This is a genomic window from Cognatishimia maritima, from assembly GCF_900129685.1.
GTDB classification, from domain to species: Bacteria; Pseudomonadota; Alphaproteobacteria; order Rhodobacterales; family Rhodobacteraceae; genus Cognatishimia; species Cognatishimia maritima.
The window spans coordinates 7,501-65,171 of the sequence record NZ_FQWM01000005.1; the positions used below are offsets into that span (position 1 = coordinate 7,501).

Below are 57,671 nucleotides of genomic sequence, written 5' to 3' on the forward strand. Positions count from 1 at the left end.
TACTTCCATGGCACGACCAAACGCAGCGGCGCGCCGTTCTGATTTGGAATCGTCTTGCCATATATCCCGGTCGCCATGAGGGTCAGCGGGTGCATCGCCTCATCGAGGCGCAAACCCTCGACATAGGGCCAATCCAGCGTGCCAAATCTCTGACCGACCATTTCCTCAGGTCGATAGAGCGTTTCAAAGGCCACGTACTTTGCACTCTCCTGAACACCCGCTAGATCAAGCAGGTCTTTCAGCTCAAATCCGTTCCAGGGGATGACCATCGACCAAGCCTCGACACAGCGGAAACGGTAGATGCGTTCTTCGATTGTCATGGCGGCCATGATCTCATCAAACTTATAATCACCTGGCCGGTCCACCATACCGTCGATGGTCACAGTCCATGGAGAGGTCGTCAGACGGTGCGCGTGCTGCGCCGGATCGCCCTTGCCGGTGCCAAATTCATAGAAGTTGTTGTAGCTGATGATTTCTTCCCAACTGTTGGGCTCAAGCTCAGACGCCTGCGCTTTGCCACCGGCCAATGTCGCCAAACCAAGCCCCGCGGCACCGCCAAGCAGTTGACGCCGGTTAAGGTAGATATCATGCGGTGTCACATCACTGCGCGTCAGGTTGTTTTTCCAACGGTGGGCCATCACTCACTCCTGTGTCCTTGTGAAAGATGTAGAGCCAGCTCAACAAGATGCCAAACCACATCGCATAACGATCTGGTGGGTAGGTTGAAACAATTTGGAGCTGGCATCCCAAGCCGAGGCACTAATTAGGCTACGTCGCCCCAGATTTTCCTAAAGACAGGCACGCTTCACTTCCTAAGCTTGGATAAATTGCAATTCTCTCAATCTGGACAACTGAGCGCTTTCGCTTTTCTTTGACCGACGATAGCCATGAAGTTGTTAGCCCAATTATTTTGAACCAATACCGAGGCCTCATTTGAAACACGAAAATAACAATCTCGCCATTCTCATCGACGCAGACAATGTGACTCCCAAAGTTGCCGATGGCTTATTTGCAGAAATTGCAAAATACGGCACAGCCAGTGTGAAGCGGATCTATGGTGACTGGACCAAGCCAGCGCTTAAGGGCTGGAAAGATTGCCTGCTTGAGCACTCAATTCAGCCGATTCAACAATTCGCGTACACTGTTGGCAAAAACAGCACCGACAGCGCATTGATTATTGATGCGATGGACCTACTCTATTCAGCTAGATTCTCAGGGTTTTGCATCGTCTCCAGCGATAGTGATTTTGTTAGGCTAGCAACGCGCATTCGAGAGCAAGGATTAACGGTCTTTGGATTTGGGGAACGAAAAACACCTCGCCCATTCATAGCAGCCTGCGACAGGTTCGTTTACTTTGACATTCTCAATGGCCAGAGAGTTGCAGACGGTAGCGAAGATAGCTTGCCTACTGAAGCCAAAGATATCTCGGAAAACTCGGCAAAAAGTGCGCCACCCATTGATGGACGTCTGCGCAAAATGCTGAAGAACGCAATTGAAGCAACATCGGAAGACGACGGCACTTCGCAGCTATCAAGAATTGGTTCGCATCTTGCAAAACAATCGCCTGACTTCGATTCCCGAAACTATGGCTACAAACAGCTTTCGGCGCTTGTCGAGGCATCAGGAATTGCGAACGTCAAACGTGTGGGTAACAATCCCACGCATATTATCGTCAGCCTCAAATAGAACGTTGTTGCAGCCAGATAAGATACTCGCAGCTTAAATAGAAATGGCCGGGTGCAAGCCCGGCCATTTCTGTTTTTGGATTTGCTGGCAGATGCTCTCAATCGATCAATGCACCACCGCATCATCAGGACGTGGCGCGCCAGAGGTGCCCAATCGGTCGCCGATCATCAGGCCACTTTCATTGGCGCTGACCGGAATGACCGACCCGTCGACGATATCGCCTGCCAGCAGCATTTCCGCGAGCGGGTTTTGCAGCGCCCGTTGGATCACGCGTTTCAGGGGACGCGCACCAAAGACCGGGTCGTAACCTTCGTCCGCCAGCCATGTGCGGGCCGCGTCATCCAGAGTGATCTCGATCTTGCGCGCCGCAAGCCGTTTGCGCAGCCGCGCCAGTTGGATATCGACGATCCCGTCCATGTCTGCGCGGGCCAGCCGGTCAAAGATGATGGTCTCATCCAGACGGTTCAGAAACTCTGGGCGGAAATGCGCCCGGACCGCGTCCATCACATCGCGTTTTGCCTGCGCGGCATCCGCCCCATCTGGCAACTGGCTAAGCGCCTGCGCACCGAGGTTTGACGTCAGCACGATCAGCGTCTGCTTGAAATCAACCGTGCGACCTTGGCCGTCCGTCAAAACCCCATCGTCGAGAACCTGCAACAGAACGTTAAAGACATCTGGGTGGGCCTTTTCGACCTCATCAAACAGCACGACCTGGTAGGGCCGACGCCGCACGGCTTCGGTCAGAACGCCACCTTCGTCATAGCCAACATAGCCCGGAGGCGCGCCTATCAGACGGGCGACCGCGTGTTTCTCCATGAACTCCGACATATCAATGCGCACCATGGCGCTGTCGTCATCAAAGAGGAAATCCGCGACGGCCTTGGTCAGTTCGGTTTTACCCACACCGGTTGGGCCAAGGAACAGGAACGATCCAAGCGGGCGGTTTTCGTCGTTCAGCCCGGCGCGTGCGCGCCGCACAGCATTGGAAACGGCGTTGACCGCCTGCGCCTGACCGATGACCCGCTTGTGCAGTTGGTCTTCCATGCGCAGCAGCTTTTCGCGCTCGCCTTCCAGCATCTTGGACGTCGGGATACCGGTCCAGCGTTCGACCACTTGCGCGATCTGCTCTGGGCGCACTGCTTCCTCAACGGTCATGTCGCCTTCGGTATCTTCGGCTGCGGCCAGTTGCTTTTCCAAACCCGGAATGACGCCGTAGCTCAGCTCCCCTGCTTTTGCGAGGTTGCCTTCGCGTTTCGCGATGTCGAGTTCTGCACGGGCATGATCCAGCCGCTCTTTCAGATCACGTGCCGATGCCAACTTATCGCGCCCAGCCTGCCACTGCGCTGTCATCTCAGACGACTTGTCCTGCAGGTCAGCAAGGTCTTTCTCGAGCTTCTCAAGGCGATCTTTGGACGCCGCATCATCTTCCAGACGCAGCGCTTCAGCCTCGATCTGCAACTGCAGGATCTGGCGATCCAATGCGTCGAGTTCCTCTGGTTTAGAGTCAACCTCCATGCGCAGACGGCTAGCGGCTTCATCCATCAAGTCGATGGCTTTGTCCGGCAGGAACCGATCCGTGATATAACGGTGGCTCAGCGTTGCGGCAGACACCAGCGCCGAATCCGAAATCCGCACCCCGTGGTGCAGTTCGTATTTCTCCTTAATGCCCCGCAGGATCGAGATCGTGTCTTCGACAGTTGGTTCTTCGACCAGCAAAGGCTGAAACCGACGTGCCAAGGCCGCGTCTTTTTCGACGTGTTTGCGGTACTCATCTAAGGTGGTCGCGCCAACGCAGTGCAACTCGCCACGGGCCAAAGCAGGCTTGATTAGGTTTGCCGCATCCATTGCGCCGTCTGTCTTGCCCGCGCCGACCAGCGTGTGCATCTCATCAATAAAGAGAATGATGTCGCCCGCTGCCTCAGTCACTTCGGTCAGGACGGCTTTCAGGCGTTCTTCGAATTCACCGCGGTATTTCGCGCCCGCAATCAGAGCACCCATATCAAGCGCAAGCAATTGCTTGTTGCGCAAGGATTCTGGCACGTCGCCATTCACGATCCGCAGAGCCAGACCTTCGGCAATCGCCGTTTTACCAACACCGGGTTCACCGATCAGTACCGGGTTGTTCTTGGTCCGGCGTGACAACACCTGCATCGCACGGCGAATTTCATCGTCCCGGCCAATAATCGGGTCGATCTTGCCTTCTCGGGCACGCTCCGTCAGGTCCTGCGCGTATTTTTTCAGCGCGTCATAGCCTTCCTCGGCAGAGGCTGAATCAGCCGTACGGCCTTTGCGAATGTCATTGATCGCCGAGTTCAGCGCCTGAGCATTCACAGCCCCTGCTTCCAAAGCCTCTCCGGCTTTGGATTTGACCAATGCCAGCGCCATTAAGATGCGCTCGACAGGCACAAAGCTGTCGCCCGCTTTCTTGGCGACTTTCTCTGCCTCAGTCAGGACCTTAGCAGTGGCATTGTCCATATAGACCTGCCCCGCGTCGCCTGACACCTGCGGAATTTTGGACATGGCTGCATCCAGCGCCTCAACCACACGGTTTGGCGCGCCGCCGGCACGTTTGATCAGATCGGACGCCAGCCCCTGATCATCATCCATCAATGCTTTCAATATGTGTTCGGGCATCACCCGCTGGTGATTTTCCCGCATCGCGATCGTTTGCGCCGCTTGCACGAAGCCACGCGACCGTTCCGTGAACTTATTGAAGTCCATGGTTGCTCTCCTTCTATAAGCGCCCGTTTTAGAATTGGCGCCCGCTTTGCGGCACGCCCCATTGTGGGCCTCAGCATCTATCTGGGCAAGTCCGGGGCTTGCTTCAAGATTGCGACCTGAAAATCCATCAAATTTTCACGAAAACCCCTTTGTAGACCCTGTCTTAAGTCTTGTTGCGCAGGCTGACTGCGGAGGTCGATCAGATGGATGTTTTCTATGTTGAAGGGATGAAACAGCAGGTTGGGCGCGATGGGATGGTGCGCGGCACTGTCTGCCTGAATGGACCGATGGGTCAGCGTGTTCATTTGACCTGTGCAATTCCAAAGCGGCAGCTTGGCCCCAAGTCCAATTGGGCCGCGTCCTTTCTACAAGACGCACGTCGGCAACTTCGGCGCATGCCGGAGTATCGACAAAGCCGTGCGCCAGTGTGCGTCTCGCAGTTCCCAAAACCGAAACCAACAAAGCAGCGGGTGATCACGCTCCTGGCAAACGTCACCTGAAATGCGGGTTGCCAAGCCGGATAAGCCTGCCTAGACAGGCTCAATTTCATTGCCACAGCCTGACCGGAGCATCCCGATGACCAAAGCCGACGACCGCCTGATCGTAGCCCTAGACGTGCCCAACGCCCTTGAGGGTCTGAAACTGGCAGAACAGATCGGCGATGCTGTTTCTTTCTATAAGATTGGTCTTGGTATGCTGACGGGGGGCGGTCTCGCGCTGGCGAACGAGCTCAAAGACGAGCACGGCAAGAAAATCTTCCTTGATATGAAACTGTTCGACATCGGTGCGACGGTTGAAAACGCAGTGCGCGGACTGGCGCAATTCAACCTCGATTTCCTGACCGTGCACGGCGACCCCTACGTTGTGAAAGCCGCCAAAGAAGGGGCGGCGGGCAAAGATATGAAGATTCTAGCGGTCACCATCCTGACCTCTCTGGATCGCGCGGACCTTGACGGCGCTTTGATCAAAGCCGGTGACATCCGCGATCTGGTGCAAGAACGTGCAGGCAACGCCTTTGCTGCAGGCGCAGATGGTGTGATTGCCAGCCCGCAAGAGGCGGCGCTGATCCGTGCCCTGCCCGAAGCTGAAGGCAAATTGATCGTCACCCCCGGTGTGCGCCCGACAGGGGCCGACCTTGGCGACCAAAAACGTGTCGCAACCCCAGCCAACGCCGTTGCCGATGGTGCCGACCACATCGTCGTCGGCCGCCCCATCTGGCGCGCCACCAACCCGCGCGCAGCGGCCGAGGCAATTGTGCAGGAGCTTAGTTCTGTGCAAGCCCTACGTCCCAATCACTAGGGCGAGGCTAAAGCGCCCCAGCACACCCCGCGATCCAATCGGCCAGTCGTTTCTGAAAATGCGGAATGGCTTTGGGATGACAAAGGTACTCGTCTGCGGTCATCAGTTTGAGGGCCTGCCCTTCGTCGCCAAGTGTCATCCCAGCAGCACGATCTTCCGAAATGCATGCGACAAAGAACCAATTGGTGTGGATGCCTGTTTGATAGGGACGCCCCCACAGAAGGTCAGCTCGGTCAAGCACGAGCGCGGTTTCCTCTTGGCATTCGCGCGCTGCGCAGTCCCAAGCGCTTTCTTTCCCTTCTCGCCCGCCGCCCGGCAAATCCCAATGACCGGGGAATGGGATCACCGCCTTGTTGTCGCGCAAAATTGTGACGATGCGGCTCCCGACAAAGACCGTCACCTTGGCCCCGTAAAACCGGCTGCGCGTGTCGCTCACAAATGCTAAGTTTGGGGTCTCTGCCATTGCCGGAGTCATCGATGCCTGCCCTATGTCGTCATTGCCTATCTGAAGCCACCGAGGCGCGGCGTTGCCCGTCATGTGGTAGCATGCGGATCGTGCGGCATGACGAACTTTTTGATCTGTCGATTGCCCACATGGATTGTGATGCATTCTACGCCAGCGTCGAAAAGCGCGACAATCCGGAACTGGCGGACAAACCGGTGATTATTGGCGGCGGCAAACGCGGTGTTGTGTCGACGGCTTGTTATGTCGCCCGCATCCGCGGCGTGCGCTCTGCGATGCCAATGTTTCAAGCGATGAAGCTCTGTCCCGACGCCGTCGTCGTCAAACCGCGCATGAAGGTCTATGCCGAAGCAAGCCGCCAAATCCGGACTTTGATGGATGAACTCACACCAGCCGTTGAGCCCTTGTCGCTGGACGAAGCCTTCATGGACCTGACCGGCACCGCAAAGCTACACGGCGCGCCGCCCGCCGTGATGCTGGCACGATTGGTCAAACGCATGAAAGACGAAGTTGGCGTGACCGGCTCCATCGGGTTAAGCCACAACAAATTCCTCGCCAAGGTCGCCTCCGACCTCGACAAGCCGCAGGGATTTGCCGTCATTGGCAAGGCCGAAACCGACGGTTTTCTGAGGGACAAACCCGTGCGCCTGATCTGGGGCGTCGGCCCGGCTGCCCAAGACGGGCTGGAACGCGCGGGCATCCATACCTTCGCTGACCTGCTGCGCTGGGATCAGCGCGACCTGACGGATCGCTTTGGCTCTATGGGCTATCGGCTTTGGCATCTGGCGCGCGGGCAGGATCGCCGTAAGATTTCCGCCCGCCAACCGGTCAAAAGCATCAGTAAAGAAACCACGTTTTTTGAGGATACAAGCAGCATCGATTTGCTTGATGGGCATATCTGGCGGCTGAGTGAACAGGTCGCTGATCGGGCGAAAGCCAAGGGCAAGGCGGGCCGCGTTGTGACGCTGAAGCTGAAGCGCGCGAATTTTTCCCTGATTTCGCGCCGGATCAGCCTGCGCGACGCCACGCAGATGGCGGACACAATTTATCACACCGCACGCGGATTGTTTGACCAAGTTGGCAACCAAGGCCCCTACCGGCTGATCGGCGTGGGCATCTCAGACATCGTGGAGGAAAGCGCCGCAGACCTAAGCGGCGACCTGCTGGACCCAAAAGCCGCTCAGCGACGCAAAGCGGAACGTGCAACGGACAAAATCCGCGAACGCTTTGGGTCTGACGCGATTCTAAAGGGACGCGCGATGCGGTGACTATTCGGCGGCCAACCTCTGGGTTGGACGACCGACCTCGACGATCTGCGAGATCACACCATTCAACACATCCCTGAACGTATCGAACTGTGCATTCGGCGCGATGCGTCGTTCATCCATATAGAGCGCACGGTCGATCTCAACTTGGATAGCGTGTTGGCGGCGGGACGGACGCCCGTAATGTTGCGTCACAAAGGCCCCGGCAAAGGGCGCATTGCGTGACACGACGAACCCCGCCGACTCAAACGCCGCTTCGATCATATCGACAATGTCACCATCCGCAGAGGCCCCAAACCGGTCACCCAGAACAATTTCAGGACGTTTGCCGGATTTGGTTCGGACATGTTCCAGCGCCTCATGCGGCATCGAATGGCAATCAACCAGGATTGCGCGGCCAAAGAGGCGGCGCGAGTCATCTAGCAAGGCCTGCAAAGCGTTGTGATAGGGATGCCAATAGGCGTGCAGCCGACTTTCTGCCTCAGCGACCGAAAGCTTTCCGCGATAAATAGGCCGCGCGTTGGACACCACGCGGGGAATCACACCAAGCCCGGACGCAACGCGCGGGTTATTCCCCGACCATCTGATACCGGCGATCAGGGCAGGGTCTAGTTCATCCGCGCTGCGGTTGTAGTCAATGAAAGCGCGTGGCGCGCCTGCCTTCAAAAAGGGCGCGCCAAAGGAGGGAGCGGCATCAAAAAGCCTGTCAACAAAGGCGTCTTCGCTGCTGCGAATGCTGCGCGCGTTTAAAATCGAACGCTGCAAAAACCAATCAGGATAGTCATTTCCGCTATGGGGAGATGCAAAGACAACCGCTGAGTTTAGCTCGCGTGGTCGATCCAATATATAGGCTTGTGCGGGCATCTGCTCTCCTTGTTCAAAATAAAGCATAGCGCAAAAAAGATATTTGACGAAAGCTCTTGATCACCCCTACGACTCCTTTTATAGACGCCTCCACCAGCGCGGACTTCCGCGCCCTTTTTTCTTGAAGGGCTAGGCTCGCAAAGGTTTCATGGGCGATTAGCTCAGCGGTAGAGCACTTCGTTGACATCGAAGGGGTCACAAGTTCGATCCTTGTATCGCCCACCATGAATTCATTGCCCCATTCTGGGGTGCCCGATTAACCAGGCGCACGTCGCGCCGCGAAATGAGGAGATTGCCATGAAGGTAAAGAACTCGCTCCGCTCGCTCAAGCAGCGTCACCGCGACTGCCGTGTTGTGCGCCGTAAGGGCCGCGTTTATGTGATCAACAAAACGCAACGCCGGTTCAAAGCACGTCAGGGCTAAGCCCGACTTATACCGCGAAATTCTAAGGCCGCTCGGAAACGAGCGGCCTTTTCTTTTCGGCATCCTCTACTCCGCTTATCGACCAAGCAGCAGTTGCACCATGGTTTGCTGATCCACAAACCCTGTCACGCTAAGATCGCGCGATTTTTGGAAACGCCGGATCGCACGTCGTGCATCGCGGTCAAAGGCACCGTCAACTTTGCCGGTGTCAAAACCAAGACTGCGCAGACGGTTCTCAACCAACAGCCTCACGGCCGAATTCCCTGCCACAGCATTCTCTGCGGCTTGTAGACGTTTACGAGTTTCCTCGTTGTTGTCAGACTCGTTGGTCAATTGATCGATCCGCGTCTTCGCAGCATCAGCGAACACGCCGTCAGGATGTGCGTTGAGGAAGGCACGATAGCTTTGAACGGTGTTTTTCTCCCGCGCTTCGTCCCATGCTGCACGTTCACGTGCATCCATTTCAGCGCGGCGTTCTGCTTCGATCGTGTCCAATTCTTCGCGTGCGATGTCTGCAAACAACCCATCGGGGAATTCTTTCAAATAGCTGCGATATCCCGCTTCTGTATTGCGAGCCCCGGTATCCTGCCAAAAGGCGCGGTCCCTTGCGTCTTCAATCTCGCGACGGCGGCGCGCTTCTTCTTCCAGTTCGGCTGCACGGCGCAACGCGAATTCTTGCATCACCTGCAACTGATCACGATCAAGGTATCCATGCGCTTCGCGCCCCTGCGTGTCTTGCCATGCGCTGATTGCGCTGCGGGTGGCTGGGCCAAAGACGCCATCAATGCCACGCGGATCAAACCCCAATAGGGACAGATCGCGCTGTACATCGCGGCGTTGCTCGCGCGAGAGATTTAGCGCCTCTTCACGCTCTTTCAGGCGCGCCTCACGGTCATTCTCACGCTGAGAGAGCAAGCCCTTGGCATTCGCCGCAAACTGCCCGTTTGGGTAACGCTCCAGATAAGATCGCAAAGCCGCGTCTGATCCGATTTCACGCACCGCGTTCCAGAACGCAACCTCGCCACTGTCGCGGGATATATCGCGATTATCAGAGCGTGCCTCTGTGGGTTCGCGCGGCGTGAACGCAACGCTGCCTGAGACAAACCCTGTGACCTCAAGATCGTCAATGCCGCGCTCGATTTGACGCGTCGTGCCGCCCTCAGCCAGCAAGTTGTTCAGCGCAGCCTGCACATCCCGGCTGCTCCCCTTCAGAACGGTGGTTCCCTGCAATGGGGTATAGGTCAGCGTTTCGAAATCAAGACCGTCCACATCCTCGATGGGACGAGGGTCTTGGATCAAGGCCAAAACCGCGCGCCCGGCAGCGGCATCAAGCGCTTCATCAAACAGCGGTATTGGAAGCGCCTTCGCCCCAATATCAAATCGATCCGGTGCGCGCGCTTCTTGCGACAACAGCCACGTCTGGCGTGGATCAGACAGCAAATGCCCGCGCACCACGATTACCACGCGATCAGCGCCATTGTCCGTGGTGGAATTAAGTGTAAACAGGGCCGCGCGCAACTCACTAAGGGTCGCGTTCTTGACCTCGATCACTTCAAATTCAGACTTTCGCAGGGCGTTTGCCATCGAAGATATACGCGCATCCCGTGGCAAGTCCTCCAGTGATCGGTAATCCTGCTGGTCAATAACAACGGCGACATCTCTGGCCGCAAGCGTTTGGGGCGCAAGCAACACCAAGGTCGCCACGGCGGCTTTCAAAATATGCATATTTACTTCTCCAGATCATCCGGGACACTGGGTCCCATTCTGGAGCAGAAACGCCCGACTACAAAATTTCGTTCCTAAATCAATGGTTGCACCGGCGAAATGAGGCCGATGCGAGGGTTTGTCGAACAGTCAAAGCCTAGTCGTATTTGCGCTGATCCTCGATCACGATGCCATCGTTTGGCAGCGAGCCAGGCGGAACAATTTCGATCTGCCCTTTCAGCTTCAATACGCTGACGACGCTGTCCAGATAATGGTCTGCATTGTCGGCAATTGTCTCTAGTTGAACCGTCATCACATCGGTCTCACCTTTGCGACTTGCCACAATCCGCGCCTTGGACACTTCGCTGTGACGCGCGACCAGCGCGGCGACCTGTTCAGGACGTACAAACATGCCTTTGATCTTAGCGGTCTGATCCGCCCGTCCCATCCAACCACGGATACGCATATTGGTCCGGCCACATGGGCTGGTGCCAGTCAAAACAGCAGACAAGTCCCCGGTGGCAAACCGAATGAGGGGGTAGTCGGGGTTCAACGTGGTCACCACAACTTCGCCAACCTCACCCTCGGGAACAGGGTTGCCCGTGCCCGGCGTGACGATTTCGACGATAACATGCTCGTCCAATATCAGGCCCTCTTTGGCCTCTGTCTCATAGGCAATGTTGCCAAGATCCGCTGTCGCGTAGCTTTGCAAGCAGGTGATCCCACGGTCTTCGTAATAGGCGCGCAACGACGGAAAAAGCGCGCCGCCGCCCACTGCTGCTTTGGCAAAGCTGAGGTTCTTGCCCAGTGCGTCTGCTCGATCCAGAATGATCTTCAAGTAATCTGGCGTGCCCGCATAGGCTGTCGCGCCCAGCGCCTCGGCGGCCTCAACCTGCAGGTCGGTTTGACCTGTTCCAGCCGGAATAACCGACGCCCCAACCGCGCGCGCGCCATTTTCAAAGATCATGCCAGCTGGTGTGAGGTGGTAGCCAAAACAGTTCTGAACGACGTCACCCCGACCGATGCCGCAGGCGTGCAAAAACCGCCCCATTCGCCACCAGTCGTCACTCGTGCGACCGGGCTCATAGATGGGACCCGGGGATTGAAACAGATGCTCGAATTGCCCTGTGGTTGCGGCGGCAAAGCCGCCAAATGGCGGGTGCTTTCTCTGTGCAGCCACAAGATCGGATTTCCGAAGCACCGGCAATTCTGCAAGATCAGCGACAGAAGTGACCTCAGATGCATCTACTTCACGATAACATTCGGCGTTCCCGGCCAAAGCCTTTGCACGCGCGATCTGCTGCGGAAGCCTCTCGGCGATGTCCTTTGCGCGTTCATCGTCCGAGCGCGTTTCCAAATGGTCGTAATAGCGGCTCATGAGGTCTCTTCTTTGCTTTGATCAGGGCGAGTGTCGGGAAGGAACAAGCGTCAGCTCAGCCAACGCTTGCGGCGGCGATAAGACCGCACATCCCGGAAGGACTTGCGCCCATCATCTGACATACCGAGGTAGAATTCTTTTACGTCCGGGTTCTCTCGCAATTCGGCGGCAGGGCCATCCATCACAATGCGCCCAGATTCCAAAATATAGCCGTAGTGGGCATAGCGCAGGGCGACATTGGTGTTCTGCTCTGCGAGCAGGAAGGTCACGCCTTCATTTTCATTCACCGATTTCACGATCTCAAAAATCTGTTCGACCAGCTGCGGAGCCAGACCCATCGACGGTTCATCAAGCAAGATGGTTTCCGGGCGGCTCATCAAGGCGCGGCCCATGGCAACCATCTGCTGTTCGCCACCAGATGTGTAGCCCGCTTGCGATTTGCGCCGTTCTTTCAGGCGCGGAAAATATTGATAGACCATTTCCAGATCTCGCTGCACCGCTGCTTTCCCATCGCTCCGGGTATAGGCTCCTGTCAGCAAGTTTTCTTCGACAGTCAGGTGTTCAAAGCAGTGACGGCCTTCCATCACTTGGATCACTCCGCGTTTCACCAAGGCTGCCGGATCAAGGTCCTGCACACGCTGGCCGCGATAGATCACAGACCCTTTGGTGACCTCGCCCCGTTCGGAATGCAGCAGGTTTGACACGGCCTTGAGCGTCGTTGTCTTCCCTGCCCCGTTGCCGCCGAGCAATGCGGTGATCCCGCCCTTTGGTACGCTGAGGCTCACGCCTTTCAGCACGAGGATCACATGGTTGTAGATCACCTCGATATTGTTGACCTCAAGCAGGTTGTCTTGTGGTGAAGCTGCATCCAGCATGGACCGGTATCCTTATCATCAATAGCGGCCCGGCCGACAATCCGGCCGGGCCATTGCACTTAGCTGCACCCTGGGGTGATATTGCTTTCCGCTGCATAGGCAGCAGAGTCCGCTTCAATCAGCGGCCCAACGACAGAGGCATCAGCAGGAGCGAACTCTGAAATCAGGCTCCACTCTTCGGTTGATGCATTCCACTGAGCAATGGCCGCCATGCCTTCACCGCCATGGTTCTCGCAGGAGATAGTGAATTCCGGCCCGAAGTTCGGAAGGCCTGCAGCCTCCATGGTTTCAGCCGTGATCGACAGGCTCTCCATCGCATCGCGCATCATGCCCGAGTCGATCTCGGAGACGCCATTCGCAGCCTGCGCTTGTTTCGCAGCTTCGGCCGCAAGGAAGGCCGCATAGACGCCACGGTTATAGAGAACCGTACCGACCTGATCGCCCGCGCCGGCGGCTTTGCCCGCATCGACAACATACTTGCGGATATCGTCAAACACCGGGAAATCGGAGCCAACATTGTGGAACTGAACAGACTTGTAACCATCTGCCCCCATGCCCGCTGGCTTCACGTCGTTCTCAGAGCCAGACCACCAGATGCCCATGAAGTTTTCCATGTTGAACCGGATGTTCGCGGCTTCTTGGATTGCCACTTGGTTCATTACACCCCAACCCCAGAAGAGGATGAAATCTGGGCGTTCGCGGCGAATTTGCAGCCACTGCGACTTTTGCTCTTGACCTGGGTAATCAATCGGGATCGCGTTGAAGTCAAAGCCGTGCTTCTCTGCCAGCGCTTCCAGCGTTGGAATCGGTTCACGACCATAGGCACCATTGAAGTGCAGGAGCGTGATTTTCTTACCTTCCAGCGAACCACCAGACTGTTCTAGGAAGTGGTTCACACCAGCAGAGGCCCCATCCCAGTAGTTGGCGGGATAGTTAAAGACGTGGCTAAACACTTTGCCGTTCTTGGCTGAGGTCCGGCCATAGCCCATGGTGTGCATCGGGATGTTGTCCGCCGTCACCTTGGGGATCAGCTGATAGGTGATACCTGTGGACAGCGGTTGATAAATCAATGCGCCATCGTCCTTCGTGGCCTCATAACACTCGACACCTTTTTCGGTGTTATAGGCTGTCTCACATTCTGGGACCCGCGCCAGTTCGCCGCCGATGCCGCCGTCACGCTCATTCAACAGCGTAAAGTAGTCGGCGTAGCCATCCGCAAAGGGAATCCCGCCTGCCGCAAATGGGCCGGTCCGGTAGCTGAGCGATGGGAACACGAGGTCTGCCATCGCCGGGGCTGCCGCGACGGTCATCCCCAATGCCAAGCTTGCAAGTTTCAGTTTCATAGGTTTCTCCTCCCTACTGATTAAACAATCTCGGGCACTTGGGCGGCCCTTGGATTGCATGATGGTTTGACGGTGGCCCGGCCTAGTGCGGGAAGGGCCACAGCCGCAGTTTTTCCTTAGCCACGCGCCAAAGCTGCGCGAGGCCGTGTGGTTCAAGGATCAGGAACATGATGATCAGCCCACCAACGATGATGAACTCTAGGTGTGCCGCCAAATCAGTCGGCCAACCCAACGTGCCCACGAGCACGTTCTTCAGGAACACCGGTAGCAGCACGAGGAACGCGGCACCTGCAAAGCTGCCAAAGATCGATCCCAAGCCACCAATGATGATCATGAAAAGAACAAGGAAACTTTTGGTGATGCCAAAGCTGTCTCCGGCCTCAGCGGCTCCAAGGTAAACAGCAAAGAACAGTGCGCCCGCAATTCCAACAAAGAAACCTGACACCGCGAAGGCTGAAATCTTGGCTTTCAATGGGTTCACCCCAATGATTTCAGCCGCAATATCCATGTCGCGGATCGCCATCCATTGCCGTCCTTGCATACCACGGGTGAGGTTGCGCGCAATCAGAGCACAGACGGTCAGGATAACCAGACAGAACAGATAGGTCGCCCAGGCTTCGGTGTTTGGGCCTGTCACCTCGATCCCGAAAATTGTGCGTTCCGGTGCGTTGATTTGCCCAGACGCCGAGTAGTTGTAGAACCACGGCACCCGGTTGAAGAGCCAGACCAGAAAGAACTGCGCAGCCAAGGTAGCAACAGCCAGATAGAACCCTTTGATCCGCAGCGACGGCAGGCCGAAAACCACACAGACGATCCCTGTGATCCCGCCCGCCAAAAGGACGTGGATCAAGATGCTGACGTCAGGAAAGGCAGTCATCAGCTTGTAACAGCCATAGGCCCCTACCGCCATGAACCCGCCGGTCCCAAGGCTGACCTGACCGCAGTAACCGGTTAGGATGTTTAGCCCGATGGCCGCAATCGAGTAGATCAGGAACGGCAGGAAGATCGCATTGACCCAATAGTCATTGATCAGGAAGGGTATGATGGCGAAGCCCATAAACAGGACCGCATAGTACCGATACCGGTCGAATTTGACCGGAAAGGTCTGGTTGTCTTCGGCGTAAGACGTTTTGAAATCGCCTGCTTCACGATAGAACATCTCTTAGGCCTCCGTTCGGGAATTGGTTTGAATTGCGAGTTGGGGGTTAGACGCGTTCAATGATCTTCTCCCCAAAGAGGCCCTGCGGCCGGAACACCAGAAAGATCAGCGCCAGAACATAAGCGAACCAGTTTTCAGTCGCGCCGCCCACCAGCGGGCCCACTGCGAACTCAAACATTTTCTCGCCAACGCCGATGATCAAACCGCCAATGATCGCGCCGGGGATAGATGTAAAACCTCCGAGCATCAGCACGGGCAGCGCCTTGAGTGCGATCAGAGACAGTGAAAACTGCACGCCCGACTTCGCGCCCCACATGATGCCTGCCACCAGAGCGACAAAGCCTGCGACAGACCAGACCATGATCCAGATGAAGTTCAGCGACACGCCAACCGACAAAGCCGCCTGGTGGTCATCCGCAACCGCACGCATGGCGCGGCCCTGCTTGGTGTATTGAGCAAAGATCACCAGCGCGCTGACCAATAGGATCGCAATCGCGGTCGCAACCAGATCAAGATTGTCGATAAAAAAGCCATAGCCAAACCAACCGTAGGTGGTCTCATCGATCAGGGTGTTGATCCCTTGCGGCAGGCCAACTTCCAGCTTCTTGATTTCAGAGCCCCACATGATGTCCCCGACACCTTCGAGGAAATACGCCAGGCCAATCGTGGCCATAAAGAGGATGATCGGCTCCTGCCCCACCAGATGGCGGAACACAAATTTCTGCACGCAAACTGCCAGCAGAACCATGACACCCATGGTCAATAGGATCGCGAGAACAGCGGGCACGTGCCATCCGAAGTGATGGATTTCTGTACCAAAGATCGCATTGATAAGATGGCCAAAGGGTACCTGCCCTTCCATGATCCCCACCAAGGTCAGCGCAGAAAAGAGCGCCATCACACCTTGGGCGTAATTAAAGATGCCAGAGGCTTTGTAGATCAGGACGAACCCCAAGGCGACCAGCGCGTATAGCACTCCGGCCATCAATCCGTTGAGGAATACCTCCATGCCGAATATCAGTTGATCAGGCATCGTGATGGCCTCCGAATTTCATGTGAATTTGATTAGTCATGTGCGACCCCCAAATAGGCGTCGATGACGTCTTGATTGTTGCGGACTTCGTCCGGGGTGCCGTCGCCGATCTTTTTGCCGTAATCCATCACGACCACGCGGTCGGACAGGTCCATGACCACACCCATGTCGTGTTCAATCAGTGCAATCGTCGTGCCGAACTCGTCATTCACGTCGAGAATGAAGCGGCTCATGTCCTCTTTCTCTTCGACGTTCATGCCAGCCATAGGCTCATCCAGCAAAAGGATGGAAGGTTCCGCCGCTAGGGCACGCGCCAGTTCGACACGTTTCTTTAGGCCATAGGGCAGACGGCCCACCGGCGTTTTTCGGATCGTCTGGATTTCAAGGAAGTCGATGATCTTTTCGACCACTTCACGGTTCGCAACTTCCTCGCGCTCAGCACGACCTTTCCAGAACGCCTGCTCAAACAGGTTCGCTTTGGAGTGGTGCAACCGCCCCGTCATGATGTTGTCCAGCACAGTCATGCCTTCGAACAAGGCAATGTTCTGGAAGGTACGCGCGATACCCTGGCGTGCCACCTGATAGGGGCGCATTGAGGGGCGCAGCTTGCCTTTATAGAAAACCTGCCCTTCCTGCGGATTGTAAAAGCCGGAAATGACATTCAACATAGATGACTTGCCAGCACCATTAGGTCCGATGATCGCGCGGATTTCGCCTTGGCGGATGTCAAAACTGATATCCTTGATGGCAACCACACCGCCAAACCGCAGAGTGATGTTTTTCATCTCCATCACCACACCGCCAATGGTGCGACCGTCTTCTGTGACGTAGCTGTCAGAGGCATCAAGCATGGCGCACCTCCAGAGTTTGAATTTTCTGTTGGCCTAGGCGCGGCATTCTTTTCGCACCAAGGGCTGTGATTTGTCGGGATTCAACGCGCGCAATCATTCTGCAGCCACCTTGTGTTGAAATGTCGGAACAACCTCGGCGTCGCGTAGATCAAGCGTTGCGCGAATGCTGCCTTTGCGACCGTCTTCATAGGTGACTTCGGTCTCAGTGGTGATCTCGTCAGAACCGTCATAAAGGGCGGTCACAAGGTCAGAGAATTTCTCTTCAACGATCTTGCGGCGAACTTTGCGGGTCCGGGTCATCTCCCCATCGTCCGCATCCAATTCCTTGTGCAACACGAGGAAGCGATGGATTTGGCACCCAGAGAGCATAGGGTCCTCGGCCACAGACCGGTTCACGGCCTCCACATGGGATTGGATTGTGTCGAGGACCCTGGGATGCCCGGCGAGTTCCTGATATGAGGCGTAGGCGATATTGTTACGCTCTGCCCAGTTTCCGACAGCTGTCAGATCGATGTTGATGAAGGCAACACAGCGATCCATGCCATTTCCAAACAGAACGGCCTCCAAGATATCTGGGTAGAACTTGAGCTTGTTCTCGACATATTTCGGCGCGAACATGGACCCATCTGCCAGTTTGCCCACGTCCTTGACCCGGTCGATGATCCGCAAGTGGCCCGAGGCTTCGTCGATGAAGCCAGCATCCCCTGTCGCCACCCAACCTTCGGCATCCTTGGTTGAGGCGGTGCTGTCGGGGTTATTGAAATACTCAACAAAAACGCCAGGCGAACGATAGAAAATCTCTCCGCTGTCATCGATGCGCAGTTCGACTTCTGGCGCAGGGACACCGACGGTATCCGCACGAACCTCGCCGTCAGGCTGAAGGGTGATGAACACCGAGGCCTCGGTTTGCCCGTAAAGCTGTTTCAGGTTGATCCCAAGTGACCGGTAGAAATCAAAAAGTTCTGGCCCTATGGCTTCGCCTGCCGTGTAGCCAACCCGTATACGTGAAAGACCCAAAGTGTTCTTGAGCGGACCATAGATAAACAGCTCACCCAGCTTGTACTTAAGCTTGTCCATGGCGTTGACAGGTTTGCCATCCAGGATCGCAGGACCGACCTTTTTGGCATGATCCATGTAGCGACGGAAGAGCCAGCGTTTGAACGCACCAGCATCTTCCATGCGGATCATCACCTCTGTCAGATGCTTCTCAAAAACCGCTGGCGGGGCAAAGAAATAAGTCGGTCCGATCTCTCGTAGATCAGAACTGACTGTGGCGGCGGATTCAGGACAGTTGACCGTTAACCCAGTCCAATAGGCTTGCCCAATGGAAAAGATAAAGTCGCCGACCCAAGCCATGGGCAGATAGGCAAAGACCTCATCGTCCTTGCGCAGCCCATCAAACTCACTGGTATTCTGCGCGCTTTTGATGATGTTGCGATTGGACAGAACAACGCCCTTCGGCTTGCCCGTTGTCCCAGAAGTATAAAGCATCACGCATGTGCTATCGAAATCCAGTTTCGCTTGACGCCGTTCCAACTCTGGCAGGAATTCCTCTTGCGCCGCGCGGCCCTGTGCTTGGACATGACTGTATTCATGCAACTTGCTGTGATCGTATTTCCGCAGACCGCGCGGGTCGACGTAGATCATATGCTCGAAATCATTCAACTGGTCGCGAACTTCGATCACTTTGTCGACCTGTTCCTGGTCATCAACGATCGCGTATTTTGCGCCGCAATTGGACAGCACATGCGCCAATTCCTCGGCTGCGCTGTCCTGATACATCGGCACAGGAATGGCCCCGACAGATTGAATAGAAACCATCGCCCAATAGAAATACGGGCGGTTGCGGCCAATGATGGCGACAAAATCGCCCTCGGCCACGCCAAGGTTCAACAACCCCAACGCCAACTCCTCTATCTCTTGTGCGGCTTCGGCCCACGTCCATGTCTGCCAAATGCCGAACTCTTTTTCCCGATAGGCTGTTTTCGCGCCAAATGTCTTGACGTTTCGCTTTAAAAGCGCCGGGATGGACACAAGTCCATCGGTCGCCGGTGACGACTTGTTCAAGATCTTTCCTCCTCAAGACTCACAATCGTGAGCTGAACCGCACAGGGCGATTCTCCCCTCTCCATTAGGCTTGCCCTCACAATAGCGGGTCAACTTTTTCCTGATCATTTCTCAAACCTTACGAATTGTAACAGTGCCGGAATGCCTCTTTTCCTGCGCCGTGTTCCGGTGCTAGCCATAGGGTGGGAGGACGATATGCCGGTGCGTGATGACACGAAGGCCGCCATGACAATGGCGGGTCTGAACCTGATCAAACAAGGGCTGTCGATCTTTGACAGTGACCTTAAGCTTGTTGTCGCCAACGCCCGGTTCCGCGAAATGTTTGAGGTGCCCGATAGCCTTGCCCGACCGGGCACGAGCTTTCAGGACCTCATCCGTCATATGGTGGCGCGCGGCGAGTATGGGACAGACCAATCGGCCGAAGAGATGGTGCGCGAGCGCGTGGAACTCGCCAAGGCCTTTGAACCACATTACATTGAGCGGCAACGCTCAAATGGGCGGTGGATCAGTGTCGAAGGCAGCCCCTTGCCCGATGGCGGCTGGATCACGGTCTACACAGACATCACGCAAGTCAGACGGCAAGAAGAACTTTTGAGGTCACGTTCCGAAGTGCTTTCGGACCAGTTGATCCGCTATGCCGAAGACCTTTCTAGTGCCAACCGCGAGTTGGAAAGCACCGTGATCGCTTTGGAAGAAGCCAAACGGCAGATCATGGAAAGCGAAGCCCGCATGCGGCTGACCGCCGAGATGATGCCTGCGCATATTGCCCATGTCGGCCCTGATCGCTGCTACACCTACTCAAACCGCCGTCTGTCGGCTGTGATGCCCGGACGCCCCAGCAATATCGTTGGGGCGCATATCAAGGATACACTCGGTGCCGAGACCTATCAGATCATCGCGCCGAAACTCCAAGTGGCATTATCCGGTGACTCTACGGTGTTTGAATTCAACGATCCCAAGAGCACGCGTCGTATTCGGTTGGCATTGACGCCGGATAGTGAAGACGGTGACGCCCAAGGGGTCTATATCCTGTCGATGGATGTTACTGAAGAAGCGCAAGCGCGCGCCGCTTTGCAGCAAACCAAGCGGCGCGAAATCGCAGCGCAAATGACCAGCGGTCTGGCGCATGATTTCTCGAACCTTCTGACCATCATTTTGGGCATGCAGGGCAAGCTGGAAAAAATGGACTTGCCGGCCGAGGCGCATGAGTTGATTGACGGCACCCTCGCGACGGCGCGGCGGGGCGGCAAGCTCCTGAACAGTTTGGCCGATGTGACAAGCCAGCGTGCTCCGCAATTACAGCCAACCGACGTTGGCGCGTTGTTGCGCGATAGCATGACATTGGCGCGCCCGATCCTGAACAAATCCATCGATCTACAACTCCAGGATCGGACGCCAAATGAGCCGCTGATTCTGGACCCCGGTATGTTACAAGACAGCCTGTTTAACCTAATCCTGAACGCCCGCGATGGCTGTGACGGCGCGGGGCGTATCACCATATGTTGCGAAACTGTGCAGGACACTTGGCTGCAAATATCGGTGCAGGATACAGGGAAAGGGTTCTCGGACGAGGCCTTGACGCATGCGTTTGATCCGTTTTTCACGACCAAGGGTGCGGCAGGAACGGGGCTAGGGCTACCCATGGTCTATGACGTGACAAAACTTGTCGGGGGTGAGGTTCGCATCGCGAACGCCGAGGGCGGCGGCGCGATTGTCAGATTGCGCCTTCCATTGCGCCGATTGCGTGCCGATCAAAGTACCTCGCTGGTGCTATTGGTCGAAGATGACCCAGATTTGCGCGATCAAATCAGAGAGATGCTGATTGATCAGAACCACATGGTGATTGAAGCAAGCAGTGTGGATGAGGCTCTATTGCTGGTGGAACATGTGCCGGGCATTAGCGCCGTGCTGAGTGATATCAACCTCGAGGGCAACGCAACCGGTGTTGACCTTGCCGGAAAACTTGGAAAGACAGACATCCCGGTCATCTTGATGACCAGTCTCCCCACAACGCACTCTCTCTACCAGGATGGCGCTGCGCGCGCGCCCATCATTCGCAAGCCGTTCGCGGCATCTGACCTCGTGCCACTACTGACGCTAAAGGACCCCCAGTGAATCAACCGCTTGTTTCCATTCTGGACGATGAACCGGAAATTCGGTTGATCCTGTCCGAGGCCCTGACCGAAGCCGGGTTTCGGACCATGACCTTCGCGCGTGCGACTGAATTTGAGGCAAGCCTCAGGAAGACCGTGCCGGATGTCTGCCTTGTGGATCTCAGCCTGCCTGACAAAGACGGGCTGACACTGGTGCACCGGCTGGCCTTGGAGCAAGGGGCCGTGGTGATCATCATTTCCGGTCGGGCCCAAGTTCAAGACCGTGTGACAGGTTTGGAATTGGGTGCCGATGATTACATCATCAAACCCTTTGATCCTGCAGAGGTCGTCGCCCGCATCCGCGCCCAATTGCGCAAAGAACGAGTGACGCGGCAGAGCCAGTCAAACACGGCCAGTTTCAACGGCTGGACCGCGAATTTTGACAGCTATTTGCTTTTGGATGACACAGGCAGCAGCACGCCGTTTAGCCACGCCGAAGGCGAGGTCCTGCGCCTTTTCCTTGAAAGCCCAAAACGCCTAATCAGTCGGACGCAAATGCAAGAAACCTTGGGGGGTGCCGCAGGGGAAAGCTTTGATCGGGCGATGGACGTGCGCATTTCTCGACTGCGCACGAAATTGCGCGAAGACCCAAAAAACCCGCGGTTGATCAAAACGATCTATGGGGCGGGCTATATCTTTCTCGGCGATGTGGAATGGCATTAACGGCGAAATTCCGCTCTATATAAGGCGATACACCCCAGATCGCACACTATATATGGAATTCTTCACCAAATCTGTGTAATGTAAATTTATCGGAGATCTCTGACTCATTTCCTCTTCCAAGACCGGAAATCTCGGGACGTCTGCCTCAGTAACGATCCGGGGAAAGTCACTCCCACTCCCCCGCTGTGATACACTCCGGCGGGGGCTTTCTTTAGGCCACGAACAAATGCGAATGCGCCTTGAAATGGGGCAAGAGGACCTCTCGGAATGCGGCCACGCGCGCTGAACGCCAAACATCGCGATGCGCCACCGCCCAGATTTCTGGAAATGGCATAGGATCATTGATCGGTAATTCATACAGGTCAGAGGCATTTCGCCCCAAAAATGCTGGCAATACGACCACGCCAATGCCAGCTCGCGCCGCTTCGATCATGGTCAACATATCGTCAGAGCGCATCACGACGTTCTCAGACGGAAGTTCGGGCACGTATTTCTTGAAAGAGGATGGCAAACGCTCTGGAATGATCCAAGACACTGGGTGGTTCGGATCGTGAGCTAGCTTCTCAAGCCACTCTTTTGATGCAAAGGTCAGGCTCTCTTGTCGCGTCAGAATACGCCCAGTCAGGCTGTCGCCAGGTGCGTCGCTCACCCGTATAGCCAAATCCGCCTCGCGCCGATTGAGGTCGAGCAACGAGTTGTCCGAGCGGACATGCAACTCTACATCCGGGTAGCGCTCTGCAAACGTCTTAAAGACAGGAATGAGGTGCGTGGAGCACAATAGCTGTGGTGCGGTGATGGTCAGATGACCAGACACAACTTGCTCTGCGCCGGCCAGATTGCGCAGCAGATCCATTTCCTCGGTTTCCATAGCTGCCGCTTTGCGCGCAACCGCCTCGCCCGCTTCGGTGGCTTGATAGCCATCCACAAGGCGATCAAAAAGCTGCACGCCCAAATCGTCTTCGGCGCGCTTCACGCGACGCGCCACTGTTGTGTAGGAAACATCTAAGGCAGCGGCGGCACTGGAAAGTGACCCTCCTCGGACAAGGTGCATGACTGTTTTCAGGTCGTCCCTATGTGCTGACATTTTGTATTTCCGCCTAGAGGAGCAGACCCTCGTTGCGGTCTGCAAATTTGCCTCTACTTAGGCACGACGAACCTCAGATCAAGTTTTCGGAGACGCTTTCGACACCATCTTGCCCGCTGCTGCCACTTACCGACAAGAGCGACACGGAGCTGTCCCGCATCAATTGCGTGCCTCAGAATGACGAACGCCCGCCTGACACTGCTACGTGTCAGACGGACGCTCAAATTTCAGATCTCAGGTCGCTTTACTCCGCCGCCACCTGATTTTCGATCTTCTCGACCCGCACAGCAGAGAACTTGAACTCAGGGATTTTGCCGTATGGGTCAATCGCCGGGTTGGTCAGCACGTTTGCCGCCGCCTCAACATAGGCGAAGGGTACAAAAACCATGTCTTCGGCAATCGCACGGTCAGCGCGCGCCATGATTTCGATTGAGCCGCGACGGGTTGTCAGGCGGATCATCTCACCCGGTGCAATCCCCATCAGCTTCAACGTCCGAGGGTTAAGCGAACAGTTCGCTTCAGGCTCAACCGCATCCAGAACCATGGACCGGCGTGTCATCGACCCGGTGTGCCAATGCTCCAGCTGGCGGCCCGTGGTCATCACCATCGGATATTCCGCATCTGGCGCTTCATCCGGCGGGATCACCGAGGCCGGTGCAAAACGTGCACGACCATCCGGACGAGGGAAGCCATCGCCAAACACAATCGCCTGACCGGGGTCTTCCGGGCTAAGCGATGGATAGGTGACCGTTTCGGTTTCCAGACGCTCCCATGTGATATTGTCGAGGCTCTTCATATTAAGCTTCATCTCGGCAAAGACTTGCGACACATCGGTGTAGTCCCAAGGCAGGCCAATGCGTTTCGCGAGATCAACAGTGATCGACCAATCCTCACGTGCCTCACCCGGAGGGGTGACCGCTGGGCGCACGCGTTGCACCTGACGGTTGGTATTGGACACCGTACCGTTCTTTTCATAGAGCGCAGAGGCCGGCAGGATGATGTCGGCATAGTTTGCGGTCTCTGTCAGGAAGATGTCTTGAACGATCAGAAGGTCCAGCTTGGCAAAGGCGTCACGCGCGTGGTCGACATCCGGGTCCGACATGGCAGGGTTTTCACCCTGAATATACATGCCCTTGATATTGCCCGCGTAAGCTTGGTCCACGATCTCGGTCACAGTCAGGCCCTTTTCATCTGAAAAGTCGCCCCCGCCCCAAACATCGGTGAAGCTTTTGCGTACATCATCGCTGGTGACGGTCTGATAGTCCGGCAGGAACATCGGGATCAGGCCCGCATCAGAGGCACCTTGTACGTTGTTCTGCCCCCGCAGCGGGTGCAAGCCCGCGCCCGGTTTGCCCACGTTGCCAGTCATCAGAGCCAAAGAAATCAGGCAACGTGAGTTATCCGTGCCGTGGATGTGTTGGCTGACACCCATGCCCCAGAAAATCAGGCCTGCATTGGCATTGGCAAACAACCGTGCGACGCGGCGAATTTGCTCTGGCGCGATGCCACAGATATCGGTCATCTTTTCGGGGCTGAAGCCCTTCAGATGCTCTTTCTCGGCCTCCCAGTTTTCCGTCCAGCGGTGAATATACTGGCTGTCGTAAAGCTCTTCTTCTACGATCACATGCATGATCGCGTTCAAGAGCGAGACATCCGCCCCCGGACGGAATTGCAACATCTCTGTCGCGAAACGGCGCATGCCGACGCCGCGTGGGTCCATCACGATCAGCTTGCCGCCGCGTTTGGTGAACTGTTTGAAATAGGTCGCCGCCACCGGGTGGTTTTCAATCGGGTTTGCGCCGATGATGATCGCCACATCAGCATTTTCGATCTCGTTAAAGGTCGCGGTCACAGCACCGGAACCGACGTTTTCAATCAGCGCAGACACGGAAGACGCGTGACAGAGCCGCGTACAGTGGTCGACGTTGTTGTGTTTAAAGCCCTGACGGATGAACTTTTGGAAGAGGTAGGCCTCTTCGTTGGTGCATTTCGCAGAGCCAAAGCCCGCCACGGATTTCGGGTCCTGATCGCGCAGGGCAACCAGACCTTTGCCCGCGAGGTCCAGCGCCTCTTCCCAGGTGGCTTCCCGGAAGTGGGTCGACAGATCACCAGGATCGACGTTCAGCCCCTTGGCAGGGGCATCCTCGCGCCGGATCAGAGGTTTGGTCAGGCGATGGGGGTGGTGGATATAGTCAAAACCAAAGCGGCCTTTGACACAAAGGCGACCTTCGTTGGCCGGGCCATTGATACCTTCAACGTATTTCACTTTGCCGTCTTTGACTTTCAGGCTGACCTTACAGCCGACGCCGCAGAACGGGCAGACGCTTTCGGTTTCGCTGTCAAAATCTGCACTGTCGCCGACTTGGTTCTCGTCCATCACGGTCGCGGGCATCAGCGCCCCGGTGGGGCAAGCTTGAACACACTCGCCGCAGGCTACACAGGTCGATGCGCCCATCGGGTCGGCGATATCAAAGGTCGGATAGGCTTCGTGACCGCGACCTGCCATCCCGATCACGTCGTTCACCTGCACTTCGCGACAGGCCTGAACGCAAAGGCTGCACGAGATGCAGGCATCCAAGTTGACCTTCATCGCGACGTGGCTGTCGTCCAGCAGCGGAATGCGGCCTTCTTCCAGCTTTGGAAAGCGGCTTTCCGAGACGCCGTTCAAATCCGCCATATCCCAGAGGTGGCTGGATTTGTCATGGGCCTGATCACGCTCGGGCTGGTCAGTGACCAGCATCTCGACCACCATTTTGCGCGCGGTTTCGGCACGGGCAGAATTGGTCGTCACAACCATGCCCTCGGCAGGTTCGCGGATGCAGGAGGCCGCCAATGTGCGCTCGCCTTCGATTTCCACCATGCAGGCCCGGCAGTTGCCATCAGGCCGATATCCGGGCGCGGGCTTGTGGCAAAGATGCGGGATCACCAGACCGCGGCCATGGGCGACTTCCCAAATCGTTTCGCCTTTTGCGGCGGTGACCTGCTGGCCGTCCAGGGTGAATGTGACGTGGTCGGACATTTCAGACTCCATATTTCAGACCCAATGTACCGCAAGCGCAGCCTTCGAAAACGTTCCCTTCCCGACGCCAAAGCTACGTTTCGCGCCAACTTAACACAAAGCTGCGTCAGGCGTTTCCTATTGATCACAAAAACCTAAGCCATCCATTTTTGCCTTTTCCTATGGGGCGACCCGGACTAGGGAACGGGGAAAAGGAAGCGACGCATGGCACATATGACACTGGTCCGCCACGGGCAGGCACAAAGCGGGGCACAAGATGAAGCCAGCTATGACCGGTTGTCGGATCTCGGTCACCAGCAAGCACAGTGGCTGGGAGCGCATTTTCAGCGCACCGAAGAGCACTTTGTCCGTGTCTACACCGGTACAATGCGACGCCATATCGAAACAGCAGAAAGCATGGGAGCCGCCCAGTATGGTGAGGTCATCCAAGACCCGCGCCTGAATGAGTTTCCCTATTTCTCGCTTGAAAAGGCCATGCAGGACCAGCACCGCGAACCCGTCGCCCAAAGCCGAGAAGAATTCGCGCGTCACTTGCCGAAAACATTGGACTATTGGGCAGAAGGCCGCCTTGAAGGCGTGGATGAAAGCTTTGAGGCCTTTACCAGCCGCGTCACTGATGTGATTGCCGAAATAGCAGAGGGTCCCGGTCAGGCGCTCGTCGTGACGTCAGGTGGTTTCATCAGCACCGTGATGCAGCAGACCTTGGCGCTGAATACCGATGGCTGGGCGCGTATGTGCCTTGCCATTTTCAACAGTTCAACACATCGGTTTCAAAGCCTGCTGGACCGACCAATCCTCACCCAATTCAACGGCATACCGCATCTGGAAGGCCGCGACCGTCAACACGCGCGGACGCATATCTAACGCGAAAGTGCCCGATCAGGCCGCTTTGTCTGCAAAATCCTTGTGGACATATTTGCAGTCGCAATAGCCGCATTCGACAAAGCCAGTGTCATGCGGCACGCTGAGCCAAACCCGAGGGTGCCCCAAAGCGCCTTCGCCCCCGTCGCATGCGATGCGAAAGCTCTCTACGATTTTGGTTTCAGGTGCTTCGATAGACATCATTCTATCCCTTAATTGGCTGCCGTTGGGTGGCGTGAATATGCGGCAAACAGAGTAGTTGGGCAAGCGCTGTTCTGGCTTGGAGGACTAGTCCGCAAACAAATGCGGCGTCATGGCGATCTCACGAGCTTTGTCTTCGCCAACGGTCAGAAATTCCATGATCGGCTTCAAGAAATCGCCAATTTCATCCACCTCACGAATTCGGCCGTAGTTCTCAAAGTCCGCATCGCGAATGGCGTCGCTTTCGTCTTCGATATCGCGACGAATTGTGGGCAGTATGCGATTGAACGTGTCTTGCGGCGTTTGCTCTCCGGCGAGGCCAATGCGCGCGGCGTGGCCCTTTAGGTAATGCTCTGAATAATTGCACTGAACCTCAAGCGCACGAGTTGTTGAGCGGTCGTTGTAGAAGTCATGTAAGAGATCAAGCGAACCCGGGTCCAGACAGATGATCATCCGGTTGGTCTGGAAATAATCAAACAGCATACGAATAAGCGCCCGCCGGTGGCGTGTGCGTTTTTCGATGGTGGACTGGATGCCGCCAAGATCAGGCAATTCCGTATCTTCTTCCTGAAAAAGGTAGTCCACAGCCGGGATATTGGTTTCCTGCTTGATCTTGGCAAGCAACCGCTTTGCAACGTGCCATTTCTTGCAAACAAGGATCATCAACTCACGTTCTCGACCCAATGTTGCCTCGGTTTCCCAAAAACGGTTGGCAAACCGCCGCCCAACCCGGCCCCGTTCGGTCACAAACTTAAAAAGGCTCGGCCCCTCGCCCGAAATTTTGAAGGTGACGCCCTCCGTCGCGTAAAGCGCCCCCAAGCGCTCCTTCAGTTCCACCGCCTCAGGGCTGATTTTGCGCGCAAAGAGGTCGTCCTGATTGAGCAGCAGATCATAGTGATCGTTATAGAACACCAAAGGCATGCCGTAATCGGTGAACATCAAAAACGTAAGCGTGCGGGCGTTGATTTCTTCCGCTGGAATCAGGTGACGCACCAGCGTCTGGAAAAAAGTTTCGTCAGGTATCCAAGTTCGCTTGAAGAAGCGCACGACGTCGCGGCGTTGGCGGACCATCTCCATCACCGCTTCAACCGTTGGGCGGCGCAAGCACCACCATTGGCTACCAATCTGCACTTGGATGTCGCTTGGTATCTTGCGCGCAAGACCCAGTTTTTTCTGCCACTCCAACGATTTATAGAACAGCGCTTTGTGTTTGCGCTCGTTAAAGAAATGACGATAGAGCAACCGCTCTGCCTTCATGCCGGTCTTGATCCAATCGCTTGCGAAGAAGTCAAAACTTTCGATGAAGTCAAAATCATTGTCATCTAAATAGTCGTGAACATATTCAGATGTCTTGATCGCCATACAGTCGCCGGACAGCATGTAGAAATGCGTGGCCCTAGGGAAATCTCTGAGCGCGGCTTCGATGGCGGAAAGCGTTGCTTGAACAAGGGACCATTCCCCCCATCCGCATTTGACGCGTTTGATGGCAAAGGTCACATTCGGATTGTCCGCAAGCGCAGTTTGGATCTGACGGAAGTCCGCCGCATCAGCGCGCGCATCAAAGTGGATGGCCATGCAATCACCTGTCGCGGTAAGGCGCTCGGCTTGCTGGATGACGGCCTCCGGGTCTTTATGGCAGAGAAGAATATATGCGATCTTTGCCATTTTAGAAACCGTAACCCCACTTTAACCCGATTGTTCATGGCTTACCGATGAACCCAGATTGAATAAACCGTTATAATCTGGTTTTTTAAAGCATTAATAAATGTGTGACTTTAAGAAATTAGCGCACCGAATGCCGGAGGCATAAAATATGGGTTTCCCAGGCACATGGATGACCGAAAGTCAAAGTGTCGTATATCGCGTAGTGCCGAAATGCGCTTGCTCGACCATTGGCCAAATCATGCATTATTCGGACCATGGCCGGTATTTTGATGGCGACATCCATGACGCAAAAGACGGTCTGCACAAATGGGCGCTTGATGAAAGCAAAGAACCAATCCGAGAGGTCATGGCAGCAGGGCAGACCTATGCTTTCACCTGCGTGCGCAACCCTTACACGCGCATTCTAAGCTCCTTCTTTGACAAAATTTGCGGCGTTCAACGCAATGGCAAACGCTATCGCGGCAACCTCGTTCCAATGCTGATCCAGAACTACGGGATCGAAGTTGGCGGGAAGGATGGGCAACAAGAGTTTGACCAGATCAAAAGCTTCCGCCGGTTCCTTCTGTTTGCCCGTGACACCATCCGCTGGCGTCGCCCGATGGACCCGGATATCCACTGGTCTGCAAGCTCTGGCCATGTATCGACCTTTGTCACCAACGGTGGTCGCTATGACAAGATTTTCTGGACCGAGGCCTTTAATGACGGAATGCAGGATGTCCTGAACAACATCGACACCAAACACGACGTTGATCTGACGAAGGTGCCGCGCTTCAATGAGTCCGCCGACCACGGCCCCAAGCGCGCCCATCCGGTCGAAGACTATTTTGACGACCTGTCGATGCATCTGGTCTATGAAATCTACAAACGCGATTTTGAACTTTTCAAATATGATTTCGAGAACCCAGCCAACAAAAAACCCATCGGTGAAATCGATCTGGATGAGGTCCATATTAAACTTGGGGACTAAGGGGGCTTTGCCCCTCGGCCTGTGGCCTCACCCCAAGGTATTTGGACCAAGAAGAATAACGGCTTGTTAACTGTAATTTGGTGAGATTGCGCTGCGGTACAGGCTGAGGAGCCGATGGCCGCCCAAGGAGAAGTCGCTCTTTTCAGGTAAGCATCGGCAAATGCCCGACCGGCCTGAAAAGAGCGCAGCCTGACCTTCTTTTTGGCCCAAATGCCTAATCAAACACAGCGTCAATGCACCTATAGCAAACCTTCCTTGCGAAAGAGCGCCTTAAGGTCCGTTTCAGGGCGCGCGCCGAAATGGCTGATGACCTCGGCAGCGGCAACACACCCCATGCGGCCCGACACTTCGAGCATTTGACCGGTGGCGTAGCCATACAAGAACCCCGCCGCGAACTGATCGCCGGCCCCGGTCGCATCAACCGGTACAATTTCGTTCACAGGCACGGACGCCCGTTCATCGCCTTGGACGAGCACAACGTCATGGCCTGACCGAGTGCAGACGATCAAACCAGACTCAGAGGCCGCTGTTTCCAGTGCCAAACCAAGGTCATCGGTTTCATAAAGCGACTTCCACTCGTGTTCATTACCGATCACATAGTCGAGTTCGCGGACCAAGCGACGGAAGTCTGCCCGGTGGCGATCCACGCAGAACGGATCAGACAGGGAGATACCGGCCTTCCCGCCACTCGCTTTGCACAAGACTGCGGCGCGTTCGAAGGCCTCTTTGCCTTTTGGCTTGTCATATAGGTAACCCTCTAGGAATAGGATCTTTGCCTGACCGGCGACGTCGTCGGCGACATCTTCTGGACCAAGCTCTGACGAAATGCCCAGATAGGTATTCATCGATCGCTCTCCATCCGGCGACACAAAGATCATGGACCGCGAGGTTGGCAGCTCTCCACCCGCGACCGGCGCATTGGGGAAATCCGTGCCGCCTGCGATCATCTCGCGCGCGTAAAACTTGCCCAGCGCGTCATCGTTCACGCGACCGATGAAGGCCGTGCTGAGACCAAGATTACCCAACCCGGCAAGCGTGTTGGCAACCGATCCACCCGGAGCCTGCACGCGGTTACTCATCGCACCGTATAGCATCTCACCGCGCTCTTTTTCGACCAACTGCATAATGCCCTTCTGAATGCCCATCAGGTCCAAGAAGCTGTCGTCAGACTGGCTGATCACGTCAACGATGGCGTTGCCGATACCGACAACCTGATACTTACTCATAGGTTCTTTTCCTCAAACATGCAGAGATCGCGGATCAAACAGGTGCCGCATAGGGGTTTACGTGCCTTACAGGTGTAGCGGCCGTGCAATATCATCCAGTGATGTGCGTGCAATTGGAAATCAGCTGGAATGTGATCTTCAATCGCGCGCTCGACAGCGACGACGTCCTTGCCCGGGCAGACACCTGACCTGTTTCCGAAGCGGTAGATGTGGGTATCCACAGCCTGCGCCGGGTGGCGCCACCACATGTTCAAGACAACATTGGCAGTCTTGCGCCCGACACCCGGCAGGCTTTCCAAGGCCGCGCGGGAATTCGGCACCTCGCCGCCGTAGTCGTCGACCAGTATCTTAGACAGCTTCATCACGTTCTTGGCTTTATTGCGATAAAGCCCAATGGTCTTGATGTGCTCAATCAAGGCTTCTTCGCCAAGGTCGAGCATTTTCTGCGGCGTATCGGCCACCTTGAACAGCTCTGCGGTCGCTCGGTTCACACCCTTGTCGGTGGCCTGCGCAGACAGGGCAACAGCCACCACCAATGTGTAGGCATTCACATGATCCAATTCGCCTTTGGGCTCTGGCGCTGCATCACGGAAGCGGGTGAAAATCTCTCGGATCGTGTGATAGTCTAGCTGCTTGGCCATGCTGTCCTGCCTCGTTGCGCCCAAAGGGCTTAGAGCGGTGATGCTAAAATTTCAACGTCCGTTCAGCAAAAGCGCAGTATTCGGGTCGATTACGATACGCTCTGTCCGTAAGTTGGGGTCAAGGAGAGCACCATGAGCGATATGGAACAAAGCTATCACTACGGGGTAATTCGCCGAGCGATTGAATTGATCGACCAAGGCGGGCCGACCATGTCTTTGGAAGACCTCAGTTCCGCCATGGGTATGAGCCCCGCCCACTTCCAGCGTTTGTTCTCGAAATGGGCAGGCGTATCGCCCAAAAAGCTGCAGCAATATCTTGCGCTTGGGCATGCCAAAGCCTTGTTGAACGAACGTTTCACCACGCTTGAAACAGCGCAATCCGTAGGGCTTTCGGGCACGGGCCGCTTGCACGATCTGTTTCAAAGGTGGGAGGCGATGAGCCCCGGCGAATATGCGCGCGGCGGTGAAGGCCTAGAAATTTTCTGGGGCTGGTCTGAAAGCCCCTTTGGCGAGGCTTTGGTGATGGCCACCACCAAAGGCATTTGCGGGATCGCCTTTGCCGCTGAAACAGGTGCCGAGGCGGCGATGGCCGATATGCTATCGCGCTGGCCGAACGCGACCTTCACCGAAGACCCTTTGACAATTCGCCCCCTTGCCCAGTCTGCTTTTGGAGGCCCTGAGTCCCTGCAAAGAACCCCGCTTTTCCTGATGGGCAGCGCGTTGCAGATCAAGGTTTGGGAGGCGCTGGTTTCGATCCCTGAGGGCCAAGTCAGCACCTATTCCGAAATCGCCCAAAGTATCGGCTGCCCCAAAGCAGTCCGGGCGGTGGCCTCAGCCATCGGTCGCAACCCGATCTGCTGGGTCATCCCCTGCCACCGTGCCCTGCGCAAAACCGGTGGGCTGGGCGGTTACCACTGGGGGCTGCCTGTCAAACGTGCGATGCTGGCCTATGAAAGCGCGCGCCGCGCAGGTTAGAGATTTGAAACAACGGCTGTTTTTCGCCGAGTCGACGGCATTGTGTCATAATTCACACAAATCGACTTGCTGAGGGAACCTTCTCATCGCAGTGTCCGTTTACGGATCATACGTCCGTTTAAACAAGCTTGTTGAAAGAGGCACAGATGACTCGTTCTAAATTCGCCATCGGTTTAACTCTTAGCGCGGGGCTGATGCTTTCCGCTTGTACTGATCCTGAATATGCGGGCATCGACCGCACCAACACCAAACAAGGCGCGGCCATTGGTGCAGCGATTGGTGGTATCTTTGGCGCAGCTGTCAGCGACGACAAAGGCGCAGGCGCGATCCGAGGTGCGGCCGTAGGCGCAGGCGTTGGAGCTTTGATTGGCGACGATCTAGACAAACAAGCCACCGATCTGCGTCGTAAAGTCAGCAACGGCAATGTTGTTATCACCAATACCGGCGACCGCCTGATCGTGACGCTGCCGCAGGATATCCTCTTTGCGACAGACAGCACATTCGTGCGTTCTGATCTGCAGCGTGACCTGCGCGCCATCGCGGGCAACCTATTGGCCTACCCGAATTCCACAATCCAAATCTTGGGCCACACTGATAACACCGGCTCCGCCGCTTACAACCAAGACCTCAGCCTGCGCCGCGCGCAAGCTGTGACTGCGGTCCTGCAGGACGCGGGTGTTCCCTCCAGCCGCATGCGCGCTATTGGCCGGGGCGAAGACCAGCCGGTTGCGTCAAACCTGACGGCGGAAGGCCGCGCGCAGAACCGTCGCGTCGAAATCGTTATCCTGCCAAACGCATAAACGTAGCGGCAGAGGAAAATATCTAGGCCCGCCCCTGTGGCGGGCCTTTCTGTGCGCCACCTGCGGCGCATCTGTGCGGCGTTGGCGGCTTGAGATAGGCCGCGAAAAGCATAGTTTGATAAGCAGACATGGTAGGAGGCAGATCAATGAAACTATTGGGAATATCAGGGTCACTTCGCGGTGATTCCGTGAACTGCAAATTGATCCGCGAAGCTGCGCGTTTGTTAAATCCTGATCACTTTATCGAGGCAGACCTGAACATTCCCCTCTTTGATGCCGACGAAGAAGAGGTCAGTGGATTGCCAGAAGCGGCGATGACATTGGTCCATCAGATCGCAGAAGCCGACGGGATTGTAATATCCACCCCGGAATACAATGCCGCAATCTCTGGCGTTTTGAAAAACGCATTGGATTGGGTCAGTCGCCATAAGCCCAACCCTTGGGCCGGGAAGCCCGTTGCCGTGATGAGCGCTGCGTCTGGTCGTGCGGGCGGTATTCGTGCGCAAACCATGCTGCGCGCCTGCATGACGCCATTTAATGTGCGGTTTCTTCCGGTCTCGGAATTGGCCATTGCCGGGGCACGGTCCGAATTTGACGAGGCAGGCCGCCTGACCTCTGAACGCTACGAAGCCGCGTTACAACGGATGATGGACGCGCTGAAGGCTGAGATTGCGCGCGGCAAATAGACCCTAAAGCGAGGCTTCTGGCCGAAAGTCCGTTGGGATTTCATCTCGGCCCTCAAGCACCAGATCAGCCATGACTTGCCCGACCTTTGGGGCCATCCCAAAGCCGATTTTAAAACCACCATTGGCAATGAAAGAGCCTTTGAGCACGGGATGCTCACCCAGCATCGGGGCACGGCTTTTGGCACGGGGGCGCACACCAGCCCAGCGCTCTAGGATCGGCGCTGCTGTGAGTTCCGGCAATGCGCGTTTGGCGCGTTCGATCACATCATCCAACAAGGCGTCGGTTGCGGTGGCGTCTCCAAATTCTCGCTCGCTTGTGGAACCAACTGCCACAGTTCCATCCGCATGCGGCACAATATGCAGCCCGTCGGCAAAGAGTTGCGGTTGATCCCGTCGATCTAGCTTAAACAGAGCCGCTTGCCCTTTGACGCCGTTGCCGACCGTGCGGCCCAGACGCTCGGACAGGTCGCAAAGCCCCTGCCACCCAGTTGCCCAGATGACCCGCCCTTGAGCAGGCCCTTCTGTCACAATTTCAACGCCCTTCGCGCGCAGTGCGGCTGCCAGCGCGTTGCACGCCTGTCTTGGATGCATGCGCGCTGTCAGCGTGTCATGGATCAGCAAACCCGTCGGCGAAGCAGGTGCCCACTCACCAGCGGATTCAGCAGAAATGACGCGCCATTGCGCCTTCCCCTGCCAAAGCGTTTTTGCAGACTCAGCGCGTGCCTCTGCAAGGGCGAGCGCACGCTGATCTGCAATGGGCTGTAGGCGTCCGCTGCGTCCGTAACCGCTTGGCTGGCCGCCGACGGCTTCGACCTCTGCCCAAAAGTCTTCGGCCATGATCAGGCTTTCAAACTGGAAGGCTTTTTTGTTATTCCAATTCTCTGGCGTATGCGGTGCCAAGGCACCGACAAGGCCGCCAGACGCCCCGCCGGCGACTCCGTTCGGGTCAATCACACGCACGCGCGCGCCGCGTTTTTGACAGGCCCAAGCGACCGAAAGACCAAAGGCCCCCGCGCCCATGACTGTGACATCCACCATTGCCAAACCCCATCCAGTTGTCCAAAGCTGACTGCCGGACAAATTCACTCCCTCTCTAGGACAAAGCGGCATGAGCGACCAGTCGGCAAATCTTGAATGGCGAGACGAGAAGATCCCCGTTTCGACACGGTTTGATGACCCATACTTCAGTTTGGACAACGGGTTAGATGAAACGCTGCACGTGTTTTTGGCGGGCAATGACCTGCCTGCTCGATTTGTCCCAGGCTTTCACATAGCGGAACTTGGGTTTGGCACCGGGCTGAATTTCCTAGCGGCTTGGCGCGCTTGGGAGCAGTCCGGGCAAACAACGCCCCTGCGCTATACCAGTTTTGAGGCCTTCCCAATGACGGCAACGGAGATGCGACGCGCGCTTGAGGCTTTCCCGGAGCTTGAGGCCTATGCTGATCGGCTTTGCACGGCATGGGCCGATGACCCCACGCTATCGACCCTCGAAGGGGTCGACGCCCAAGTGGTCATTGGCGATGCGCGCACGACTCTGGCGCAGCAGGGCTGGCAGGCAGATGCGTGGTTCCTTGACGGGTTTTCCCCCGCTAAGAACCCTGAACTCTGGGACGAGGCACTGCTTGCCGAAGTCGGCAAACATACCGCCATCGGCGGGACTTCGGCTACTTATACCGCGGCGGGTTTCGTGCGCCGCAATCTTGAAGCCGCAGGATTTGAGGTGACGCGCGTACCGGGCTTTGGGCGCAAGCGGCATATGACCGTTGCGCGGCGGGTTTAGCTATGGCGCGCGCGGACAACAGGCTTGGCTTTCTCCTGATGACACTCACCTCTCTGCTGTTTGCGTTGCAGGACGGCCTGTCTCGGTATCTTGCTGCAGAATACAACGTCTTTATGATCGTGATGATCCGGTTCTGGTTTTTCGCGGCTTTTGCTTTGTGGTTGGCCCGCCGAAACGGCGGGCTACAGATGGCGATCCGGTCCCGCCACCCATGGCTTCAGATCGGGCGCGGGGTGATTATCGCGCTAGAGATTTGCGTGACCGTCGCCGCCTTTACCATCCTTGGCCTGACCGAAACGCATGCGATTTTTGTTTGTTACCCCCTGATTATCATTGCCCTGTCCGGCCCGCTCTTGAAAGAAACCATCGGGTGGCGGCGATGGGCGGCGGTTCTGGTGGGTTTCATCGGTGTTCTGATCATCATTCAGCCCGGCACCGGAGTGTTTTCACCTTGGGCGATTGTGCCTGTGATCGGGGCCAGTATGTTTGCGCTTTACGGAGTGATGACCCGCTTTGTGTCAGCCGAAGACAGTGCCACGACAAGCTTTTTCTACACCGGCTGCGTCGGAGCGGTGGTCATGACAATCATTGGCGCATTCAACTGGCAGCCTCTCGCCTCGCAGGACCTCAGTTGGTTGTTGCTGCTCTGTTTAATGGGCATCCTCGGGCATTGGATGCTGATCAAAACCTACGAAGTGGCCGAGGCCAGCGCCGTCCAGCCTTTTGCCTATTTGCAAATGCCATTCGCCGCGATGGTCGGCTTCTTCGCATTCCATGAAGAGGTCCGCGTCAATGTGATTGCCGGGGCGGCTCTGATCATTTGTGCAGGGCTCTTTGCCCTATGGCGGGAACGGCAGCAAGCTGTCTAGCCTAGGCCGACGCGCGCCTATTTCAGCAAGGTGCGCCCAACCAATTCTTCGCTAAATGGAATGGGAAGCGGATCGCGTCCGAGGCGCGCCCGATAGACAGGTAGGCTTTCAGCCACGCGCATCACATAGTTCCGGGTCTCGGTGAAAGGGATATGTTCGATCCAATCGACCATATCCATGCTACCCCGTTGCCGTGGATCACCACGTTGCGCCATCCAGCGCGCTGGACGACTGGGGCCAGCGTTGTAGCCTGCCGCCACCATGATGACATTTCCCCCGAATTCTTCGACCAAACCAGCCAAATAGGCGGTGCCAAGCGTCACGTTGTAATCGGGATCGGTCAGCAAACGCGCGCGGGAATACGGCAGGCCCAGTTTGCCTGCGACCTCTTTCGCTGTGCCCGGAAGAATTTGCATCAGGCCCTGAGCATTCGCACCAGAGACAACATTTGGGTCAAACTCAGATTCGCGGCGAGCAATCGACAGCGCCATTTCCGTTGGCACCGGCAGATCGCGCCGTTTGGCCAAAGGGTGGAGCGCATAATAAGGCGCGTGGATCGTTTGGCCATATTGCACAAATCGTTTGCCAAGCATGACGGCGACATGCGGTTGCCCCATGTCAATCGCCATCTGACCCATTTGCGCCATCGTGCCTCGGTCCTGCGATTCTGCGAGGTGGGTCCAGAAGCGTTCTGCCAAAGACAGCTCGCCCGCTTTAAGCAAGGCAAGCGCCGCCTGATGCACGGACGTCCGCGTAAAAGGTGCGCCGCGCCAATCCGTCGCGCGCTCCCCTGCAAAGCCATCTTCGGGCGGCAATCCAACCTTTTCCGCAGCCAATAGCCCATAAAAGCTGGTTTGGTGCTGTGCACCCCCCGCATACGCGCGCCGCGCAGACTCCTTGTCACCCAATGCTTCGTAGGCACGGCCCAGCCAATAGCCCGCGCGGCCCCATGAAATCGGAGTCTCGACGCTTTGTTCAAAGCGGATGAAATGCTGCAAGGCGGTTTGAGGTTTGTTCAAGAACCGCAACGCAATATACCCAGACAGCCATTCCAGATCAGCATAACTGCTACCCTCGTTAAGACCGTGGCGAGCGGCGAGTTCATAGGCCTGCGCATGACGCCCTGCCCGCATCTCACTGCGGGCTAGGGATCGACGCCAGCCTGCCCATTGACCTGCTTCGCCAAGTCGCTTGGCCTTGCTTTGCGCCATGAGGAGGTCGATGGCGGACTCATTCCGACCTTTCCGAGCGCGCCACTGAAAGCGCTCAAAAGCCAAACCGGGATCATCTGCCAAACTGGCCGGGACCGCCGCAATCAGGGCGTCCACCCCATTTTGATCCTTCCGCAGGGCCAGCCGGGCCCTTGCCAGTTTCTGCCAACCGTCTGAAACCAAAGGATACATCCGCTCTGCATCAGATGCCCACCCACGCCACAGCGCGTGATCCAATCGCGCGGCATGGTGGTCTTTAAGCAAGCGACTGTAGCGCTGCAGTACGTTGCTTTGCAGCTCTTCCGTCATCGACATGGTGCGCCATGCAAGCACCACTGTCTCCTCCGCCGCGCCCTTTTTGCCTTCCGATTCTAAAGCCTGCGCATAGGCAAATGCGCCTTTCGCTGTACGTGGCTCCTGCGCTGCAAAAAACTCTAGAACCTGCGCGCGCCGCGCGTCAGGGAAAGCCCCCTCCATGCGCTGACGCAAATAAGGCAGACCTGGCCAGTCCGCGCGGCGTTTCAAGAATGCAATCGCATCCGTCGCTTCGCCCTGCCCGGCGCGCAGACGGTGCCATTCGATGATATCGCGCACGACATCGTCTTCGCCGCGCACAAGTTGGGCGGCCCTATCCCAGTCTTTGGCGCGCACGGCATCCATGGCCTGCGAAAGGGGCTGGGCCATCGCGCTGCCGCACCAGATGAGTGTCAAAATGAGGGACCAGAGGATTCGTAACACGCTTGCAATTTCCTGACTGACAAAGGATATGACCCAAACGTATGCGCATCCGGTTTGTTCCCCAATCCCTAACTTGGCAAACCGGCATGATCCCGCTAGGGTCCGCGCGTCTTTTTAACCGGGCGTTTCGCCCAGCTACGCAAAGCAAAGGAGCGTGTCATGTTCAAAGGGTCTTTTCCCGCACTCGTCACGCCGTTCAAGAACGGCGAGCTGGATCTTGAAACGCTTAAGAAGCTGGTCGAGTGGCACATTTCTGAAGGCACAAATGGCTTCGTCCCGGTTGGCACAACCGGCGAATCGCCAACATTGAGCCACAGCGAACATGAGATCGTGATCGAAGAGGTTGTGAAAGCTGCGGCAGGCCGCGTGCCTGTAATAGCGGGCGCTGGGTCCAATAACACGACCGAGGCCGTTCGCCTTATGCAATTCGCTGAACGCGCGGGCGCCGATGCCGGCCTTGTCGTGACGCCTTATTACAATAAGCCAACCCAACGCGGTTTGATTGCGCATTACACCGCGCTGCACGACTGCTGCGACCTGCCAATTATCATCTACAACATTCCGGGTCGGTCCATTGTGGACATGACGCCTGAAACCATGGGTGAGCTTGCAAAGCTGCCTCGGATTGTTGGCGTCAAAGACGCAACCGGCGACCTCAATCGCGTCAGCCAGCAGCGCATCACCTGCGGCTCGGACTTCGTTCAACTGTCCGGCGAAGACGGCACTGCACTTGCGTTTAACGCGCACGGCGGTCAGGGCTGTATCTCGGTCACGGCAAACGTCGCGCCGCGGCTCTGCGCCGAGTTCCAAGCGGCCACGCTGGAAGGCGATTTTGCCAAAGCGCTGGACCTGCAGGACCGGTTGTTCCCGCTGCACGAGGCGATCTTTGTGGAGCCGGGTTTGGTCGGCGCGAAATACGCCATGTCGCAGCTTGGTCTTTGCAGCGACGAGGTGCGCTCTCCGTTGACCGGATTGCTGGACAGCACCAAGAGTCAAATCGATGCGGCCATGCGCCATGCCGGTTTGATCAACTGATCACTGCTGTCCTCTGTTAGAACACGAAAAGCCTCAGCAACGCGCTGAGGCTTTTTTGTTCGTCGTTAACTTAGGCCTTTGTGCGGCAATCAGAACAATGCGAGCGCCGCCCAAAACCCGGCGGCCGCAACAGCGCCACCAAGTGCCGCCCCAATGGCAAACGCAGGCCAAAGGCGCGTTTCTTTTGGTTCCTCCGGCGTGACCTGTGCAATCAGCGCCCCCTCAACCAAAGCCGGCAAACGCGGACCAAACCGTGCGAGCACTTTCGCCGTTTTCATAAGGTCATTGGCAAGGGCTTTGGGTCCAATGGAGTCTTTGATGTAAGACCCGACCACCGGCTTGGCGACGTCCCAGATATTCAGTGTTTCATCTAAAGACCGCGCGACACCTTCCACCACAACCATGGTGCGTTGTAGCAAGATCAATTCGGTGCGGGTTTCCATGCCAAAGCGTTCGGTCACCTCAAAGAGGTAACTCAGCAGACGACCCATCGAAATCTTGGCGGCGTCCATGCCGAAAATTGGCTCTCCGACGGCGCGGAGTGCTCGCGCGAACTCATCGACATTGCGATCCGCAGGCACATAGCCCGCTTCAAAATGCACTTCGGCGACGCGCTGGTAGTCGCGTTGAATGAAACCATACAGGATCTCGGCATAGACGCGACGCGTGTATTCATCGATATGCCCCATGATGCCAAAGTCATAGGCAATGATATCACCGTTGCTGGCGACCTTCAGGTTGCCCTGGTGCATGTCCGCGTGAAAGAACCCGTCCCGCAGCGCATGGCTGAGGAATAACTGCAACACGCGGCTTCCCAGCGCATGACGGTCATGCCCTGCCGCATCCAGCGCATCATTGTCACCCAAACGCACGCCTTCGGCCCAGTCCAGCGTCATCACGCGGCGACCGGAATAGTGCCAAAGCACGCGTGGCACCTGAAACCCGGCGTCGTTCTGCGTATTGTCCGCAAATTCGCTGGCCGAGGCGCTTTCAAGACGCAGGTCCAACTCGCCGGTGACAACGCCATCAAAGTGCTCAATCACATCATTGGGACGCAGGCGGCGCGAAGACGGTAGGAAAAATTCCACAAACCCTGCTGCAAAGTAGAAGGCGTCAACGTCCTTGCGAAACGCGCGTTCAATGCCGGGGCGCAGCACTTTGACGGCGACCACCTGACCGGTTTCAGCCAAACGTGCCTTATGGACCTGCGCGATAGAGGCAGCTGCGACAGGTTCAGAAAACTCGGAAAATATTGTATCCGCTGGGGTCCCCAATTCCGTGGAAATTGCCTTTTTGGCTTCGGCAACTGAGAACGGCGGCAGCTCGTCCTGTAGCACGCGCAATTGTTTCGCGAGATCACTGCCAACCACATCTGGCCGTGTGGACAGCACCTGACCAAATTTGATGTAGGCCGGACCCAGCGCGTTTAGTGCCCGCACCACCGGCGGCATGGTTGGATCGCCCTTGATCCCAAGCCAACGGAATGGCCAGACGATGGTCCGCGCCAGAATGCGCAATGGCTTCGGGGCCTCAAATGCCTCCATCACAGCGCCCATGGCACCCGTGCGCTCCAAGGTAGCGCCGGTACGGATCAGGCGCAGAATATTGTGTGGTCCCCGCATATTAGATCTTCCACCCAGAATGCAGGGCGGCGATCCCCATGGTCAGATTGCGGTACTTCGCGTTTTCAAATCCCGCGGCTTTCACCATCTCAAGGAACGTGTCCTGATCAGGGAATTTGCGGATTGACTCAACGAGGTACTGATAGCTGTCGCGATCATTGGCGATCAATTGGCCCATCTGGGGAATCACATTGAAAGAATAGCGATCATAGGCCCATTGCATCGCGGAGTTAGGCAATTGGCTGAATTCCAAAACCATCAAACGCCCGCCGGGCTTAAGCACGCGATAGGCTTCGTTCAATGCTTCCTGCGGGCGCGTCACATTCCGAATGCCAAAGCTGATTGTGTAGACATCAAAGGTGTTGTCTTCAAATGGCAGCGCCATCGCATCGCCAACCACCCAATCGAGGCTCTCAGACATCTTTTCCGCATCTGCGCGTTTGCGGCCTTCGACCAACATTGGCTCGGTCAGGTCACAGACTGTGGCATGGCCATGTCCAGCGCGGTTAAGAAAGCGAAAAGAAATGTCACCTGTTCCGCCTGCGACATCCAACAATTTTTGGCCCGGCCGCGGCGCAAGCCAATCCATCATCGCGTCTTTCCATACGCGATGGATGCCCATGCTCATCACGTCGTTCATCACGTCATATTTGCTGGCGACAGAGTTGAATACGCCCTGAACGCGCCCCGCCTTTTCAGATTCCGGCACGGTCTCAAAGCCGAAATGGGTGGTGTTCTGATCTGCGTCTGTCATGTCACTGTCACTCATTTTGTCCCGCATTACATATAGCCCCGACTGGGAACAGACAATGCGCTCTGGCCGTGTCTTTTGAACGCAACGCGGCCGGGACCTACACGGGCGAAACGAAATCGCGTAGCAAGGTGCACAAAGAGCCAAGCGGAGAGCCAAATGCCCGAACTTCCCGAAGTTGAAACTGTCCGCCGGGGCCTCGTGCCTGCGATGGAAGGTGTGGCAATTGCAAAAGCGGATGTGAACCGGCCCGACCTGCGCTGGCCCTTCCCGGACCGTATGGCAGAGCGGTTGACCGGGGCCCGTGTGAACACGCTGCGCCGCCGTTCAAAATATATTCTGGCAGATTTGTCGACGGGGGAAACACTTCTGATCCACCTTGGCATGTCGGGCCGGATGTTGATTTCAGGCGATCCACTCGGACAATTTCTGCACGCGCATCCTGCGCCGCAAAAACATGACCACGTGGTCTTTCACATGGACAACGGCGCACGCGTGACCTTCAACGACCCGCGTCGCTTTGGGGCCATGGACTTGCTGGACACGGCAACCGCCAGTGCGCATCCCCTACTGGCCTCCATCGGACCGGAGCCTTTGGGCAACGATTTCCACGAAGACTACCTTGTCCAAAAGCTCGCCCATCGCAAAACGCCCATCAAATCGGCGCTGCTGGATCAAAAAATCGTCGCGGGTTTGGGCAATATCTACGTCTGCGAGGCGCTTTTCAGGGCACAAATCTCACCCAAACGTCACGTCAATAAAATTTCCGAGTCGCGCATTCGCTCCCTTGTGCCAATCATCCGAGAGGTGCTGGCCGATGCAATCGCCGCAGGGGGATCGTCACTCAAGGATTTCCGTCAAGCCGATGGAGAACTTGGATATTTTCAGCATAGCTTCGATGTCTATGGCCGTGAACATCAGCCCTGCAGGACACCTGACTGCGGGGCGGTCATCACCCGAATCGTCCAATCTGGACGCTCATCCTTCTATTGTCCGCAATGCCAAAGATAACTTGCCTGAACCGCCGCAGATGGTAAGGAATCAATCTGACTGGAAACAAGTGAAAGCAGATTCATGGCTTTTGAGACGATCATCGTCGAAGTTGAAGATCACGTCGCACTGATCAAGTTGAACCGCCCCGATGCATTGAACGCGTTGAATTCGACCCTCCTCGGAGAATTGGCAACCGCGCTTGAAGAGGCGGACCAAAACGACAAGGTGCGTTGCATCGTTCTGACTGGCTCGGAAAAGGCGTTTGCCGCGGGCGCAGACATCAAGGAAATGTCCGAAAAGACATTTGTCGATATGTACCTGTCAAACTTCTTTGCCAAAGAAGGCGACGCGGTGGTGAACACCCGCAAGCCCATCATCGGCGCCGTGTCAGGCTATGCCTTGGGTGGCGGATGTGAATTGGCTATGATGTGCGATTTCATTATCGCCTCTGACACCGCCAAATTCGGCCAGCCAGAAATCAACCTCGGCGTCATTGCCGGGATCGGCGGCACACAGCGGCTGACGCGTTTTGTTGGCAAATCCAAATCCATGGACATGCACCTGACAGGGCGTTTCATGGATGCAGAAGAGGCCGAACGCAGCGGGTTGGTTTCCCGCGTCGTGCCCGCGAAGAAACTGATGGATGAGGCCATGGGCGCGGCCCAGAAAATTGCTGAAAAATCCATCATCGCCAGCCTCGCTGCGAAAGAGGCCGTGAACCGCGCCTATGAGACAACGCTGTCCGAAGGCATCCTATACGAACGCCGCCTGTTCCATTCGCTCTTTGCGACCGAAGATCAGAAAGAAGGCATGGCCGCATTCCAAGAAAAGCGCGAGGCGCAGTTCCGCGACAAGTAGCGGAAAGCCTATAGCAACCAAAGAGGCCGTCCACGACGGCCTTTTTCATGTCGAATCGATTCAATTGTTTGGCGCTTTGATTTGAGGCCCCGGTGCAATCGCCGCAAAAGGCTCAAAACAACTGCAAAACTTTGCTATTCACAATCTGTAGTAAACCGACTATAGACCGCCGTCATACATGCGCGTGATGCCCGCTCAGGCAAGAATCAACCCGAGAGATCGGGCAGACCTGTTTGGTGTATCTGCACGCGTTAGAAACTGAACGAATATGAAATAAAGGTCTGAGATTCATGGCAAACTCACCACAGGCGAAAAAACGCGCCCGTCAGAACGAACGTCGCTTTGCAGTAAATAAAGCCCGTCGTTCCCGTATCCGCACTTTCCTGCGCAACGTTGAAGAAGCAATTGCATCCGGCGATCAGTCCGCTGCGGCAGACGCGCTGAAAGCGGCTCAACCAGAAGTAATGCGCGGCGTGACCAAAGGTGTTTTCCACAAAAACACCGCGTCCCGCAAAATCTCTCGTCTGGCGGCGCGCGTCAAAGCACTCGGCTAAGTCGTTATCAAAGCTTGATAAATCAAAGCGCTCCGGTTTTCGGGGCGCTTTTTTTATTGGCTCTTCCAGCACAGCCGAGAGATTCTTTTCGCGGAATCACAGAGTCAAGATCGAAGATCAGTTGCCCGCCCGCAGGCGATATTGCTAGCTTAGCTATACGATTCACATCGCCACATCGGGGGGCCGGCGCCAATCAGTTCAAACTGAATATTTGCCTGCCATTACAACCCAAGAGAGATCGCTTATATTTAAAGCAGCGATTGACGACTTGGGTGTAATTGCAGGGCGCCAAGCCTATTTTTGCTCGCACATACGTGCGCTGGGACCAAATAGCAGGGAAAGTGGGGACTTTCCTTGACGGGTATGTTTTGTCCTAGACCCTAGGGTCGCAATGCCGATGAGGCCGTGGATTTGGGAACGGCAAAGACGGGGCATCGCCCCACAAGGCAAGGCGCAGAAACGGGGACAGATGGAACAGGAGCAATGGGGGTCGCTGCAGCAAGACCTTTTGAATACAGTTGGGCAGAACAACTACAAAGCTTGGATTGAGCCGCTGCGGCTCACAGAACTGGCAGACGGTGTCGCCACATTCTCTGTACCGACCAACTTTATCGGCAACTATGTTTCGCAAAACTTTGGTGACCTGATCATTCATCAGCTGACCAAAGCCGGTGAAGATGTACAGCGCATTCACTTCCGAGTTGGGCGGGCAGCCGCAAACCAGAATGGCGCGGCGTCGCCATCGATCGCACCGGCCTCTGCGCCAAAGGCTGCGACGTCCAGATCTACCCCGACCCGCGCGGCGGCCCTCAAGGACGAACTGCCCGGTGCGCCGCTGGATACGCGTTTTACCTTTGACAGTTTTGTCGTCGGCAAACCGAATGAGCTGGCCAATGCCGCTGCGCGTCGTGTCGCAGAAGGTGGCCCGGTCTCTTTCAACCCTCTGTTTCTATACGGCGGCGTCGGTTTGGGCAAAACCCACCTGATGCACGCGATTGCCTGGGAACTGCAAACCCAGCGCCCTGACTTGAACGTCCTTTATCTTTCCGCCGAACAGTTCATGTATCGTTTCGTGCAGGCCCTGCGCGACCGCAAGATGATGGACTTCAAAGAGCTGTTCCGTTCTGTAGATGTCCTGATGGTGGATGACGTGCAGTTCATCGCTGGCAAAGATTCCACGCAAGAAGAGTTCTTCCATACGTTCAACGCGCTGGTCGATCAGAACAAGCAGATCATCATCTCTGCTGATCGGGCACCCGGTGAGATCAAGGATATGGAAGATCGCATTCGCTCTCGCCTGCAATGTGGCTTGGTTGTTGACTTGCATCCGACCGATTACGAATTGCGCCTTGGCATCCTGCAAAGCAAAGTCGACCAGTATCGCGGCCAATACCCGGACCTGCAGATCGCAGACGGCGTTTTGGAATTCCTCGCCCATCGCATCTCGACAAATGTGCGTGTGTTGGAAGGTGCCCTGACCCGGCTCTTTGCCTTTGCATCTCTCGTCGGCCGCGAAATCACGATGGACCTAACGCAGGACTGCCTGTCTGACGTGCTGCGCGCCTCGGAACGCAAGATCAGCGTCGAGGAAATTCAGCGTCGCGTGGCTGAACATTACAACATTCGCCTCAGCGATATGATCGGCCCCAAGCGGGTGCGCACCTTTGCCCGCCCACGTCAGGTCGCGATGTTCCTGTGCAAGCAACTGACCAGCCGCAGCCTGCCTGAAATCGGGCGTCGCTTTGGCGGGCGCGACCACACGACCGTTATGCACGGCGTGCGCCGGATCGAGGAACTGCGCAGTTCTGATGGCCAGATCGCCGAAGACCTAGAATTGCTGCGGCGGGCGCTGGAAGCGTAGCCGTTTTGCATAAGCAGACACCGAAGCGGGCCCTTTGTGGCCCGCTTTTCTGTCTAACGCTTGACGCCCCTTAAATAACGGCTGAAAAAGGCAAAAAGGGCTTGAGCAACGGGACGAACAGGCTACTGTGATCCCCCCGGGAACCTGCCCGCACTTCGGAGGAAGAAGAGATGAAAATCAGCGTCGAACGTGGCACCCTGCTGAAAGCAGTATCTCAGGCACAATCCGTCGTCGAACGGCGCAACACGATCCCGATACTGGCCAATGTACTGATCGAGGCTGAAGGCAACACTGCCCAGTTCCGCGCAACAGACCTTGATATCGAAGTGGTCGACAAAGCCGCAGCCCAAGTGGAACGCGCTGGTGCCACTACTGTGTCGGCCAATACGTTGCATGAAATCGTGCGCAAACTTCCAGACGGCGCGCTTGTGACGCTGACCGATGATGGCGCATCGGGTCGTCTGACGGTTGAAGCGGGACGGTCTAACTTTTCTTTGGCGACCTTGCCGAAAGAAGATTTCCCGGTAATGGCATCCTCTGAATATGCCTGCAACTTCACTGCCAATGCCGCTCAGCTGCGTCGCCTGTTTGATAAATCCAAGTTCGCGATCTCGACCGAGGAAACACGCTATTACCTAAATGGCGTTTACATGCACGTTTCAGACGCTGAAGGTGGCAAGGTGCTGCGTTGCGTGGCGACTGACGGTCACCGTTTGGCGCGGATCGATAGCGCCCTGCCTGAAGGCGCAAGCGAAATGCCCGGCGTTATTGTGCCGCGCAAAACTGTCGGCGAACTACGTAAGCTGCTGGACGACGACGAGATGGACATCGCGGTTTCCGTGTCTGAAACCAAAGTGCGCTTTGCGACGCCGGACATCACGCTGACATCCAAAGTGATCGACGGCACCTTCCCCGACTACACACGCGTGATCCCTTCGGGCAACACACGCCGGTTGGAAGTCGACGCTGCCGAATTTGCGCAGGCCGTTGATCGCGTGGCGACGGTTTCGTCAGAGCGATCGCGTGCAGTGAAACTGGCGCTGGACGAAGACCGGCTGATCCTATCCGTCAACGCGCCGGACTCAGGTGCGGCAGAAGAAGAACTTGCCGTTGCTTACGGCGATGAGCGTTTGGAAATCGGTTTCAACGCGAAATACCTGCTGGAAATTGCCAGCCAGGTGGATCGCGAGAACGCCGTCTTTATGTTCAATTCTGCCGGCGACCCAACCTTAATGCGTGAAGGCAATGACACGACTGCGGTCTATGTTGTCATGCCGATGCGCGTGTGATCGGGCGAACTCTGATATCGAAATTTCCTAAGGCCTCCGCAGCATTGCCGGGGGCCTTATGACTCTTGCCCTCACACGGCTGACCCTCAGCCACTTCCGCAGTCACAAACACAGCACGATCACCTGTGACAGCCGCCCGATTGCCATTCATGGCGCGAATGGTGCGGGCAAAACCAATATCCTTGAAGCGGTATCGCTCTTTTCACCCGGTCGCGGGTTGCGCCGTGCCAGCGCGCAAGAGATGACGCGACGCCCCGAAGCGGTTGGATGGAAACTGACAGGGCTGCTGGAAACGGGCAGCACCAAGCAAGAGATCGTAACCTGGTCCGATGAAGGCGCAGCGCGGCAAGTCAAGATCAACGACAAAGCAGCGCCGCAGACCCGTCTCGGAGAAATCTGTCGCGTGATCTGGCTGATCCCCGCTATGGACCGGCTTTGGATCGAAGGGGCCGAAGGGCGGCGGCGATTCCTTGATCGCACCGCGCTTTCCTTTTTCCCCGATCATGCACAGGCTGCGCTGACCTATGAAAAATGCATGCGTGAACGTAACCGTCTGCTCAAGGAACAGATCCGCGACGCCCATTGGTATCGGGCCCTTGAGGATCAGATGGCGCAGTCGGGTGCACAGATTCACCGCAATCGCAGCGCTACCGTCGCGTTTCTGACCGATGCCCAAGCCAATGCACAAACCGCTTTTCCAATTGCGGAACTGGAAATTCAACAAACCGAAGGTGCGATTCCAACCACTGAACAGGATTTCAAAGAAGCCTTCGCCGAAAGCCGGTCGCGCGACATCATGGCAGGTCGTACCTTGGTCGGCCCCCACCGCAGCGACCTATATGGCACCTATCTCGCCAAGGGCGTGCCCGCCGCGGACTGTTCGACCGGAGAGCAAAAGGCGCTGCTGATCTCCCTCATTCTTGCCAATGCGCGCGCGCTGGCAGCTCAAATCGGTGCTGCGCCGATTCTGCTGCTGGATGAAGTCGCCGCACATTTGGATGCCAGCCGTCGCGCTGCACTCTATGACGAAATCTGCGCGCTTGGGGCGCAGGCCTGGATGACGGGCACCGAAAAGGGCCTATTTGACGCGCTTGGGGATCGCGGCCAATACCTGACCATCACCGAAGAAGACGGCATTTCACAAAGCGCCCCGTCCTAACTTCATCTTTCCAAAAATACTCAAAAATCTGACGCATTGGCTGGCCGAAACACCGGCGAATCCTGCGGCGACTACCCGCCCAGTTTTTCATGCCATTTGCGTGACATTCCCGGCTGCAAAAGGTATAAAACGGCCAAAGAATAAGGGACCTCACAACATGAGCGACAACGCGCAAACACCCGAGCAATATGGCGCGGATTCCATCAAAGTTCTCAAAGGCTTAGAAGCAGTTCGCAAACGTCCGGGTATGTACATCGGTGACACCGATGATGGCTCTGGTCTGCACCACATGGTTTATGAGGTTGTCGACAATGGTATTGACGAGGCGCTGGCGAAACACGCCGACTACGTCACCGTTAAGATCCATGCAGACAGCTCTGTCTCGGTGCGCGACAATGGGCGCGGCATTCCAGTGGATATTCACGCAGAAGAGGGCGTGTCAGCGGCCGAGGTCATCATGACCCAACTGCATGCGGGCGGTAAATTTGACAGCAACTCTTACAAGGTTTCGGGTGGTCTGCACGGCGTGGGCGTTTCAGTTGTAAACGCGCTTTCAGAGTGGCTGGAGCTGCGCATCTGGCGCAACGGCAAGGAACATTTCGCCAAGTTCGTTCGTGGGGAGACCTCAGAGCATCTGCGTGTGGTTGGCGAAGCCGAAGGTGAAACCGGAACGGAAGTTCGTTTTCTTGCGTCCACCGATACGTTTTCGAACCTCGAATATTCTTTCGACACACTCGAGAAACGCCTCCGCGAACTGGCCTTCCTGAACTCTGGCGTGCGGATCATTCTAGAGGACGAACGCCCCGCAGAACCGCTTAAGTCAGAGCTATTCTATGAGGGCGGGGTCAAAGAATTCGTCAAATATGTGGACCGTCACAAGACGCCCATGATGCCTGAACCGATCTATGTGAACGGCGAAAAAGACGACATCGGGGTCGAAGTCGCGATGTGGTGGAACGACAGCTACCATGAAACCGTTCTGCCTTTTACCAACAACATCCCCCAACGCGATGGCGGCACACACCTTGCCGGTTTCCGTGGGGCGCTGACCCGGACGCTGACCAAATATGCGCAGGAAAGCGGGATTGCCAAAAGGGAAAAGATCAACTTCACCGGCGATGACGCACGTGAGGGCCTGACCTGCGTACTTTCGGTGAAAGTCCCTGACCCGAAGTTCTCCTCCCAAACAAAAGACAAGCTTGTATCTTCAGAGGTGCGCCCGGCGGTGGAAAGCCTGATGGGCGAAAAGCTGTCGGAATGGTTCGAAGAGAACCCGAATGAGGCCAAGATGATTGTTGGAAAGATCGTCGAAGCTGCCATGGCGCGCGAAGCTGCCCGGAAGGCGCGAGAACTGACACGCCGCAAAACGGCGATGGATGTGAATTACCTCGCTGGCAAACTCAAAGATTGCTCAGAAAAAGACCCATCCAAAACCGAAGTCTTCTTGGTGGAGGGGGATTCCGCTGGTGGCTCCGCTCAAACCGGTCGGGATCGGGGCACGCAGGCCGTTCTGCCGCTACGGGGTAAAATCCTGAACGTTGAACGCGCGCGGTTTGACCGGATGCTGTCGAGCCAAGAGATCGGCAACCTTGTTATGGCGCTTGGCACAGGTATTGGACGCGACGAATTCAACGTTGACAAGCTGCGCTACCATAAAGTCGTGATCATGACCGACGCTGACGTCGATGGTGCGCACATCCGCACGCTTTTGCTGACGTTCTTCTATCGTCAGATGCCGGAGCTGATCGAACGCGGCCACCTCTACATCGCCCAGCCACCGCTTTACAAAGTCGCGCGCGGCAAGTCCGAAGTGTACCTCAAGGACCAAGCCGCATTGGATGACTATCTGGTGGAACAAGGCGTCGACGGGGCGGTGCTCCGGCTTGGTTCTGGTGAAGAGATTGTCGGTGCGGACCTCGCCCGCGTGGTAAACGAAGCGCGGCAGCTAAAGCGCGTGTTGGACGCCTTCCCGACCCACTACCCGCGCCATATCCTTGAACAAGCCGCCATTGCAGGCGCCTTTGTGCCCGGAGCGGTGGAGGCCGACCTTCAGGGTGTGGCCGACAAGGTCGCTGAACGGCTTAACCTGATCGCGCTGGAATATGAACGCGGTTGGCAAGGCCGTATCACGCAGGACCACGGCATTCGCCTCGCCCGTATTCTACGCGGTGTTGAAGAAGTCCGTACATTGGACGGCCCAATGCTACGCTCTGGCGAAGCCCGCAAGACAGGCAGCTTCACGCAGTCGTTGCAAGAGGTTTACGGCGTTGCGGCATCGCTATCCCGCAAAGACAGAAGCCAGGCCATTTATGGACCTCTGGACCTTTTATCCGCCATCCTCGCAGAAGGTGAACGCGGACTGACCTTGCAACGCTACAAAGGTCTTGGCGAAATGAACCCGGATCAACTGTGGGAGACCACATTGGACCCTGACGCACGCACATTGTTGCAGGTGAAGGTCGAGGATATGGCGGATGCAGATGACCTCTTTACCAAGCTCATGGGCGACGTCGTGGAACCCCGCCGCGAATTCATTCAGAAGAATGCTCTGAGCGTAGAGAACCTCGATTTCTAAAGCACCTCAAATTCAATAAGAAGCCCGCCAGATTGGCGGGCTTTTTCGTTTTGTGCATGCTTACACGGGTTTGACGTCCGCCATGCAGATGTATTTTTCTTCCATGAATTCATCCAACCCCTGACGCGCGCCTTCGCGGCCGAGGCCTGACATTTTGACGCCGCCAAACGGAGCCTCGTGGGTTGCAATCACGCCCGCGTTCACGCCGACCATGCCATAGTCAAGCGCCTCGCTGACACGCCAACTGCGCGCCATGTCTTTGGTGTAGAAATAGGCGGCTAGGCCGTATTCTGTGTCATTCGCTGCAGCGATGACTTCAGCCTCGGTCTCGAACTTAAAGAGTGGCGCGACGGGGCCAAAGATTTCTTCGCTGGCGAAAACCATCTCCGCTGTCGCATCGCGCAGGATCGTGGGTTGGAAAAACTTGCCACCAAGATCATGCTTTGCTCCGCCGGTCACAATAGACGCACCTTTACCGACCGCATCAGCCACGTGACGCTCGACCTTGGCAACGGCGTTGTCATCAATCAGCGGACCGATCTGAGCGCCCGGCGCAAAACCGTCTGCGACTTCCAAACTGTTGACCTTTTCCGCGAACTTATCAGCGAAAGCGTCATAGACGCCCGCCTGCACGTAGATCCGATTGGCACAGACGCAGGTTTGCCCATTGTTACGGAACTTGGACCACAGCGCGCCTTCCGCCGCCAAATCCAGATCAGCATCATCAAAGACAATGAAAGGCGCGTTGCCGCCAAGTTCCAAACCGAGCTTCTTCACTGTCGGCGCGCATTGCCCATAGAGAAGTGACCCAACTCCGGTTGAGCCGGTGAAGGTCAACTTGCGCACCGTTGGGCTGGCAGTCATCACGCCGCCGATTTCTGCGGCGTCTCCGGTTATGATCGACAGCAGCCCAGAAGGCAGCCCTGCGCGTTCGGCCAAGACAGCCAGCGCGATGGCCGAAAATGGGGTCTGTGGCGCGGGTTTCAGGACCATTGCGCAGCCCGCGGCAAGGGCAGGCCCAGCTTTACGGGTGATCATGGCGTTGGGGAAATTCCAAGGTGTGATCGCAGCGACGACGCCGACGGGCTGCTTGATCACAACGATGCGGCGGTCGGCAATCGGGGCCGGAATCGTCTCTCCGTAAGCGCGGCGTGCCTCTTCGGCGAACCATTCAAGGAACCCCGCGCCATATGCGATTTCCCCTTTGGCCTCTGCAAAGGGTTTTCCCTGTTCTGCCGTCAGGATCGCGGCAAGGTCATCTTGGTTCTCGACCAAAAGCTCATACCAGCGACGGATAACTTTGCTGCGCGCCTTTGCCGTCTGCGCCGCCCAATCGCGACGGGTTTTGTCGGCAACGGCAATTGCTTCTTCGGTTTTATTGGCACCAAGATTGGGAACATAGCCCACCAAGTCTCCGGTCGAGGGATTGTAGACCGGCGTCCCTGTCGCAGGATCAGCTGCGATCCATTTGGTGCCCACCGGGACAGCTTCGCGCAGCAGCGTTGGGTCATTCAGATTTAGCATGAGGCCTCGCACTTTTTCGTTTGGTCAAATCTTGATGCATTCGGCCAAGATTTACAAACGTGCAATCGCCGCAGCTAATCAATCAAACGTGCGGTAAGCATGCGGACTTAGTGCCCCGCCATCAGATCGTCTTCTTCACCGGACAGCGAAATGCCCAAGGCATCCATACCGTTTTCCAGATGATCCGACAGGTGCGGCGTGCCAAGCAGATAGTCAGCTGTTGGCGTTGTGCGTTCATCTCTCGCAGTGCGGAGCGCCTCTGCAAGGTCGCCGGGTTCAAAGCTTTCGCGCCCGATCCACATAATCGCAACGAGGTCGATCATTTCATCCTCGTTCAGGCGTTCAAAAAAGCCGCGCAATTCGCCCTCGGCGCGATCCAGCTCGCGCCCCATCAGGACAACTTGCGCGACTTTCCATGGTGTAATTTCAAGCATCTCGCGGCTCCTTTCTCAGTGCCACAGTGACTCACTGTAACACACAGGCGCTTTGATCTTGCTCAATAGACTGTGACTCAGGCTGTCTCGCGCGTGGTGACGACCACATACAGGAACATCAAACCAACGATGATCCCAAGGACCGAACCAAGTTTGGCCAAGGTTTCGCCGGTCTGATTGATCGCCATCACGATCCCAGGAACCATGATGACAACAGCCAGCGCGGCAAGTGCGAAATGCAGCTTCGCGACCATTTTTTCAGCCGCAGCCGGAACCGTATGGTAGTAAAAGCCAAAAATGCTGAACAATACGAACCCGATCAGGTTCAGGTGCCCATGGGCCGGTGCCAGGGTGAAATCCTGCGACGCGGACATCTTAATGCCCCAACCCATGCCGATTAACAAAAATACCGTTCCCAAAGTTACAAACCAGAGTGCTACTCCACGCATTGTCCCTCTCCTTTGCGCTGTTGTCTCAACAAGGTAGCACAAAATTTACTCTGCTGGAGATTTTGTAAGCGGCACGACATTTGGCTGGTCCGGGGCAAGTTCCTCGAAGTCGAAGTTGTCCAAGCGATGCGCCCGTTTTTCTGCGCGTGTGGCTGCCGTCAGAATACCTGTGACGTCTTCGTTCGCTTGACGTAGATGGACCTCCAGCTTGCCCGCGCGTTGACCGACAAGCTCGACATCCCGGTGCAAATTGCGCAGGGCCTTGCGAATTTCCCCGGCTTGCTCGCGCATCCGCGCGTCTTTCAGGATTGCCCGCATGGTGTTCAAGGTCGCCATGCAAGTGGTGGGCGACACAATCCAGACCCGCTTGTTGAACCCTTCTTGAACAAGGTCAGAAAATTTCGAATGCAGTTCGGCATAGATTGCTTCGGATGGCAGGAACATCAAAGCGCCGTCTGCGGTCTCTCCTTCGATGATGTATTTTTCAGAGATGTCGTTGATGTGTTTGCGCACAGAGGTCTTAAAGGCCTGAATGCCTGCTTTCAGTTCGGCGTCCGTTTGCGACGCCAACATGGCTTCGTAGGCTTCCAAAGGGAACTTGCTATCGATGACAATAGGACCGGGTGGATTGGGCAGTTTGATCAGACAGTCCGCCCGCTTTCCATTCGGCAGCGTGTGCTGCAGCAGATAGCTATCGCGCGGCAACGCCTTGCCGACGATGTCGTTTAACTGGATTTCGCCGAACGCCCCACGCGTCTGTTTGTTGCTCAGGATGTCTTGCAAGCTCAGGACATCGCCCGACAGTTTGGTGATGTTTTCCTGCGCCTTGTCGATCGTGGCCAGACGTTCCTGAAGTTGCGTCAAAGATGTTGCTGTCTGTTTGGCGTTGCCCATCAGGCTGCTGTTCATTTTTTCATGCAACTCGGCCAAGGAGTGATTGGTCCGCACCTGCATATTGGACAGGTTTTCCTGCAGCTTCAGCTGCTGCGTCGCCAAGTTATCCGCCATCTGCTGCTGCATCTTGGCGAGGTTTTCCCCGGTCCGCTGCTGCACCCGAGACAGGTTTTCGTGCACATTCAGTTGCACTTCACCCAAGCGCTGCTCCATCAAATTTGTGATCTGGGTCTGGCTGTGGGTCTGGTTCTGCGCGACCGTCGCAAGGCTGCCACCCAGTTGATCCTGACCAGATGACAGCTGATCAACCCTTTGAGACAGCGTTGCCATCATTTGGCTGGCCCCGTTGGACTGGCGCAGCACAGCCCGCAGCATCAATAGGATCGCAGCGACAAGAACGCCGCCGCAAATCAGCAGATACATTTGAACTTGCGGATCAGAAAATTCCATTATGTCCGTCCGAACAGCCGCTCGATATCGGCCAGTTTGAGTTCCACATAGGTCGGTCGGCCATGGTTGCATTGACCGGAATGGGGCGTGGCCTCCATCTCTCGCAGCAGTGCGTTCATTTCCTCTGCGCGCATACGTCGGCCAGAACGGATGGAGCCATGGCAAGCAACGCGGCTGACGATGGCCTCAATCTTGGCCTGCACCAACATACTTTCGCCTTGGTCGTCCAACTCGTCAAGGATGTCCAAGATCAGCGCGCGCGCGTTGACCTCGCCCAGAATGGCAGGCGTTTCGCGCACGGCGATGGCGTCTCCGCCGAAAGCTTCGATGGTAAGGCCCATCTTCGCCAAGGCCTCTGCATGGGCTAGTAAACGTTCGCAATCCCCAGACGACAGTTCCACGATGTCCGGGATCAACAGCGCCTGCGCCGCGACACCGTTTTCGGCCATCTGCCGTTTGAGCTTTTCATAAACCAAACGTTCATGGGCGGCATGTTGATCGACGATCACCATGCCATCTGTTGTCTGAGCGATGATGTAATTCTCATGCACTTGGCCGCGTGCAGCCCCAAGCGGGTTTTGTTCCAACCCAACTTGAGTTTCGCTCTCGTCGACCCGCCCTGACACGGGCGTCTCCATCAGCGTCGCGCCGGGATCACCATCCCAAGTTGCAGGCGACTCCGCCAGACCCGGCGCCATCGATGACGGGGCCTGCCCGTGATAGGCCGCCATTCTTGCACCCAAAGAGGGTCGATCCATCTGATAAACCCGCGCAGGTCCGGTCGCCTCAGGACGCATCGCACCAAGCGTGGCGTTGGCGACTGTTGAAGACGCGCGATGACCTGCTTCGGCCAAAGCATGTTTCAACGCGGATACAATCAAACCTCGGGCAAGGCCCGGATCACGGAACCGGACTTCGGATTTTGCAGGGTGCACGTTCACGTCCACCAATTGCGGGTCGCAATCAATGAACAGTGCTGCAGCCGGATGCCGATCGCGAGACAGAAAATCGAAATACGCCGCGCGCAGGGCCCCGACCAACAGCTTGTCCTTCACGGGGCGGCCATTCACAAACAGATACTGCGCTGTGCTTGAGCCGCGTGAATACGTCGGCAGGGCTGCATAACCGATCAGCTTTAAGCCCTCGCGCTCTGCATCAATCCGCAACGCGTTTTCGGCAAACTCTGCGCCCAAAATGCGCGCGAGGCGACCGTGCAGGGCGTCGAACAGATCACCGCTTTCGGCATCGGCACGGAAGGTCACACGGCCTTCGCCGCCGCCGGTAACATCGCGCAGTGTGATCCCGACAAATGGCTCTGCCATGGCAAGCCGTTTGACAACATCGGTAATCGCTTGGGATTCCGCCCGGTCGCTGCGCATGAACTTTAGGCGCGCAGGCGTGGCGTAAAACAGATCGCGCAGTTCAACGATAGTGCCCTGCCCCAGTGCGGCGGGTTTGACGGGACTGAGTTTGCCACCCGCAACCGAGATAGAGGCTGCATCCGCCCCTTTCACCCGAGAGGTGATCGTCAACCGACCGACAGCGCCCAGAGACGGCAAAGCCTCTCCTCGGAAGCCGAATGTATGAATATCCAGAAGATCACTGCCGTCAATTTTTGAGGTCGCATGACGGCTTAAAGCGAGGGGCAATTGATCCGGCAGTATACCGCACCCATTGTCCGTCACGCGGATCAGCGTCTTGCCACCAGCGGCAATCGCGATCTCAACCCGCGTCGCGCCCGCATCAATCGCGTTTTCCACCAATTCCTTCACGGCGCTGGCTGGACGCTCAACAACCTCACCCGCAGCGATGCGGTTGATCGCCCCTTCGTCCAATTGACGAATAACAGGTAAATTTTCGCTTATTTTGCGGTCGTGATCTAGCATACCGCCAAATCTAGCACATTCAGCGCCGATTCTGCCACCGCAAAGCAGAAAGAACAAAACAAGAAAAAAGGGCCGGGAAAACCCCCGACCCTCTCTCGATCAAGTGCAAGCAGCTTATTCAGCTGGTGTGCTGAATTTCTTGATCTCGCCAGACTTCAGGCGACCAAGGTAGCCTTCGAGTTCGCGTTTCACGATTGGCATCAGGAAGTAGAGGCCAATCACGTTCACAACCGCCATTGCGAAGATCGCAGCGTCGGAGAAGTCGATGACCGGACCCAGAGATGCAGAAGCACCGATGACCACAAAGATGCAGAACAGTACCTTGAAGAACAGCTGGGAACCGTTGCTTTCGCCAAACAAGAAGGTCCATGCTTTCAGGCCGTAGTAGGACCAGGAAATCATGGTGGAGAAAGCAAACAGGATCACGGCCAGAGCCAAGATGTACTTGAAGAACGGCACCGCAGAAGAGAAGGCCGCAGATGTCAGAGCAACACCACCGTTGCCGTCAACTGTTGCGATCGCAGAACCTGCTTCGTTCAGCATGTAGTTACCTGTCGCAGGATCGATCAGCAGCTGACCGGTGATGATGATCACCAAAGCCGTCATTGTACAGATCACAACGGTATCGATGAACGGTTCCAGAAGGGAAACGTAGCCCTCAGTGATT

Annotated in this window: 50 protein-coding genes and 1 tRNA gene (2 of these 51 only partly in view); 23 read left to right on the forward strand and 28 right to left on the reverse strand. The window is 56.3% G+C overall.

Annotated features, from left to right (window positions below; genetic code table 11):
* Positions 1–638, reverse strand: the 5' portion of a protein-coding gene (msrP, locus tag BUA39_RS11225) for a protein-methionine-sulfoxide reductase catalytic subunit MsrP (protein ID WP_072793311.1). The gene continues 265 nt to the left of window position 1, outside the view; only the first 638 of its 903 coding nucleotides appear in the window; it begins with the start codon at positions 636–638; the stop codon falls past the left edge of the window.
* Between the two features lie 295 nt (positions 639–933).
* Here msrP and BUA39_RS11230 point away from each other — a divergent pair, with 295 nt between their 5' ends.
* Positions 934–1,686: an NYN domain-containing protein gene (locus tag BUA39_RS11230; protein ID WP_072793312.1), complete on the forward strand. Its 753-nt coding sequence runs from the start codon at positions 934–936 to the stop codon at positions 1,684–1,686.
* A 105-nt stretch (positions 1,687–1,791) separates the two neighbouring features.
* Here the strand turns inward: BUA39_RS11230 and clpB are convergent, their stop codons facing one another.
* The gene (gene clpB, locus BUA39_RS11235) at positions 1,792–4,407 is read right to left on the reverse strand and encodes an ATP-dependent chaperone ClpB (RefSeq protein WP_072793313.1); all 2,616 of its coding nucleotides are present in this window, start codon (positions 4,405–4,407) and stop codon (positions 1,792–1,794) included.
* A 203-nt stretch (positions 4,408–4,610) separates the two neighbouring features.
* On the opposite strand from clpB, the gene BUA39_RS11240 reads away from it, so the two are divergent.
* Together BUA39_RS11240 and pyrF are read left to right on the forward strand one after the other, a co-directional pair.
* Positions 4,611–4,907, forward strand: a complete 297-nt coding sequence (locus BUA39_RS11240) for a hypothetical protein (protein ID WP_072793314.1) — start codon at positions 4,611–4,613, stop codon at positions 4,905–4,907.
* Positions 4,908–4,983: 76 nt separating this feature from the next.
* Positions 4,984–5,706 (forward strand): orotidine-5'-phosphate decarboxylase, encoded by a 723-nt coding sequence (pyrF, locus tag BUA39_RS11245; RefSeq protein WP_072793315.1) that lies wholly within the window; start codon positions 4,984–4,986, stop codon positions 5,704–5,706.
* A gap of 7 nt (positions 5,707–5,713) precedes the next feature.
* On the opposite strand, the gene BUA39_RS11250 is transcribed toward pyrF, so the two are convergent.
* Positions 5,714–6,169 carry an NUDIX domain-containing protein gene (locus BUA39_RS11250; RefSeq protein WP_072793511.1) on the reverse strand — a complete coding sequence of 152 codons (456 nt, stop codon included), beginning with the start codon at positions 6,167–6,169 and terminating at the stop codon, positions 5,714–5,716.
* Between the two features lie 14 nt (positions 6,170–6,183).
* Between BUA39_RS11250 and BUA39_RS11255 the strand changes: the two genes are divergently transcribed.
* Complete coding sequence (locus BUA39_RS11255) at positions 6,184–7,437, forward strand: DNA polymerase IV (protein ID WP_072793316.1); 1,254 nt, start codon at positions 6,184–6,186, stop codon at positions 7,435–7,437.
* Here BUA39_RS11255 and BUA39_RS11260 read toward each other — a convergent pair whose 3' ends face one another.
* Positions 7,438–8,298, reverse strand: a complete 861-nt coding sequence (locus BUA39_RS11260) for an N-formylglutamate amidohydrolase (protein WP_072793512.1) — start codon at positions 8,296–8,298, stop codon at positions 7,438–7,440.
* Positions 8,299–8,448: 150 nt separating this feature from the next.
* On the opposite strand from BUA39_RS11260, the gene BUA39_RS11265 reads away from it, so the two are divergent.
* Positions 8,449–8,523 (forward strand) — tRNA-Val (locus BUA39_RS11265).
* A 72-nt stretch (positions 8,524–8,595) separates the two neighbouring features.
* Entirely contained in the window at positions 8,596–8,721 is a 126-nt protein-coding gene (gene ykgO, locus BUA39_RS11270) for a type B 50S ribosomal protein L36 (RefSeq protein WP_012177066.1), read from the forward strand.
* 75 nt (positions 8,722–8,796) lie between these two features.
* Here ykgO and BUA39_RS11275 read toward each other — a convergent pair whose 3' ends face one another.
* From BUA39_RS11275 to BUA39_RS11310, 8 genes are all read right to left on the reverse strand, one after another.
* Positions 8,797–10,446, reverse strand: coding sequence for a peptidoglycan-binding domain-containing protein (locus BUA39_RS11275; RefSeq protein ID WP_072793317.1), 1,650 nt, complete (start codon positions 10,444–10,446; stop codon positions 8,797–8,799).
* A gap of 136 nt (positions 10,447–10,582) precedes the next feature.
* On the reverse strand, positions 10,583–11,803 hold the full coding sequence (locus BUA39_RS11280) for a phenylacetate--CoA ligase family protein (RefSeq protein ID WP_072793318.1): 1,221 nt from the start codon (positions 11,801–11,803) through the stop codon (positions 10,583–10,585).
* 50 nt (positions 11,804–11,853) lie between these two features.
* Positions 11,854–12,678 carry an ABC transporter ATP-binding protein gene (locus tag BUA39_RS11285; RefSeq protein ID WP_072793319.1) on the reverse strand — a complete coding sequence of 275 codons (825 nt, stop codon included), beginning with the start codon at positions 12,676–12,678 and terminating at the stop codon, positions 11,854–11,856.
* 59 nt (positions 12,679–12,737) lie between these two features.
* A complete protein-coding gene (locus BUA39_RS11290; protein WP_072793320.1) occupies positions 12,738–14,021 on the reverse strand; it encodes an ABC transporter substrate-binding protein in 1,284 nt (427 codons plus the stop codon).
* A gap of 82 nt (positions 14,022–14,103) precedes the next feature.
* Positions 14,104–15,180 (reverse strand): branched-chain amino acid ABC transporter permease, encoded by a 1,077-nt coding sequence (locus tag BUA39_RS11295; protein WP_072793321.1) that lies wholly within the window; start codon positions 15,178–15,180, stop codon positions 14,104–14,106.
* A 46-nt stretch (positions 15,181–15,226) separates the two neighbouring features.
* The gene (locus tag BUA39_RS11300) at positions 15,227–16,213 is read right to left on the reverse strand and encodes a branched-chain amino acid ABC transporter permease (protein ID WP_072793322.1); all 987 of its coding nucleotides are present in this window, start codon (positions 16,211–16,213) and stop codon (positions 15,227–15,229) included.
* Between the two features lie 32 nt (positions 16,214–16,245).
* Positions 16,246–17,064 carry an ABC transporter ATP-binding protein gene (locus BUA39_RS11305; protein WP_072793323.1) on the reverse strand — a complete coding sequence of 273 codons (819 nt, stop codon included), beginning with the start codon at positions 17,062–17,064 and terminating at the stop codon, positions 16,246–16,248.
* Between the two features lie 93 nt (positions 17,065–17,157).
* Positions 17,158–19,131 carry an AMP-binding protein gene (locus BUA39_RS11310; RefSeq protein ID WP_072793324.1) on the reverse strand — a complete coding sequence of 658 codons (1,974 nt, stop codon included), beginning with the start codon at positions 19,129–19,131 and terminating at the stop codon, positions 17,158–17,160.
* A 195-nt stretch (positions 19,132–19,326) separates the two neighbouring features.
* Between BUA39_RS11310 and BUA39_RS11315 the strand changes: the two genes are divergently transcribed.
* On the forward strand, positions 19,327–21,246 hold the full coding sequence (locus BUA39_RS11315) for a PAS-domain containing protein (RefSeq protein WP_072793325.1): 1,920 nt from the start codon (positions 19,327–19,329) through the stop codon (positions 21,244–21,246).
* Positions 21,243–21,947 carry a response regulator transcription factor gene (locus BUA39_RS11320; RefSeq protein ID WP_072793326.1) on the forward strand — a complete coding sequence of 235 codons (705 nt, stop codon included), beginning with the start codon at positions 21,243–21,245 and terminating at the stop codon, positions 21,945–21,947. The genes BUA39_RS11315 and BUA39_RS11320 overlap by 4 nt, the downstream gene beginning before the upstream one ends.
* A gap of 211 nt (positions 21,948–22,158) precedes the next feature.
* Here the strand turns inward: BUA39_RS11320 and BUA39_RS11325 are convergent, their stop codons facing one another.
* Positions 22,159–23,031: a LysR family transcriptional regulator gene (locus BUA39_RS11325; protein WP_072793327.1), complete on the reverse strand. Its 873-nt coding sequence runs from the start codon at positions 23,029–23,031 to the stop codon at positions 22,159–22,161.
* Between the two features lie 244 nt (positions 23,032–23,275).
* The gene (gene fdhF / locus BUA39_RS11330; RefSeq protein WP_072793513.1) at positions 23,276–26,050 is read right to left on the reverse strand and encodes a formate dehydrogenase subunit alpha; all 2,775 of its coding nucleotides are present in this window, start codon (positions 26,048–26,050) and stop codon (positions 23,276–23,278) included.
* Positions 26,051–26,254: 204 nt separating this feature from the next.
* On the opposite strand from fdhF, the gene BUA39_RS11335 reads away from it, so the two are divergent.
* A complete protein-coding gene (locus tag BUA39_RS11335) occupies positions 26,255–26,914 on the forward strand; it encodes a histidine phosphatase family protein (protein WP_072793328.1) in 660 nt (219 codons plus the stop codon).
* A 15-nt stretch (positions 26,915–26,929) separates the two neighbouring features.
* On the opposite strand, the gene BUA39_RS11340 is transcribed toward BUA39_RS11335, so the two are convergent.
* Both BUA39_RS11340 and BUA39_RS11345 read right to left on the reverse strand, forming a co-directional pair.
* On the reverse strand, positions 26,930–27,112 hold the full coding sequence (locus BUA39_RS11340; RefSeq protein ID WP_072793514.1) for a zinc-finger domain-containing protein: 183 nt from the start codon (positions 27,110–27,112) through the stop codon (positions 26,930–26,932).
* An 87-nt stretch (positions 27,113–27,199) separates the two neighbouring features.
* Positions 27,200–28,777 (reverse strand): DUF5928 domain-containing protein, encoded by a 1,578-nt coding sequence (locus tag BUA39_RS11345; protein ID WP_072793329.1) that lies wholly within the window; start codon positions 28,775–28,777, stop codon positions 27,200–27,202.
* A 148-nt stretch (positions 28,778–28,925) separates the two neighbouring features.
* Between BUA39_RS11345 and BUA39_RS11350 the strand changes: the two genes are divergently transcribed.
* On the forward strand, positions 28,926–29,744 hold the full coding sequence (locus BUA39_RS11350) for a sulfotransferase family protein (protein WP_072793330.1): 819 nt from the start codon (positions 28,926–28,928) through the stop codon (positions 29,742–29,744).
* A gap of 239 nt (positions 29,745–29,983) precedes the next feature.
* Here BUA39_RS11350 and BUA39_RS11355 read toward each other — a convergent pair whose 3' ends face one another.
* Positions 29,984–30,970 carry an adenosine kinase gene (locus BUA39_RS11355; RefSeq protein ID WP_072793331.1) on the reverse strand — a complete coding sequence of 329 codons (987 nt, stop codon included), beginning with the start codon at positions 30,968–30,970 and terminating at the stop codon, positions 29,984–29,986.
* A complete protein-coding gene (gene nth / locus BUA39_RS11360; RefSeq protein ID WP_072793332.1) occupies positions 30,967–31,611 on the reverse strand; it encodes an endonuclease III in 645 nt (214 codons plus the stop codon). The genes BUA39_RS11355 and nth overlap by 4 nt, the downstream gene beginning before the upstream one ends.
* Before the next feature lie 132 nt (positions 31,612–31,743).
* Here nth and BUA39_RS11365 point away from each other — a divergent pair, with 132 nt between their 5' ends.
* The 3 genes from BUA39_RS11365 to BUA39_RS11375 all read left to right on the forward strand — a co-directional run bounded on the left by BUA39_RS11365 (position 31,744) and on the right by BUA39_RS11375 (position 34,072).
* The gene (locus BUA39_RS11365; RefSeq protein ID WP_072793333.1) at positions 31,744–32,586 is read left to right on the forward strand and encodes a methylated-DNA--[protein]-cysteine S-methyltransferase; all 843 of its coding nucleotides are present in this window, start codon (positions 31,744–31,746) and stop codon (positions 32,584–32,586) included.
* A gap of 146 nt (positions 32,587–32,732) precedes the next feature.
* A complete protein-coding gene (locus BUA39_RS11370; protein WP_072793334.1) occupies positions 32,733–33,386 on the forward strand; it encodes a YiaD family glycine zipper/OmpA-like lipoprotein in 654 nt (217 codons plus the stop codon).
* A gap of 146 nt (positions 33,387–33,532) precedes the next feature.
* Complete coding sequence (locus BUA39_RS11375) at positions 33,533–34,072, forward strand: NADPH-dependent FMN reductase (protein WP_072793335.1); 540 nt, start codon at positions 33,533–33,535, stop codon at positions 34,070–34,072.
* Between the two features lie 3 nt (positions 34,073–34,075).
* Here the strand turns inward: BUA39_RS11375 and BUA39_RS11380 are convergent, their stop codons facing one another.
* Positions 34,076–35,110: an NAD(P)/FAD-dependent oxidoreductase gene (locus tag BUA39_RS11380; RefSeq protein ID WP_072793336.1), complete on the reverse strand. Its 1,035-nt coding sequence runs from the start codon at positions 35,108–35,110 to the stop codon at positions 34,076–34,078.
* Positions 35,111–35,180: 70 nt separating this feature from the next.
* On the opposite strand from BUA39_RS11380, the gene mnmC2 reads away from it, so the two are divergent.
* Entirely contained in the window at positions 35,181–35,852 is a 672-nt protein-coding gene (gene mnmC2, locus BUA39_RS11385; RefSeq protein WP_072793337.1) for a tRNA (5-methylaminomethyl-2-thiouridine)(34)-methyltransferase MnmC2, read from the forward strand.
* Positions 35,853–35,854: 2 nt separating this feature from the next.
* Positions 35,855–36,721, forward strand: a complete 867-nt coding sequence (locus BUA39_RS11390) for a DMT family transporter (RefSeq protein WP_072793338.1) — start codon at positions 35,855–35,857, stop codon at positions 36,719–36,721.
* Between the two features lie 17 nt (positions 36,722–36,738).
* Here the strand turns inward: BUA39_RS11390 and BUA39_RS11395 are convergent, their stop codons facing one another.
* Positions 36,739–38,616: a lytic transglycosylase domain-containing protein gene (locus tag BUA39_RS11395; RefSeq protein ID WP_084604943.1), complete on the reverse strand. Its 1,878-nt coding sequence runs from the start codon at positions 38,614–38,616 to the stop codon at positions 36,739–36,741.
* Positions 38,617–38,829: 213 nt separating this feature from the next.
* On the opposite strand from BUA39_RS11395, the gene dapA reads away from it, so the two are divergent.
* Positions 38,830–39,705 carry a 4-hydroxy-tetrahydrodipicolinate synthase gene (gene dapA, locus BUA39_RS11400; protein WP_072793340.1) on the forward strand — a complete coding sequence of 292 codons (876 nt, stop codon included), beginning with the start codon at positions 38,830–38,832 and terminating at the stop codon, positions 39,703–39,705.
* 89 nt (positions 39,706–39,794) lie between these two features.
* On the opposite strand, the gene ubiB is transcribed toward dapA, so the two are convergent.
* Positions 39,795–41,327, reverse strand: a complete 1,533-nt coding sequence (gene ubiB, locus BUA39_RS11405) for a 2-polyprenylphenol 6-hydroxylase (protein ID WP_072793341.1) — start codon at positions 41,325–41,327, stop codon at positions 39,795–39,797.
* Position 41,328: 1 nt separating this feature from the next.
* The gene (gene ubiE, locus BUA39_RS11410) at positions 41,329–42,096 is read right to left on the reverse strand and encodes a bifunctional demethylmenaquinone methyltransferase/2-methoxy-6-polyprenyl-1,4-benzoquinol methylase UbiE (RefSeq protein WP_423219942.1); all 768 of its coding nucleotides are present in this window, start codon (positions 42,094–42,096) and stop codon (positions 41,329–41,331) included.
* 141 nt (positions 42,097–42,237) lie between these two features.
* On the opposite strand from ubiE, the gene mutM reads away from it, so the two are divergent.
* The 7 genes from mutM (at position 42,238) to gyrB (ending at position 51,367) form a co-directional block, all read left to right on the forward strand.
* Positions 42,238–43,089, forward strand: a complete 852-nt coding sequence (gene mutM / locus BUA39_RS11415; protein ID WP_072793343.1) for a bifunctional DNA-formamidopyrimidine glycosylase/DNA-(apurinic or apyrimidinic site) lyase — start codon at positions 42,238–42,240, stop codon at positions 43,087–43,089.
* A 63-nt stretch (positions 43,090–43,152) separates the two neighbouring features.
* Complete coding sequence (locus BUA39_RS11420) at positions 43,153–43,929, forward strand: enoyl-CoA hydratase (protein WP_072793344.1); 777 nt, start codon at positions 43,153–43,155, stop codon at positions 43,927–43,929.
* Positions 43,930–44,219: 290 nt separating this feature from the next.
* The gene (rpsT, locus tag BUA39_RS11425) at positions 44,220–44,483 is read left to right on the forward strand and encodes a 30S ribosomal protein S20 (RefSeq protein ID WP_072793345.1); all 264 of its coding nucleotides are present in this window, start codon (positions 44,220–44,222) and stop codon (positions 44,481–44,483) included.
* Positions 44,484–44,952: 469 nt separating this feature from the next.
* A complete protein-coding gene (gene dnaA, locus BUA39_RS11430) occupies positions 44,953–46,344 on the forward strand; it encodes a chromosomal replication initiator protein DnaA (protein WP_072793346.1) in 1,392 nt (463 codons plus the stop codon).
* Positions 46,345–46,514: 170 nt separating this feature from the next.
* Positions 46,515–47,633 carry a DNA polymerase III subunit beta gene (gene dnaN / locus BUA39_RS11435; protein WP_072793347.1) on the forward strand — a complete coding sequence of 373 codons (1,119 nt, stop codon included), beginning with the start codon at positions 46,515–46,517 and terminating at the stop codon, positions 47,631–47,633.
* 58 nt (positions 47,634–47,691) lie between these two features.
* Positions 47,692–48,792 carry a DNA replication/repair protein RecF gene (gene recF / locus BUA39_RS11440; RefSeq protein ID WP_072793348.1) on the forward strand — a complete coding sequence of 367 codons (1,101 nt, stop codon included), beginning with the start codon at positions 47,692–47,694 and terminating at the stop codon, positions 48,790–48,792.
* 157 nt (positions 48,793–48,949) lie between these two features.
* On the forward strand, positions 48,950–51,367 hold the full coding sequence (gene gyrB / locus BUA39_RS11445; protein ID WP_072793349.1) for a DNA topoisomerase (ATP-hydrolyzing) subunit B: 2,418 nt from the start codon (positions 48,950–48,952) through the stop codon (positions 51,365–51,367).
* A 60-nt stretch (positions 51,368–51,427) separates the two neighbouring features.
* Here the strand turns inward: gyrB and BUA39_RS11450 are convergent, their stop codons facing one another.
* The 6 genes from BUA39_RS11450 to BUA39_RS11475 form a co-directional block, all read right to left on the reverse strand.
* On the reverse strand, positions 51,428–52,891 hold the full coding sequence (locus BUA39_RS11450) for an NAD-dependent succinate-semialdehyde dehydrogenase (RefSeq protein WP_072793350.1): 1,464 nt from the start codon (positions 52,889–52,891) through the stop codon (positions 51,428–51,430).
* A gap of 107 nt (positions 52,892–52,998) precedes the next feature.
* The gene (locus BUA39_RS11455; protein ID WP_072793351.1) at positions 52,999–53,325 is read right to left on the reverse strand and encodes a DUF3775 domain-containing protein; all 327 of its coding nucleotides are present in this window, start codon (positions 53,323–53,325) and stop codon (positions 52,999–53,001) included.
* A gap of 77 nt (positions 53,326–53,402) precedes the next feature.
* Positions 53,403–53,774 (reverse strand): hypothetical protein, encoded by a 372-nt coding sequence (locus BUA39_RS11460; RefSeq protein WP_072793352.1) that lies wholly within the window; start codon positions 53,772–53,774, stop codon positions 53,403–53,405.
* A 45-nt stretch (positions 53,775–53,819) separates the two neighbouring features.
* Positions 53,820–55,118 (reverse strand): DNA recombination protein RmuC, encoded by a 1,299-nt coding sequence (locus BUA39_RS11465; RefSeq protein WP_072793353.1) that lies wholly within the window; start codon positions 55,116–55,118, stop codon positions 53,820–53,822.
* On the reverse strand, positions 55,118–57,004 hold the full coding sequence (mutL, locus tag BUA39_RS11470; protein WP_072793354.1) for a DNA mismatch repair endonuclease MutL: 1,887 nt from the start codon (positions 57,002–57,004) through the stop codon (positions 55,118–55,120). Before mutL ends, BUA39_RS11465 begins: the two co-directional genes overlap by 1 nt.
* A gap of 114 nt (positions 57,005–57,118) precedes the next feature.
* Positions 57,119–57,671 carry the 3' portion of an alanine/glycine:cation symporter family protein gene (locus tag BUA39_RS11475; RefSeq protein WP_084604945.1) on the reverse strand. The gene runs 1,004 nt beyond the window's last position, so 553 of the gene's 1,557 nt are visible here — the last part of the coding sequence; the start codon falls outside the window, past its right edge; the stop codon is at positions 57,119–57,121.

What these genes read in the sequence shown, in the direction of transcription:
- clpB (WP_072793313.1), bottom strand. Translation starts at nt 4,407, where the DNA reads ATGGACTTCAATAAGTTCACGGAACGGTCGCGTGGCTTCGTGCAAGCG.
- BUA39_RS11240 (WP_072793314.1), top strand. Translation starts at nt 4,611, where the DNA reads ATGGATGTTTTCTATGTTGAAGGGATGAAACAGCAGGTTGGGCGCGAT.
- pyrF (WP_072793315.1), top strand. Translation starts at nt 4,984, where the DNA reads ATGACCAAAGCCGACGACCGCCTGATCGTAGCCCTAGACGTGCCCAAC.
- BUA39_RS11250 (WP_072793511.1), bottom strand. Translation starts at nt 6,169, where the DNA reads ATGGCAGAGACCCCAAACTTAGCATTTGTGAGCGACACGCGCAGCCGG.
- BUA39_RS11255 (WP_072793316.1), top strand. Translation starts at nt 6,184, where the DNA reads ATGCCTGCCCTATGTCGTCATTGCCTATCTGAAGCCACCGAGGCGCGG.
- BUA39_RS11260 (WP_072793512.1), bottom strand. Translation starts at nt 8,298, where the DNA reads ATGCCCGCACAAGCCTATATATTGGATCGACCACGCGAGCTAAACTCA.
- ykgO (WP_012177066.1), top strand. Translation starts at nt 8,596, where the DNA reads ATGAAGGTAAAGAACTCGCTCCGCTCGCTCAAGCAGCGTCACCGCGAC.
- BUA39_RS11275 (WP_072793317.1), bottom strand. Translation starts at nt 10,446, where the DNA reads ATGCATATTTTGAAAGCCGCCGTGGCGACCTTGGTGTTGCTTGCGCCC.
- BUA39_RS11280 (WP_072793318.1), bottom strand. Translation starts at nt 11,803, where the DNA reads ATGAGCCGCTATTACGACCATTTGGAAACGCGCTCGGACGATGAACGC.
- BUA39_RS11285 (WP_072793319.1), bottom strand. Translation starts at nt 12,678, where the DNA reads ATGCTGGATGCAGCTTCACCACAAGACAACCTGCTTGAGGTCAACAAT.
- BUA39_RS11290 (WP_072793320.1), bottom strand. Translation starts at nt 14,021, where the DNA reads ATGAAACTGAAACTTGCAAGCTTGGCATTGGGGATGACCGTCGCGGCA.
- BUA39_RS11295 (WP_072793321.1), bottom strand. Translation starts at nt 15,180, where the DNA reads ATGTTCTATCGTGAAGCAGGCGATTTCAAAACGTCTTACGCCGAAGAC.
- BUA39_RS11300 (WP_072793322.1), bottom strand. Translation starts at nt 16,213, where the DNA reads ATGCCTGATCAACTGATATTCGGCATGGAGGTATTCCTCAACGGATTG.
- BUA39_RS11305 (WP_072793323.1), bottom strand. Translation starts at nt 17,064, where the DNA reads ATGCTTGATGCCTCTGACAGCTACGTCACAGAAGACGGTCGCACCATT.
- BUA39_RS11315 (WP_072793325.1), top strand. Translation starts at nt 19,327, where the DNA reads ATGCCGGTGCGTGATGACACGAAGGCCGCCATGACAATGGCGGGTCTG.
- BUA39_RS11325 (WP_072793327.1), bottom strand. Translation starts at nt 23,031, where the DNA reads ATGTCAGCACATAGGGACGACCTGAAAACAGTCATGCACCTTGTCCGA.
- fdhF (WP_072793513.1), bottom strand. Translation starts at nt 26,050, where the DNA reads ATGTCCGACCACGTCACATTCACCCTGGACGGCCAGCAGGTCACCGCC.
- BUA39_RS11335 (WP_072793328.1), top strand. Translation starts at nt 26,255, where the DNA reads ATGGCACATATGACACTGGTCCGCCACGGGCAGGCACAAAGCGGGGCA.
- BUA39_RS11340 (WP_072793514.1), bottom strand. Translation starts at nt 27,112, where the DNA reads ATGTCTATCGAAGCACCTGAAACCAAAATCGTAGAGAGCTTTCGCATC.
- BUA39_RS11345 (WP_072793329.1), bottom strand. Translation starts at nt 28,777, where the DNA reads ATGGCAAAGATCGCATATATTCTTCTCTGCCATAAAGACCCGGAGGCC.
- BUA39_RS11350 (WP_072793330.1), top strand. Translation starts at nt 28,926, where the DNA reads ATGGGTTTCCCAGGCACATGGATGACCGAAAGTCAAAGTGTCGTATAT.
- BUA39_RS11355 (WP_072793331.1), bottom strand. Translation starts at nt 30,970, where the DNA reads ATGAGTAAGTATCAGGTTGTCGGTATCGGCAACGCCATCGTTGACGTG.
- nth (WP_072793332.1), bottom strand. Translation starts at nt 31,611, where the DNA reads ATGGCCAAGCAGCTAGACTATCACACGATCCGAGAGATTTTCACCCGC.
- BUA39_RS11365 (WP_072793333.1), top strand. Translation starts at nt 31,744, where the DNA reads ATGAGCGATATGGAACAAAGCTATCACTACGGGGTAATTCGCCGAGCG.
- BUA39_RS11370 (WP_072793334.1), top strand. Translation starts at nt 32,733, where the DNA reads ATGACTCGTTCTAAATTCGCCATCGGTTTAACTCTTAGCGCGGGGCTG.
- BUA39_RS11375 (WP_072793335.1), top strand. Translation starts at nt 33,533, where the DNA reads ATGAAACTATTGGGAATATCAGGGTCACTTCGCGGTGATTCCGTGAAC.
- BUA39_RS11380 (WP_072793336.1), bottom strand. Translation starts at nt 35,110, where the DNA reads ATGGTGGATGTCACAGTCATGGGCGCGGGGGCCTTTGGTCTTTCGGTC.
- mnmC2 (WP_072793337.1), top strand. Translation starts at nt 35,181, where the DNA reads ATGAGCGACCAGTCGGCAAATCTTGAATGGCGAGACGAGAAGATCCCC.
- BUA39_RS11390 (WP_072793338.1), top strand. Translation starts at nt 35,855, where the DNA reads ATGGCGCGCGCGGACAACAGGCTTGGCTTTCTCCTGATGACACTCACC.
- BUA39_RS11395 (WP_084604943.1), bottom strand. Translation starts at nt 38,616, where the DNA reads ATGGCCCAGCCCCTTTCGCAGGCCATGGATGCCGTGCGCGCCAAAGAC.
- dapA (WP_072793340.1), top strand. Translation starts at nt 38,830, where the DNA reads ATGTTCAAAGGGTCTTTTCCCGCACTCGTCACGCCGTTCAAGAACGGC.
- ubiB (WP_072793341.1), bottom strand. Translation starts at nt 41,327, where the DNA reads ATGCGGGGACCACACAATATTCTGCGCCTGATCCGTACCGGCGCTACC.
- ubiE (WP_423219942.1), bottom strand. Translation starts at nt 42,096, where the DNA reads ATGAGTGACAGTGACATGACAGACGCAGATCAGAACACCACCCATTTC.
- mutM (WP_072793343.1), top strand. Translation starts at nt 42,238, where the DNA reads ATGCCCGAACTTCCCGAAGTTGAAACTGTCCGCCGGGGCCTCGTGCCT.
- BUA39_RS11420 (WP_072793344.1), top strand. Translation starts at nt 43,153, where the DNA reads ATGGCTTTTGAGACGATCATCGTCGAAGTTGAAGATCACGTCGCACTG.
- rpsT (WP_072793345.1), top strand. Translation starts at nt 44,220, where the DNA reads ATGGCAAACTCACCACAGGCGAAAAAACGCGCCCGTCAGAACGAACGT.
- dnaA (WP_072793346.1), top strand. Translation starts at nt 44,953, where the DNA reads ATGGAACAGGAGCAATGGGGGTCGCTGCAGCAAGACCTTTTGAATACA.
- dnaN (WP_072793347.1), top strand. Translation starts at nt 46,515, where the DNA reads ATGAAAATCAGCGTCGAACGTGGCACCCTGCTGAAAGCAGTATCTCAG.
- recF (WP_072793348.1), top strand. Translation starts at nt 47,692, where the DNA reads ATGACTCTTGCCCTCACACGGCTGACCCTCAGCCACTTCCGCAGTCAC.
- gyrB (WP_072793349.1), top strand. Translation starts at nt 48,950, where the DNA reads ATGAGCGACAACGCGCAAACACCCGAGCAATATGGCGCGGATTCCATC.
- BUA39_RS11450 (WP_072793350.1), bottom strand. Translation starts at nt 52,891, where the DNA reads ATGCTAAATCTGAATGACCCAACGCTGCTGCGCGAAGCTGTCCCGGTG.
- BUA39_RS11455 (WP_072793351.1), bottom strand. Translation starts at nt 53,325, where the DNA reads ATGCTTGAAATTACACCATGGAAAGTCGCGCAAGTTGTCCTGATGGGG.
- BUA39_RS11460 (WP_072793352.1), bottom strand. Translation starts at nt 53,774, where the DNA reads ATGCGTGGAGTAGCACTCTGGTTTGTAACTTTGGGAACGGTATTTTTG.
- BUA39_RS11465 (WP_072793353.1), bottom strand. Translation starts at nt 55,118, where the DNA reads ATGGAATTTTCTGATCCGCAAGTTCAAATGTATCTGCTGATTTGCGGC.
- mutL (WP_072793354.1), bottom strand. Translation starts at nt 57,004, where the DNA reads ATGCTAGATCACGACCGCAAAATAAGCGAAAATTTACCTGTTATTCGT.